This is a genomic window from Mycobacterium sp. ACS4331 (assembly GCF_001667265.1).
GTDB lineage: Bacteria > Actinomycetota > Actinomycetes > Mycobacteriales > Mycobacteriaceae > Mycobacterium.
The window spans coordinates 1-56,634 of record NZ_LZHW01000013.1 but is presented as its reverse complement, the minus strand read 5'-3'; the positions used below and the strand labels follow the sequence as shown (position 1 = coordinate 56,634).

At 68.9% G+C, this 56,634-nt stretch carries 54 protein-coding genes, 2 pseudogenes and 1 riboswitch; of the genes and pseudogenes, 33 read left to right on the top strand and 23 right to left on the bottom strand.

From position 1 onward, the window contains the following. Positions 1–207: 207 nt before the first annotated feature. Together A5727_RS03970 and A5727_RS03965 are read right to left on the bottom strand one after the other, a co-directional pair. The gene (locus tag A5727_RS03970) at positions 208–1,311 is read right to left on the bottom strand and encodes a fatty acid desaturase family protein (RefSeq protein WP_068244816.1); all 1,104 of its coding nucleotides are present in this window, start codon (positions 1,309–1,311) and stop codon (positions 208–210) included. Between the two features lie 19 nt (positions 1,312–1,330). Then, on the bottom strand, positions 1,331–2,419 hold the full coding sequence (locus A5727_RS03965) for a flavin reductase family protein (protein ID WP_068244813.1): 1,089 nt from the start codon (positions 2,417–2,419) through the stop codon (positions 1,331–1,333). Positions 2,420–2,491: 72 nt separating this feature from the next. On the opposite strand from A5727_RS03965, the gene A5727_RS03960 reads away from it, so the two are divergent. Continuing rightward, positions 2,492–3,184, top strand: coding sequence for a TetR family transcriptional regulator (locus A5727_RS03960; RefSeq protein WP_068244810.1), 693 nt, complete (start codon positions 2,492–2,494; stop codon positions 3,182–3,184). Here the strand turns inward: A5727_RS03960 and A5727_RS03955 are convergent. The 3 genes from A5727_RS03955 to A5727_RS03945 all read right to left on the bottom strand — a co-directional run bounded on the left by A5727_RS03955 (position 3,138) and on the right by A5727_RS03945 (position 7,251). Then, positions 3,138–3,998, bottom strand: a complete 861-nt coding sequence (locus A5727_RS03955; protein ID WP_068244807.1) for a pseudouridine synthase — start codon at positions 3,996–3,998, stop codon at positions 3,138–3,140. The genes A5727_RS03960 and A5727_RS03955 overlap by 47 nt on opposite strands. A gap of 31 nt (positions 3,999–4,029) precedes the next feature. Further along, complete coding sequence (locus tag A5727_RS03950) at positions 4,030–5,760, bottom strand: glycerol-3-phosphate dehydrogenase/oxidase (protein WP_231991948.1); 1,731 nt, start codon at positions 5,758–5,760, stop codon at positions 4,030–4,032. A gap of 75 nt (positions 5,761–5,835) precedes the next feature. Then, a complete protein-coding gene (locus A5727_RS03945) occupies positions 5,836–7,251 on the bottom strand; it encodes an NAD(P)H-quinone dehydrogenase (protein ID WP_068245324.1) in 1,416 nt (471 codons plus the stop codon). A gap of 75 nt (positions 7,252–7,326) precedes the next feature. Between A5727_RS03945 and A5727_RS03940 the strand changes: the two genes are divergently transcribed. The 5 genes from A5727_RS03940 (at position 7,327) to A5727_RS03920 (ending at position 11,700) form a co-directional block, all read left to right on the top strand. Continuing rightward, on the top strand, positions 7,327–7,800 hold the full coding sequence (locus A5727_RS03940; RefSeq protein WP_068244801.1) for a gamma-glutamylcyclotransferase family protein: 474 nt from the start codon (positions 7,327–7,329) through the stop codon (positions 7,798–7,800). Between the two features lie 167 nt (positions 7,801–7,967). Next, positions 7,968–9,212 carry a class I SAM-dependent methyltransferase gene (locus A5727_RS03935; RefSeq protein ID WP_068244794.1) on the top strand — a complete coding sequence of 415 codons (1,245 nt, stop codon included), beginning with the start codon at positions 7,968–7,970 and terminating at the stop codon, positions 9,210–9,212. Next, a complete protein-coding gene (locus A5727_RS03930) occupies positions 9,209–10,003 on the top strand; it encodes a glycosyltransferase family protein (RefSeq protein ID WP_068244792.1) in 795 nt (264 codons plus the stop codon). Before A5727_RS03935 ends, A5727_RS03930 begins: the two co-directional genes overlap by 4 nt. Continuing rightward, on the top strand, positions 10,004–10,657 hold the full coding sequence (locus A5727_RS03925) for a PIG-L deacetylase family protein (RefSeq protein WP_068244789.1): 654 nt from the start codon (positions 10,004–10,006) through the stop codon (positions 10,655–10,657). A gap of 14 nt (positions 10,658–10,671) precedes the next feature. Next, positions 10,672–11,700 carry an NAD-dependent epimerase/dehydratase family protein gene (locus A5727_RS03920; RefSeq protein ID WP_068244787.1) on the top strand — a complete coding sequence of 343 codons (1,029 nt, stop codon included), beginning with the start codon at positions 10,672–10,674 and terminating at the stop codon, positions 11,698–11,700. On the opposite strand, the gene rfbC is transcribed toward A5727_RS03920, so the two are convergent. After that, complete coding sequence (rfbC, locus tag A5727_RS03915) at positions 11,684–12,238, bottom strand: dTDP-4-dehydrorhamnose 3,5-epimerase (RefSeq protein WP_068244784.1); 555 nt, start codon at positions 12,236–12,238, stop codon at positions 11,684–11,686. The two genes, A5727_RS03920 and rfbC, sit on opposite strands and share 17 nt — an antisense overlap. Positions 12,239–12,252: 14 nt before the next feature. On the opposite strand from rfbC, the gene A5727_RS03910 reads away from it, so the two are divergent. Continuing rightward, positions 12,253–13,371 carry a transferase gene (locus A5727_RS03910; RefSeq protein ID WP_068244781.1) on the top strand — a complete coding sequence of 373 codons (1,119 nt, stop codon included), beginning with the start codon at positions 12,253–12,255 and terminating at the stop codon, positions 13,369–13,371. Then, on the top strand, positions 13,368–14,705 hold the full coding sequence (locus A5727_RS03905; protein WP_068244779.1) for a glutamate-1-semialdehyde 2,1-aminomutase: 1,338 nt from the start codon (positions 13,368–13,370) through the stop codon (positions 14,703–14,705). The genes A5727_RS03910 and A5727_RS03905 overlap by 4 nt, the downstream gene beginning before the upstream one ends. On the opposite strand, the gene A5727_RS03900 is transcribed toward A5727_RS03905, so the two are convergent. Together A5727_RS03900 and A5727_RS03895 are read right to left on the bottom strand one after the other, a co-directional pair. Beyond that, positions 14,702–15,871: an amidohydrolase gene (locus tag A5727_RS03900; protein ID WP_068244778.1), complete on the bottom strand. Its 1,170-nt coding sequence runs from the start codon at positions 15,869–15,871 to the stop codon at positions 14,702–14,704. The two genes, A5727_RS03905 and A5727_RS03900, sit on opposite strands and share 4 nt — an antisense overlap. Next, a complete protein-coding gene (locus A5727_RS03895; protein WP_157521200.1) occupies positions 15,868–17,055 on the bottom strand; it encodes an amidohydrolase in 1,188 nt (395 codons plus the stop codon). The genes A5727_RS03900 and A5727_RS03895 overlap by 4 nt, the downstream gene beginning before the upstream one ends. 62 nt (positions 17,056–17,117) lie before the next feature. On the opposite strand from A5727_RS03895, the gene A5727_RS03890 reads away from it, so the two are divergent. Continuing rightward, a complete protein-coding gene (locus A5727_RS03890; protein WP_068244776.1) occupies positions 17,118–17,912 on the top strand; it encodes a purine-nucleoside phosphorylase in 795 nt (264 codons plus the stop codon). Here A5727_RS03890 and A5727_RS03885 read toward each other — a convergent pair. Further along, positions 17,858–18,448 (bottom strand): annotated as a pseudogene (locus tag A5727_RS03885) (AbrB family transcriptional regulator); the annotation flags it as partial. The gene A5727_RS03890 and the pseudogene A5727_RS03885 overlap by 55 nt on opposite strands. 71 nt (positions 18,449–18,519) lie before the next feature. Here A5727_RS03885 and A5727_RS28510 point away from each other — a divergent pair. Together A5727_RS28510 and A5727_RS03880 are read left to right on the top strand one after the other, a co-directional pair. Further along, positions 18,520–18,864 (top strand): annotated as a pseudogene (locus A5727_RS28510) (phospho-sugar mutase); the annotation flags it as partial. A 135-nt stretch (positions 18,865–18,999) separates the two neighbouring features. Continuing rightward, on the top strand, positions 19,000–20,046 hold the full coding sequence (locus tag A5727_RS03880; protein ID WP_502687651.1) for a phosphohexomutase domain-containing protein: 1,047 nt from the start codon (positions 19,000–19,002) through the stop codon (positions 20,044–20,046). 3 nt (positions 20,047–20,049) lie between these two features. Here the strand turns inward: A5727_RS03880 and upp are convergent, their stop codons facing one another. Both upp and A5727_RS03870 read right to left on the bottom strand, forming a co-directional pair. After that, positions 20,050–20,673, bottom strand: coding sequence for a uracil phosphoribosyltransferase (upp, locus tag A5727_RS03875; protein WP_068244767.1), 624 nt, complete (start codon positions 20,671–20,673; stop codon positions 20,050–20,052). Positions 20,674–20,684: 11 nt separating this feature from the next. Next, positions 20,685–21,092: a hypothetical protein gene (locus tag A5727_RS03870; protein WP_068244764.1), complete on the bottom strand. Its 408-nt coding sequence runs from the start codon at positions 21,090–21,092 to the stop codon at positions 20,685–20,687. A gap of 105 nt (positions 21,093–21,197) precedes the next feature. Here A5727_RS03870 and satS point away from each other — a divergent pair, with 105 nt between their 5' ends. After that, positions 21,198–22,469 carry a protein export chaperone SatS gene (gene satS, locus A5727_RS03865; protein WP_068244762.1) on the top strand — a complete coding sequence of 424 codons (1,272 nt, stop codon included), beginning with the start codon at positions 21,198–21,200 and terminating at the stop codon, positions 22,467–22,469. A 45-nt stretch (positions 22,470–22,514) separates the two neighbouring features. Here the strand turns inward: satS and A5727_RS03860 are convergent, their stop codons facing one another. The 3 genes from A5727_RS03860 to A5727_RS03850 are packed head-to-tail and all read right to left on the bottom strand — an operon-like array spanning position 22,515 to position 25,332. Continuing rightward, positions 22,515–23,627 carry an adenosine deaminase gene (locus A5727_RS03860; protein ID WP_068244758.1) on the bottom strand — a complete coding sequence of 371 codons (1,113 nt, stop codon included), beginning with the start codon at positions 23,625–23,627 and terminating at the stop codon, positions 22,515–22,517. Beyond that, positions 23,627–24,928: a thymidine phosphorylase gene (locus A5727_RS03855; RefSeq protein WP_068244754.1), complete on the bottom strand. Its 1,302-nt coding sequence runs from the start codon at positions 24,926–24,928 to the stop codon at positions 23,627–23,629. Before A5727_RS03855 ends, A5727_RS03860 begins: the two co-directional genes overlap by 1 nt. Beyond that, positions 24,925–25,332, bottom strand: coding sequence for a cytidine deaminase (locus tag A5727_RS03850; protein WP_068244750.1), 408 nt, complete (start codon positions 25,330–25,332; stop codon positions 24,925–24,927). The genes A5727_RS03855 and A5727_RS03850 overlap by 4 nt, the downstream gene beginning before the upstream one ends. 303 nt (positions 25,333–25,635) lie before the next feature. Between A5727_RS03850 and sdhC the strand changes: the two genes are divergently transcribed. The 8 genes from sdhC to A5727_RS03810 all read left to right on the top strand — a co-directional run bounded on the left by sdhC (position 25,636) and on the right by A5727_RS03810 (position 32,526). Continuing rightward, positions 25,636–25,974, top strand: a complete 339-nt coding sequence (gene sdhC, locus A5727_RS03845) for a succinate dehydrogenase, cytochrome b556 subunit (RefSeq protein ID WP_068245318.1) — start codon at positions 25,636–25,638, stop codon at positions 25,972–25,974. A gap of 17 nt (positions 25,975–25,991) precedes the next feature. Further along, positions 25,992–26,423, top strand: a complete 432-nt coding sequence (locus A5727_RS03840) for a succinate dehydrogenase hydrophobic membrane anchor subunit (protein ID WP_197507589.1) — start codon at positions 25,992–25,994, stop codon at positions 26,421–26,423. 22 nt (positions 26,424–26,445) lie between these two features. After that, positions 26,446–28,200 carry a succinate dehydrogenase flavoprotein subunit gene (gene sdhA, locus A5727_RS03835; protein WP_068244745.1) on the top strand — a complete coding sequence of 585 codons (1,755 nt, stop codon included), beginning with the start codon at positions 26,446–26,448 and terminating at the stop codon, positions 28,198–28,200. Next, complete coding sequence (locus tag A5727_RS03830; RefSeq protein WP_068244743.1) at positions 28,200–28,982, top strand: succinate dehydrogenase iron-sulfur subunit; 783 nt, start codon at positions 28,200–28,202, stop codon at positions 28,980–28,982. The genes sdhA and A5727_RS03830 overlap by 1 nt, the downstream gene beginning before the upstream one ends. A 190-nt stretch (positions 28,983–29,172) precedes the next feature. Further along, positions 29,173–29,502 (top strand): type IV toxin-antitoxin system AbiEi family antitoxin domain-containing protein, encoded by a 330-nt coding sequence (locus A5727_RS03825; RefSeq protein WP_068244736.1) that lies wholly within the window; start codon positions 29,173–29,175, stop codon positions 29,500–29,502. A gap of 50 nt (positions 29,503–29,552) precedes the next feature. Next, positions 29,553–30,326 carry a PTS sugar transporter subunit IIAB gene (locus A5727_RS03820; protein ID WP_068244733.1) on the top strand — a complete coding sequence of 258 codons (774 nt, stop codon included), beginning with the start codon at positions 29,553–29,555 and terminating at the stop codon, positions 30,324–30,326. An 11-nt stretch (positions 30,327–30,337) separates the two neighbouring features. After that, positions 30,338–31,891 carry a PTS ascorbate transporter subunit IIC gene (gene ulaA, locus A5727_RS03815; protein WP_068244729.1) on the top strand — a complete coding sequence of 518 codons (1,554 nt, stop codon included), beginning with the start codon at positions 30,338–30,340 and terminating at the stop codon, positions 31,889–31,891. A gap of 38 nt (positions 31,892–31,929) precedes the next feature. Continuing rightward, a complete protein-coding gene (locus A5727_RS03810) occupies positions 31,930–32,526 on the top strand; it encodes a carboxymuconolactone decarboxylase family protein (protein ID WP_068245315.1) in 597 nt (198 codons plus the stop codon). Here A5727_RS03810 and A5727_RS03805 read toward each other — a convergent pair. Beyond that, entirely contained in the window at positions 32,465–33,412 is a 948-nt protein-coding gene (locus tag A5727_RS03805) for a sigma-70 family RNA polymerase sigma factor (protein WP_068244726.1), read from the bottom strand. The genes A5727_RS03810 and A5727_RS03805 overlap by 62 nt on opposite strands. Before the next feature lie 90 nt (positions 33,413–33,502). On the opposite strand from A5727_RS03805, the gene A5727_RS03800 reads away from it, so the two are divergent. Together A5727_RS03800 and A5727_RS03795 are read left to right on the top strand one after the other, a co-directional pair. After that, positions 33,503–35,011 carry an APC family permease gene (locus tag A5727_RS03800; RefSeq protein ID WP_068244723.1) on the top strand — a complete coding sequence of 503 codons (1,509 nt, stop codon included), beginning with the start codon at positions 33,503–33,505 and terminating at the stop codon, positions 35,009–35,011. Between the two features lie 21 nt (positions 35,012–35,032). After that, a complete protein-coding gene (locus tag A5727_RS03795; RefSeq protein ID WP_068244720.1) occupies positions 35,033–35,890 on the top strand; it encodes a universal stress protein in 858 nt (285 codons plus the stop codon). Positions 35,891–36,073: 183 nt separating this feature from the next. Here the strand turns inward: A5727_RS03795 and A5727_RS03790 are convergent, their stop codons facing one another. After that, entirely contained in the window at positions 36,074–37,570 is a 1,497-nt protein-coding gene (locus A5727_RS03790; protein ID WP_068244717.1) for a gamma-aminobutyraldehyde dehydrogenase, read from the bottom strand. Between the two features lie 207 nt (positions 37,571–37,777). Between A5727_RS03790 and A5727_RS03785 the strand changes: the two genes are divergently transcribed. The 4 genes from A5727_RS03785 to A5727_RS03770 all read left to right on the top strand — a co-directional run bounded on the left by A5727_RS03785 (position 37,778) and on the right by A5727_RS03770 (position 41,895). Continuing rightward, positions 37,778–38,224, top strand: a complete 447-nt coding sequence (locus tag A5727_RS03785; RefSeq protein ID WP_068245312.1) for an Lrp/AsnC family transcriptional regulator — start codon at positions 37,778–37,780, stop codon at positions 38,222–38,224. Next, the gene (locus A5727_RS03780) at positions 38,221–39,606 is read left to right on the top strand and encodes an aspartate aminotransferase family protein (RefSeq protein WP_068244714.1); all 1,386 of its coding nucleotides are present in this window, start codon (positions 38,221–38,223) and stop codon (positions 39,604–39,606) included. Before A5727_RS03785 ends, A5727_RS03780 begins: the two co-directional genes overlap by 4 nt. Further along, positions 39,560–40,597, top strand: a complete 1,038-nt coding sequence (locus A5727_RS03775) for an SMP-30/gluconolactonase/LRE family protein (RefSeq protein ID WP_068244710.1) — start codon at positions 39,560–39,562, stop codon at positions 40,595–40,597. The genes A5727_RS03780 and A5727_RS03775 overlap by 47 nt, the downstream gene beginning before the upstream one ends. Before the next feature lie 77 nt (positions 40,598–40,674). Further along, positions 40,675–41,895 (top strand): D-alanyl-D-alanine carboxypeptidase family protein, encoded by a 1,221-nt coding sequence (locus tag A5727_RS03770; protein WP_068244707.1) that lies wholly within the window; start codon positions 40,675–40,677, stop codon positions 41,893–41,895. On the opposite strand, the gene A5727_RS03765 is transcribed toward A5727_RS03770, so the two are convergent. The 3 genes from A5727_RS03765 to trpS are packed head-to-tail and all read right to left on the bottom strand — an operon-like array spanning position 41,892 to position 44,866. Further along, positions 41,892–42,761 carry a nitronate monooxygenase gene (locus A5727_RS03765; protein WP_068244704.1) on the bottom strand — a complete coding sequence of 290 codons (870 nt, stop codon included), beginning with the start codon at positions 42,759–42,761 and terminating at the stop codon, positions 41,892–41,894. The genes A5727_RS03770 and A5727_RS03765 overlap by 4 nt on opposite strands. After that, on the bottom strand, positions 42,758–43,819 hold the full coding sequence (yhjD, locus tag A5727_RS03760) for an inner membrane protein YhjD (protein ID WP_068244701.1): 1,062 nt from the start codon (positions 43,817–43,819) through the stop codon (positions 42,758–42,760). The genes A5727_RS03765 and yhjD overlap by 4 nt, the downstream gene beginning before the upstream one ends. Positions 43,820–43,837: 18 nt before the next feature. Then, positions 43,838–44,866: a tryptophan--tRNA ligase gene (gene trpS / locus A5727_RS03755; RefSeq protein WP_068244698.1), complete on the bottom strand. Its 1,029-nt coding sequence runs from the start codon at positions 44,864–44,866 to the stop codon at positions 43,838–43,840. A 119-nt stretch (positions 44,867–44,985) separates the two neighbouring features. Between trpS and A5727_RS03750 the strand changes: the two genes are divergently transcribed. Next, positions 44,986–45,945: an alpha/beta hydrolase gene (locus tag A5727_RS03750; RefSeq protein ID WP_157521215.1), complete on the top strand. Its 960-nt coding sequence runs from the start codon at positions 44,986–44,988 to the stop codon at positions 45,943–45,945. On the opposite strand, the gene A5727_RS03745 is transcribed toward A5727_RS03750, so the two are convergent. Further along, positions 45,938–46,738, bottom strand: a complete 801-nt coding sequence (locus A5727_RS03745) for an exodeoxyribonuclease III (protein ID WP_082949583.1) — start codon at positions 46,736–46,738, stop codon at positions 45,938–45,940. The genes A5727_RS03750 and A5727_RS03745 overlap by 8 nt on opposite strands. A 78-nt stretch (positions 46,739–46,816) precedes the next feature. Here A5727_RS03745 and ephH point away from each other — a divergent pair, with 78 nt between their 5' ends. The 4 genes from ephH to A5727_RS03725 all read left to right on the top strand — a co-directional run bounded on the left by ephH (position 46,817) and on the right by A5727_RS03725 (position 51,210). Next, a complete protein-coding gene (gene ephH / locus A5727_RS03740) occupies positions 46,817–47,665 on the top strand; it encodes an epoxide hydrolase EphH (protein WP_068244689.1) in 849 nt (282 codons plus the stop codon). A gap of 48 nt (positions 47,666–47,713) precedes the next feature. After that, positions 47,714–47,833: riboswitch (SAM riboswitch) on the top strand. A gap of 154 nt (positions 47,834–47,987) precedes the next feature. Next, positions 47,988–49,337, top strand: a complete 1,350-nt coding sequence (locus A5727_RS03735) for a bifunctional o-acetylhomoserine/o-acetylserine sulfhydrylase (RefSeq protein ID WP_068244685.1) — start codon at positions 47,988–47,990, stop codon at positions 49,335–49,337. 11 nt (positions 49,338–49,348) lie between these two features. Continuing rightward, a complete protein-coding gene (gene metX / locus A5727_RS03730) occupies positions 49,349–50,479 on the top strand; it encodes a homoserine O-acetyltransferase MetX (RefSeq protein ID WP_068244681.1) in 1,131 nt (376 codons plus the stop codon). Next, positions 50,476–51,210, top strand: a complete 735-nt coding sequence (locus tag A5727_RS03725) for a class I SAM-dependent methyltransferase (RefSeq protein WP_068244678.1) — start codon at positions 50,476–50,478, stop codon at positions 51,208–51,210. The genes metX and A5727_RS03725 overlap by 4 nt, the downstream gene beginning before the upstream one ends. On the opposite strand, the gene A5727_RS03720 is transcribed toward A5727_RS03725, so the two are convergent. From A5727_RS03720 to A5727_RS03710, 3 genes are read right to left on the bottom strand one after another with little or no spacing between them, the layout of a single operon-like run. Next, on the bottom strand, positions 51,207–51,410 hold the full coding sequence (locus A5727_RS03720; RefSeq protein ID WP_068244676.1) for a hypothetical protein: 204 nt from the start codon (positions 51,408–51,410) through the stop codon (positions 51,207–51,209). The genes A5727_RS03725 and A5727_RS03720 overlap by 4 nt on opposite strands. Before the next feature lie 47 nt (positions 51,411–51,457). After that, entirely contained in the window at positions 51,458–51,703 is a 246-nt protein-coding gene (locus tag A5727_RS03715) for a DUF3017 domain-containing protein (RefSeq protein ID WP_068245309.1), read from the bottom strand. 59 nt (positions 51,704–51,762) lie between these two features. After that, on the bottom strand, positions 51,763–52,611 hold the full coding sequence (locus A5727_RS03710) for a bifunctional methylenetetrahydrofolate dehydrogenase/methenyltetrahydrofolate cyclohydrolase (RefSeq protein WP_068245305.1): 849 nt from the start codon (positions 52,609–52,611) through the stop codon (positions 51,763–51,765). Between the two features lie 69 nt (positions 52,612–52,680). Here A5727_RS03710 and A5727_RS03705 point away from each other — a divergent pair, with 69 nt between their 5' ends. Both A5727_RS03705 and A5727_RS03700 read left to right on the top strand, forming a co-directional pair. Further along, a complete protein-coding gene (locus A5727_RS03705) occupies positions 52,681–53,862 on the top strand; it encodes an NADH:flavin oxidoreductase (protein ID WP_068244674.1) in 1,182 nt (393 codons plus the stop codon). Positions 53,863–53,881: 19 nt separating this feature from the next. Further along, positions 53,882–56,494: an ATP-binding cassette domain-containing protein gene (locus tag A5727_RS03700; protein WP_068244670.1), complete on the top strand. Its 2,613-nt coding sequence runs from the start codon at positions 53,882–53,884 to the stop codon at positions 56,492–56,494. Positions 56,495–56,634: the final 140 nt, after the last annotated feature.

Here is a 56,634-nt window from a genome sequence, read left to right as displayed (position 1 = left end):
GCCAAGCGTGAGCTGAGCCGCGCCCGGCTCTCCCCCGCACCCTGGTGCCGCACGCCACCCTCCCCGCGCCGAGCGCGCACTCAGGTACGCTCCCGGCGCCCCAATGTGTACGTCAGTGCGAGCTCGGCGCGTCGCGGGATCCCACGGACCACGAAATTCGCTCCGAGGCGGGCAATCCGAAGAGGGACCTGGGCGCTGAACACCGGCTCAACGCCCCGAAGGCAGCGCCAACCGGAAGATCTTGCGCACCACCGAGGCGAACTGCGTCGGCAACGGCCCAGCGTTGTACGGAATCCCATAGCGCTGGCAGATGTCTCGCACCGCGGGCGCCACCTCGGCGTACCGGTGGGCGGGAATGTCCGGGAACAGGTGATGCTCGATCTGGAACGACAGGTTGCCGCTGAGAATGTGGAACAGCCTGCCGCCGGTCAGGTTCGCCGACCCGAGGATCTGCCGGAAGTACCACTGCCCGCGGGTCTCGGCCTTGGTCTCCTCGATCGTGAATTCCTGTGTGCCCTCTGGAAAGTGGCCGCAGAAGATGATCATGAACGCCCACACGTTGCGCATCAGGTTGGCCGTCATGTTGCCGGCGAACACCAGCGGCGCAAACGGCCCGGCCAACAGCGGGAAGGCCACGTAGTCCTTGAGGGTCTGCCTGCGGGTCTTGGCCCAGATCTCGCGCAGCACGTCGCGCTTGTCCGCCACGGAGATCTCACCGGAGCGGATCCGCTCGGTCTCGAGCTCATGCAGGGCCACCCCGTACTGGAACAGCACCATGAGCAGGAATGCGTACACGGGGTTGCCCAGGAAGTACGGGCTCCACTTCTGGTCAGGGCTCATCCGCAGGATGCCGTAGCCGATGTCACGGTCCATGTCCACGATGTTGGTGTAGGTGTGGTGCATGTAGTTGTGCGAATGCCGCCACTGGTCGGCCGGGCAGGCGGTGTCCCACTCGAACTTCCGGCCCTGCAGCGCCGGATCACCCATCCAGTCGTACTGACCGTGCATCACGTTGTGCCCGATCTCCATGTTGTCGATGATCTTCGACAGCCCGAGCAGCACGGTGCCCAGGGGCCACAGCGGCGGCAGGAACAGCATCGCGCGGCCGCTGATCTCGAATCCGCGCTGGCACTTGACCATCCGGCGGATGTAGGCCGCGTCGCGATCGCCGAGATCGGCGATCACCTGCTCCTTGATCGCATCGAGTTCGCGGCCGAACGCCTCGACCTGCTCAGGCGTCAGCCGCACAGTGTGGCCGTTGACGGTCTTCTCCAGAACGCGGTCGGCGGTGGTGTCGATGACAGTGGTCATGGTGAGACTCCTTATCGCTCTAGAGCGCGATGTCGACGTCACCGACAGGGACCGTGACGCAGATCTGCACGTCCTCGTCGTCGGCGGTCGACACCGCGCCGGTGGTCAGGTTCTTCACGGCACCGCGGGTCTTTCGCCGGGTGCAGCTGTGGCAGATGCCCATGCGGCATCCGCTCTCGGGGTTCAGGCCCGCATCCTCGGCCTGCTGCAGCAGCGACCGTCCGTCGTCGTCGACGGCGATGCCACTCTGCGCGAACGTGATCCGGCCACCGGACGACTCTCCCGCGACCGCGGGCACCGGCGGGGTGAAGCTCTCGAACCGGGCGCTCGGGTGCTGCGCGCGCACGGCCTCGACGAGCGCCGACGGGCCACACACGTAGACCGCGTCCGGGTCCGGCATCGCGGCCTCGAGGTGCTCGGCGCGCAGGTGTCCGTCGAGGTCGCCTCCACCACTGCGGGTGTAGCCGCGCAACACCCGGATCCGGCCGGCGGCGTCGAGTTCACGGCGGTAACAGAGGTCCTCCGGTCCGCGCGCGTAGTGCACGAACGCGGCCTCTCCTGCGAAGCCGCGACGGCGCAGGGTGCGCAGCATCGACATCACGGGGGTGATGCCACTACCGCCGGAGACCAGCAGGATCCGGCGCGCGTCGTCGTCGAAGGTGTCGTCCTCGAGGGTGAAGTCGCCCGCCGGGGCGCCGAGTCCGACGACCATGCCGGGCCGAGCGCTGCCGAACAGGAACTCCGAGACTGTGCCGCCGTCGTGGCGGCCGACCGTCAGCTCGATGAGTCCGGCGCCCTCGGCGTTGGCCGGCGAGTAGCACCGGGTGCGACGGCGACCGTCGACCTCGACGGTGACGGGAACGTACTGCCCGGCGCGGAACGTGGCGAACAACTGTTCGCCCACAGCGTTGGGCTGCAGTGTCAGCGTCACGCTGCGCGGGGTCTGCCGGTGGACGGCGATCACCGTGGCACGGGCTTCTCGCTGTGTCCAGGCGGGGTCCAGAAGCTCGGTGTAGGCGTCGACGCCGTGCGGGCCGGTCAGCACGTTCAGCAGCGGTGACCGCAGAACGCGCCGGGCCAGGCGCGGCGCAAGCGTTTCAGTGAACATGTGTACACCGTGCGCCCCTCACCCCCACGGCGTCAATGGATCGCGGGCGCATTGTGGTATGTTTCACATTCAGTGAACAGTCGTACGCCCAGATCACATTCGTCCAGGTCGGGACGCTCGCGAGACTCCCGATCACAGGAATCGGTCAGCCGCCTCGAGCGCAAGGAGGCCACCCGGCGGGCCATCGTGGGCGCCGCCCTCAAACTGCTGGCCGAGGACAGTTTCAGCGCACTGAGCCTGCGGGAGGTCGCCCGCGAGGCTGGCATCGCCCCGACGGCGTTCTATCGCCACTTCGAGTCGATGGAGGCACTGGGCCTGGTGCTCATCGACGAGTCGTTCCGGTCGATGCGCGACATGCTCCGCGGCGCACGCGCGGGAAAGCTCGATCCGACCCGGGTGATCGACTCCTCGGTGGAGATTCTGATCGCGGGCGTCAACGAACGCCCTGAGCACTGGCGTTTCATCGCGCGCGAGCGCAACAGTGGCGTGACCGTACTGCGTTATGCGATCCGCACCGAGATCCGACTGCTGACCTCCGAGCTGGCCATCGACCTCGCCCGGTTTCCCGGTATGCGCGCGTGGAGCGCCGAGGACCTCAACGTGCTGGCCACCCTGATCGTCAACGCGATGATCTCGATCGCCGAGGCCATCGACGACGCCTCAGACGCCGCGGCGGTGGAGGAGATCCGCCGGACCGCGGTCAAGCAGTTGCGCATGATCATCGTGGGCGTGGTGGGCTGGCGCAGCCGGGAGTCCGAGCGCTGACGAACCGCCGCACGTCGCCGCTGCGCGGGTCGGTGAACTCCAGGATGTGCGACACCAGCTGCAGTGGTGTGGAGAAGTCCTCCGGTGAAACATCTTTCACCTCTGGATACAACGGGTCACCGTCGATGGGCACGCCGATCGAGGCCATGTGCACGCGAAGCTGGTGGGTGCGGCCGGTTCTCGGCGTCAGCCGGTACAGCCCCTCCCCCAGGTGCTCGATCATAGTCTCGGCGTTGGGTTCGCCCTCCTCCTCGTAAGCCTGTAATCGGCTGCGCTCCTTGATGATCCGGCTTCTCAGGGTCATCGGAAACGACAGTGCCGGGTCCACCGCCGCGCGGGCCAGATAGACCTTGCGCACCTCACCGCGCGCGAAGAGGGTCTGGTAGGCGCCCCGAATCTCCCGGCGCGCGGTGAACAGCAGCACCCCTGCCGTGAGGCGGTCCAGGCGATGCGCGGGGCTGAGTTCCGGCAGATCCAGTTCGCGGCGAAGACGCACCAACGCGGTCTGGGCGACATGGCCCCCGCGTGGCATGGTGGCCAGAAAGTGCGGTTTGTCCACGACCACGATGTCGTCGTCGCGGTGCAGGACCGGCATCGTGAACGGCACCTCCACCTCGTCGGGCAGATCCCGGTACAGGTAGACGAAAGCCCCGGGCGGCAGGACGGTGCCGGCGGTCACCACGGCGCCGTCCGCGTCGACGACCTCGCCCGCGAACACCTTGGCCGCAGCGTCCTGGCCGAACCGGTCGGCCAGCTCGACCAGCACAGCACCACCGCGCAGGCGGATCCGCGCGGGTCCGAGGCCGTCGCGCACCGGCAGCGGTGCGGGCCTGCGTCGGCGCCCGCTAGTTGAGCGGGACTGGTTCGAGGATTTCGGCACGGGCCTCGGGGGCGGCAGCGCGCAACGCGTCCGCGGATTCGTCGTCGGGCTGGGCCTGCGAGAGCACCTCGGCCTCGACCCGGGCAATGTATGTCGCCACCTCGCGGTCGATGTCCTCTGCACTCCAACCGAGCACCGGCGCAACGACTTCGGCCACCTCCGCGGCGCAGTCCACGCCGCGGTGCGGGTACTCGATCGAGATGCGCATGCGACGGGCCAGGATGTCCTCGAGGTGCAGCGCACCTTCTGTCGCCGCGGCATATGCCGCCTCAACCTTGAGGTACACCGGCGCCTCGGCAATGGGCTCCAGCAGCTCGGGATCGTCGGCGGCCAGCGCGAGCACCTCGTCGATCTGGGACCCGTACCGGTCCAGCAGATGCCGAATCCGATAGGGGTGCAGGCCATACCGCGCACCCACATGCTCGGTCTGATTCACCAGCGCGAAATACCCGTCCGCCCCGAGGAGCGGCACCTTCTCGGTGATGGACGGGGCGACCCGGGCCGGGATGTACTGCGCGGCCGCATCGATCGCGTCGGCGGCCATCACCCGGTAGGTGGTGTACTTGCCGCCCGCGATGGCCACCAGGCCCGGCGCAGGCGTGGCCACGGCGTGTTCACGCGACAGCTTGGATGTCTCCTCGCTCTCCCCCGCCAGCAGCGGACGCAGACCGGCGTACACGCCGTCGATGTCGGCGTGCGTCAGGGGTGTGGCCAGGACGTCGTTGACGTGGTCGAGGATGTAGTCGATGTCGGCCTTGGTGGCCGCGGGATGCGCGAGGTCGAGATTCCAGTCGGTGTCGGTGGTGCCGATGATCCAGTGCGTGCCCCACGGGATGACGAACAGCACCGACTTCTCGGTGCGCAGGATGATCGCGACCTCGCTGACGATGCGGTCCCGTGGCACCACCACGTGCACGCCTTTGGAGGCCCGCACCCGAAATCGTCCGCGCTGCCTGGACAATGCCTGGATCTCGTCGGTCCACACGCCGGTGGCGTTGACCGTCACATGGCCGCGCACCTCGGTGACCGCGCCGTCCTCGGAGTCCCGGATGCGGACCCCGATCACGCGATCCCCCTCGCGAAGCAGCGAGACCACCTGCGTCGAGGTCCGCACCACGGCACCGTAGTGGGCGGCCGTGCGGGCCACGGTCATGGTGTGCCGGGCGTCGTCGACGACGGTGTCGTAGTAGCGGATGCCGCCGATCAGTGAGCTGCGCTTGAGCCCCGGCGCGAGCCGCAGCGCGCCCGCCTTGGTCAGATGCTTCTGGGCGGGAACAGATTTCGCGCCGCCAAGCTGGTCATACAGGAAGATGCCTGCGGCCACATACGGGCGCTCCCACCATCTGTTGGTCAACGGGAACAGAAACGGCAGCGGTTTGACGAGGTGCGGCGCCAGCGTGGTCAGCGACAGTTCCCGCTCGTGCAGGGCCTCCCGGACCAGGCCGAACTCAAGCTGTTCGAGGTAGCGCAGCCCGCCGTGGAACATCTTCGAACTGCGGCTGGAGGTCCCCGAGGCGAAGTCTCGCGCCTCGACGAGGGCGACCCGCAGACCACGCGTCGCCGCGTCCAGTGCTGCACCCGCCCCGACGATGCCACCGCCGATGACGACGACATCGAACTGCTCGGATCCCAGGCGTTCCCACGCTCGGACCCGGTGGGCAGGGTTCAAGACGGCTTCCGAACCCCGGTCGCTCACGCGCACTCCTCGCTCGTTGGCAGTACCGGCCCCAGCGTACGTGGACAGCGCGGCCCACGCGGCCCGCTCGGGGGATCAGTCCAGGTCGTCGTGGGCCATCAGGCGGCGGGCCGCCTCGACGATGGACCCCGACAGCGACGGGTACACCGACAGCGTCTGGGCCAGGTCCGTGACCGAGATGCGGTTCTGCACCGCCAGCGCGATCGGCAGGATCAGCTCGGAGGCGATCGGGGCCACGACGACCCCACCGATGACCACGCCGGTGGCCGGCCGGCAGAAAATCTTGACGAAGCCGTGCCGCAGCAGCGACATCTTGGCCCGGGCGTTGGTGCTCAACGGCAGCATCAGGGTCCGGGCAGGAACACTGCCGTCGTCGATCGACTTCTGCGGGATGCCCACCGCCGCGATCTCGGGCCGGGTGAACGTCGCGGAGGCGACGGTCCGCAGCCGGATCGGTGAAACACCCTCACCGAGTGCGTGATACATCGCAATGCGGCCCTGCATGGCGGCCACGGAGGCCAACGGCAGCAGGCCCGTGCAGTCCCCGGCCGCGTAGATCCCGGACGCGGGGGTGCGCGACACCCGGTCGACGGGGATGTAGCCGCCCGGGTTGAGTTCCACGCCGACCCGCTCCAGCCCCAGGCCCGCGGTGTTGGGCACCGAACCCACCGTCATCAACGCATGGCTGCCGTCGACGACGCGACCGTCGGCCATCGCGACGCGGACCCCGGTCTCGGTGCGCGTGACGGAGTCCGCGCGCGCGTTCTTCACCAGGGTCACACCGCGTTCGGCGAACACCTGCTCGAGCGCCGCGGCCGCATCGCTGTCCTCATGCGGCAGGATCTGGTCCCGGCTGGCCACCACCGTCACGGTGACGCCGAGTTCGGTGTAGGCGTTGCAGAATTCCGCGCCGGTCACACCCGAGCCGACGATGATGAGGTGCTCCGGGAGCTCCTTGAGGTCGTACAGCTGACGCCAGGTGAGGATCCGTTCGCCGTCGGGGACGGCGTGCGGGAGTACGCGGGGGCTGGCACCGGTCGCGATGAGCACGACGTCGGCCTTCAGCACGGCGACCCGGCCGTCCGGGGTGGTGACCCGGACCCGGTGGTGGGCCATCCCCGGCAGGTCGTCGACGAGTTCGCCACGGCCGCCGAGGATCGTCACCCCCTGGGCCAGGAGCTGGCTGCCGATGTCGGCCGACTGAGACGCCGCCAGTGTCTTGGCCCGATTGTTGATCTGCGCGAGCGAGATCTTGGCGTCGTCGATTCCGATGTCGAATCCCATGCCCTCGGCGCGGCGCAGCTCGGTGCGCACACCGGTCGAGGCGATGAAGGTCTTGGACGGCACGCAGTCGTACAGCACGCAGGCGCCACCGAGACCCTCGGAGTCGACCACCGTCACGTGGGCGACGTCGCGCCCACGACTGGCGGCGACCAACGCCGCCTCGTAGCCGGCCGGTCCACCGCCGATGATCACGATGCGAGTCACCACGGTGAACAACCTAGTTCACCCCCTGCGGGGATGATGCGCAGCGCCGCAGAAGTTGGCTGCGTCTAAGCTTTCCCCGTGCCGCTCTACGCCGCCTATGGGTCCAACATGCATCCCGAACAGATGCTGCAGCGCGCGCCGCACTCGCCGATGGCGGGCACGGGTTGGCTGCACGGATGGCGACTCACCTTCGGCGGTGAGGACATCGGCTGGGAGGGCGCTCTGGCCACCGTCGTCGAGGATCCCGATTCCAAGGTCTTCGTCGTGCTCTACGACATGACCAAAGAGGACGAGGAGAACCTCGACCGCTGGGAGGGCGCCGAACTCGGCGTCCACAAGAAGATCAGGTGCCGCGTGCACCGCGAATCCTCGGACACCACAACCGACCCCGTGCTGGCATGGCTGTACGTGGTCGACGCGTGGGAGGGCGGGATTCCGTCGGCCCGCTACCTCGGCGTGATGTCGGAGGCCGCCGAGATCGCGGGTGCCCCCGCCGACTACGTCCACGACCTGCGCACCCGTCCGGCGCGCAACATCGGCCCCGGCACGTAGCCACCGATTCCCCACCCTCGGGTCGCGGTGTGGCCCGGTTCACCGTATACTCCCGCCAGGAAACTAAAGACGCTTTGCTGTCTATGCGCAATGGGTATTGCCATGCACGTTAAAGGTCCGCTTAGTTCCGCTGATGACATTGCTATATACGGGGTGGGGAACTCTCGATGAACTGTCGGCTCTGCGACTCGACCCGGATGGTCAGCGTGGTCGACCTGGGCGCGACGCCGCCGTGTGAGTCGTTCCTGTCCGCCGAGCAGCTCGATGCGGCCGAGCCGACATTCCCCCTGCACCTGCGGCTGTGCGAGGACTGCCTGCTGCTGCAGATCCCCGCGTTGATCACCCCCGCGGACACCTTCACCGAGTACGCCTACTTCTCGTCGTACTCCGACAGCTGGGTGGCACACGCGCAGCGGTTCGTGACCGAGACGATCCATCGCCTCGGGTTGAACCGGGAGTCGCTGGTCGTCGAAGTCGCCAGCAACGACGGTTATCTGCTGCAGCATGTCGTGGCCGCGGGGGTGCCCTGCGTGGGCATCGAACCGTCGGTCAACGTCGGGGCCGCCGCGCGCAACCGGGGCGTACCGACGATCACGTCGTTCCTCGACGAACCGACCGCCGCCTCGGTGCGCGCCGAACACGGCCCCGCGGACCTGGTCGTGGCCAACAACGTCTACGCCCACATCCCCGACCTGCTCGGATTCACCCGGTCACTGCGCGCACTGCTGGCCGAAGACGGGTGGCTGTCCATCGAGGTCCATCACGCACTCAATCTGGTGAACCTGGGCCAGTTCGACACGATCTATCACGAGCATTTCCAGTACTACACGGTGCTTTCGGCCATTCGGGCGCTGGCCACCGCGGGCCTGGCGGTCGTCGATGTGGAACTCATCGACACCCATGGCGGATCCATCCGGGTGTGGGCACGTCCCCAGGCCGCCGCGGGCCCACCCTCGGATCGGGTCGCCGAGGCCCTGGCGCTCGAAGAGGAGGCCGGCCTGCACGCGGTGGACGGCTACCTGGCACTGCGGACCCGCGCCGAAGCCGTCCGCCATGACCTGCTGCGCTTCCTGCTCGACTGCCGCGCCGCGGGCAGGCGGGTCGTCGGCTACGGCGCACCGGGCAAGGGCAACACGCTGCTGAACTGGTGCGGTATCCGGCCCGACCTGCTCGAGTACACCGTCGACCGCAACCCCTACAAGCACGGCCGCTACACACCGGGCACGCGGATACCGATCCACGACCCGGCACAGATCGAGAAGGACCGGCCCGACGTCGTCGTCGCACTGCCGTGGAATCTCGAGACCGAACTCACCGAGCAGCTCGCCTACATCGCGGAATGGGGCGCCGAACTGGTGTTCCCGCTGCCCACACTCCATCACGCTGATCTTCTGGGAGGGGACACACAGTGAAGGTCGTTCTGTTCTGCGGCGGTTACGGGATGCGCATGCGCAACAGCGCCGACGACGTCATACCCAAACCCATGCAGATGGTCGGTCCACGGCCGCTGATCTGGCACGTCATGCGCTACTACGCCCACTTCGGCCACAAGGACTTCATCCTGTGCCTCGGCTACGGCGCGGCCCACATCAAGAACTACTTCCTGACCTATCAGGAGGCCGCGTCCAACGACTTCGTCATGCGCGGCGGCCGCGTGGAACTGATGGGCTCCGACATCGACGACTGGTCGATCACCTTCGTCGACACCGGACTGGAGTCGGCGATCGGCGAGCGCCTGCGCCGGGTGCGCCACCACCTCGAGGGCGAGGACTTCTTTCTGGCCAACTACGCCGACGTCCTCACCGACGCGCCGTTGGACGACGTGGTCGCCAAGTTCCATGCCTCCGGTGCGGCCGCGTCGATGATGATCGTGCCGCCGCAGTCGTCGTTCCACTGCGTCGAGGTCAGTGAGGCCGGCGAGGTCAAGGAGATCACCCCGGTGTCGAGGCTGCCGATCTGGGAGAACGGCGGATTCTTCGTGCTGTCGCAGGAGATCTTCGATCTGCTGCCCGAGGGTGGCGACCTGGTCGAGGACGCCTGCGGAACGCTCGCGGGCCAGGGCCGACTCTTCGGCTACCGCCACGACGGGTTCTGGAAGCCCGCCGACACCTTCAAGGAGCGGGCCGAGCTCGATGCCGGGTACCACCGCGGCGACCGCCCGTGGATGGTGTGGGAGCACGAGTTGCCCCTCGCGGTGTCCTGAATGATCGGACTGTCCACCCCGGCCGTCGCAGAGATCGCCGTCGTCGGGGCGCACTGTGACGACATCGCGATCGGCATGGGCGGCACGCTGCTCACGCTCGCGGCGCAGCGCCCAGCCCTGCGGGTTCACGCGCTGGTGCTCACCGGCGGCGGCACCGCGCGTGAGACCGAGGAGCGCGACGCTCTGCGGGCCTTCTGCCCGGGCGCCGAGCTCACCCTCACCGTGCTCGACGTCCCGGACGGCCGCGCTCCCGCGCACTGGGACCGGATCAAGAACGCCCTCAACGACTTCCGCAGAACATGCGCACCCGAGGTGGTGTTCGGGCCACAGCGCGGCGACGCCCACCAGGATCACCGCCTGCTGGCCGAACTGCTGCCCACCGAGTTCCGCGATCAACTGATCCTCGGTTACGAGATCCTCAAGTGGGAAACCGACACCCCACGCCCGGTGTTCTTCCATCCCCTGCGCACAGACGTGGCCGAGGAGAAGGCCCGCCTGCTGCACAAGCACTACCCGTCGCAGGTGGGCCACGACTGGTTCGACGAGCAGGCCTTCCTGGGGCTGTCCCGACTGCGCGGGGTGCAGTGCCGCGCCCAGCACGCCGAGGCCTTCATCGCCGAGAAGGCCACCGTCGCCTTCGCCCCGACACACTAGAAGAGGCAGCACGCATGCGAGTACTGGTCACCGGCCATCAGGGATACCTGGGCACCGTCATGGTGCCCGTGCTCACCGCCGCGGGCCACGACGTGACCGGCCTGGACTCCGGCCTGTTCGCCGACTGCATCCTGGGCCCGGCACCCGCGGATCCCCCGACCATCCCGGTGGACCTTCGTGACGTCACCGTCGAGCACCTGGCCGGATTCGACGCCGTCGTCCACCTGGCCGCACTGTCCAACGATCCGCTCGGGGCGCTGGCGCCGCAGATCACCTACGACATCAACCATCACGCCTCGACCCGTCTCGGTCTGCTCGCCAAGGCGGCCGGGGTGCGGCGGTTCCTGTACGCCTCAACGTGTTCGGTGTACGGCGCCGCGGGTGCGGATCTGGTGACCGAGGCGGCGCCGCTGCGTCCGCTGACGCCGTACGCCGAGAGCAAGGTCCGCGTGGAGGACGACCTGATCGGCATGGCCGACAGCGGGTTCTCCCCGGTGCTGCTGCGCAACGCGACGGCGTTCGGCTTCTCCCCCCGCCTGCGCGCGGACATCGTGCTCAACAACCTCACCGCCTACGCGGTGCTGACCGGTGAGGTCCGCGTGCTCTCCGACGGCACCCCCTGGCGTCCCCTGGTGCACGCCCGCGACATCGCCGAGGCGTTCCTGACCGCACTTCAGGCACCCACGGAGTCGGTGCACTGCGCGGCGTTCAACGTGGGCACCGAGGCCAACAACGTCACCGTCGCCGAGATCGCGCAGGCCGTGGTCGACGTGGTGCCCGGCTCGCGGCTGGTGATCACCGGCGAGTCGGGTGCGGATCCCCGCTCGTACCGCGTGGACTTCTCCGCGATCCGGTCGACGCTCGGCTACCGCGCGCAATGGTCGGTCCCCGACGGCGCCGCCGAGCTCTACCGGAACTATCTCGACGCCGGCCTGACCGAAGACGGCTTCGCCAACACCTTCACCAGGCTGTCGCGCCTGTCGGCGTTGCGCGCCGACGGCTCCGTGGACGACTCCCTGCGGCGGGTCAGGACAGATGCGTGAGCAGTTCGGCCCAGCTGCCCCCGGCGGCATCACGGGCCGAGATCACCGACACCTCAAGGGGCCAGGCGATCGCGAGGTCAGGGTCGTCATAGCCGACGGCGATGTCCTCGGCCGGATCATGCGGGCGGTCGATGCGGTAACAGACGTCGGCGGTGGCGGTCAGCGACTGGAAGCCGTGCAGAAACCCCGGAGGAACGTACAGATGGCGAAAGTCGTTGTCGTCGAGCAGAAAAGCCTGACTGCGGCCGAAGGTGGGCGAATCCCGCCGCGCGTCGATGAGCACATCGTGCACCGCGCCGTGCGCGCACCGCACGAGTTTGGCCTCGCCGCGACCGCGTCGGCCGTGCAGTCCCCGCACCACACCGCGCACCGACCGCGACTGCGAATCCTGCACGAACGTCGCGGAGAATCCCGGGCGGCCCAGGTGTGCGTCGAAGATCTCGGCGTCGAACGTGCGCGTGAACAGGCCTCGGTCATCGCGAAAGGGCTGCGGCACCAGCAGAAGAACGTCGGCGAGTTCGGTGTTCTCGATGCGCACCAGGCCATGCTGTCATGAACTCCTGCCGTGCATGCCAGGACCCGCGATTGGCCCGGGTCCTCGACCTCGGCCGCGTTCCCGCAGCCGACCACTTCCCCTGCGCCGACGCGCCCGTCGGGGCCGACGAGGCGCGCCACGCCCTGGCGATGGACCTGTGCCTGCGGTGCGGGCTGGCTCAGCTGGCCGACGACGACACGGTCCCCGACGAACCACGCGGCGTGGAGCCGCAGGCGCTGCGCGATCAGGCCGAGGCGGCCGTCGGCCTCGCGCAGGAGTCGGGGTGGCTGCGCGGCCGCACCGTCATCGAGTTCGGCAGCCCGCACGGCGGCACGTGGCTGCCGCTGCTCGCGCAACGGGGTTTCACCGCCCTCAGCGGGCCTTCGCGCGGCGCGGCCGACGTGGTGCTCGACTCTTTCGGCATCATGCACGAACCCGATCAGCAGGCGGCATTCCTCGAGCGTGCCGCATCCATGGCAGCCGACGGCGTGCTGCTGCTGCAGTACCAGTCGATCACCGCGATCCTGGGCCAACGACAGTGGAATGCGCTGCGGCACGGGCACTTCGCCTACTACTCGCTGACCGCCCTGACCCCGCTGCTGGCGTCGGTGGGCCTGCATGTGCACACCGCATGGGATTTCGATCTCTACGGCGGGACGCAGCTGATCGCGGCGTCGCGCGGATCGCGCCGACCGGACGCCACGGTGCGGCGCACCCTGGCCGCCGAATCCGCGCTCGGCGTCACCGAACCCTCGGCGTTCAGTCCACTGCAGGCCAGCGCCGACGAGCAGGTCACCACCCTGCGCACCTGGCTTCAGGAGGAGTCACGCAGCGGGAGAACGGTACTGGCCTACGGCGCCGCCTCCCGTGCCGTATCACTGTTCAGCCGGGCCGGCCTCGACTCCACACTGCTGGCCGCGGTCGCCGACGCGGCACCGGCCAAACAGGGGCGTCGGATGCCGGGCACGGACATCCCGATCATCTCCCCCGCCGAACTGGTGGCCCGCGCCCCCGACCACGTCTACCTGACGGTGCCCGACATGCTGGCCGAGGTTGACGCGCAGCACCCGCAGCTGACCGGCCGCTGGCACAGCGACATCGGCGATCTGCGCATCACCGCGGGCGGTCAGCCATGAACACCGCCCGGTCGTTCGCGATCTCCAACAGACTGCAGGATCGCCTGCACCGCCTGGTGCCCGGCGGCGCGCACACCTATGCCCGCGGCTCCGACCAGTATCCCGAGGACATGGCACCGATCCTGGTCCGCGGTGCCGGGGCCCGCGTGTGGGACGTCGACGGCAACGAGTACATCGAGTACGGCGCGGGACTCCGCTCGGTGGTGCTCGGACACGGCTATGCGCCGGTGGTGGACGCGGCCGCCGCGGCGATGGCGGGGGGCATGAACTTCTCCCGGCCCACTGAGGTCGAAGTCCATGCCGCACAGGACTTCATCGATCTGGTGCCCGGCGCCGACATGGTCAAGTTCGCCAAGAACGGATCCGACGTCACCACCGCGGCCGTGCGGTTGGCACGGGCCGCGACGGGACGCGACAGGATCGCGATCTGCGCGCAACCGTTCTTCTCGGTCGACGACTGGTTCATCGGCACCACGGAGATGAACGCCGGGATCCCCGAATCCACCGGCACCGGCTCCCTGCGGTTCGAGTTCAACAACCTCAATTCACTGGCGGAACTGCTCTGCGCGCATCCCAACTCGGTGGCCGCGGTCATCATGGAGGCGGCCACCGCGCTGGCCGAGCCCGAGCCCGGCTTCCTCGAGGGGGTGCGGGAACTGTGCGGTCGCCATGGCGTGGTGCTGATCTTCGACGAGATGATCACGGGGTTCCGCTGGTCGCCGCACGGCGCGCAGGGCGTCTACGGCGTCACGCCGGACCTGTCGTGCTGGGGGAAGGCGATGGGCAACGGCTTCCCGATCTCCGCGCTGGCGGGGCGTCGGGACCTGATGGAACTCGGCGGTCTGGCCACCGATCGAGACCGGGTGTTCCTGCTGTCCACCACGCACGGCCCGGAGACCGCGTCACTGGCCGCGTTCCGCGCCGTCGTGCACGCCTACCGCACCGAGGACCCGGTGGCTCGAATGGAGTCCGCCGGAACGCGATTGGCGACCGGATTCAACGCCCTGGCCGCCGAGTTCGGAATCGCCGACCACGTCTGCGCGGTCGGCCGACCGTCCTGCCTGGTGTTCGTCACCCGCGACGCCGACGGCGCACCGTCGCAGGCCTACCGCACGCTGTTCCTGCAGGAGATGCTCGCCCACGGCGTCCTCGGCCAGTCGTTCGTGGTGTCCGCCGCGCACACCGAGACCGACATCGGCGTGACCATCGACGCTGCACGAGCGGCGTTCTCGGTCTACCGTCGCGCGGTGGACGCGGGCACCACTGACGGCCTGCTGCGCGGCCGGCCCGTCGCACCCGCGATCCGCCGGCGCGCCGCGCCCCGGCGGCTCTAGAACGCCGCGCACTGCTCCACGATGTTGGACATCACCCGCACACCCACAGCCAGCGCACGTTCATCGAGGTCGAAAGTCGGTTGATGCAGGTCCAATTGGGGACCACGTCCACCCCACACACCCAGGCGCGCCATCGCCCCCGGGATCTCCTCGAGGTACCAGGAGAAGTCCTCGCCACCGCCGGACTGCCGGGTGTCGGCCAGCACATCCGGTCCGACGGCCTCGATCGCGTGCGTCATGATCCGAGTCGAGATCTCCTCGTTGACCACAGGCGGGACACCGCGCCGGTACTGCAGAGAGTGCTCGATGCCCAGCGGCGCCAGCAGCCCCGCAATCGTCTCCGAGACCAGACTCTCCATCTCGACCCAGGTTTCGCGGCTCGCGGTGCGGACGGTTCCGGCCAGCGTGCCCGTCTGCGGGATCGCGTTGGCCGCGGCGCCGGCGTTGACGGCGCCCCAGACCATCACGGTGCTGTTACGAGGGTCGACACGGCGCGACAGCACGCCGGGCAGGCCGGTGATGAGCGTGCCCAGGCCATACACCAGATCCCCGGTCAGGTGCGGACGCGACGTGTGACCGCCCGCGGAGTGCAGCGTGATCTCGAGCCAGTCGGCGGCCGAGGTGATGGGACCCGGTTTGATCGCGACCCGGCCGACCGCGAGCCGGGGATCGCAGTGCAGCGCAAAGATTCTCGACACACCGGTGAGCGCACCGGCGGCGATCGCGTCGATCGCGCCGCCCGGCATCAGCTCCTCGGCGGGCTGGAACAGCAGTCGAACGCCCACCGGCAGTTCCGCGGCCGAGGCCAGCGCCAGCCCCGTGCCCATCAGGATGGCGGTGTGCGCATCGTGGCCGCACGCGTGCGCCACGTTGGGCACCGTCGAGGAGTACTCGGCTCCCGTGCGTTCGGCCATCGGCAGGGCATCCATGTCGGCACGCAGCGCGATGCGTGGCCGATGCTCGGGCCCGAGGTCACACGTCAGCCCAGTCCCGCCGGGCAACACCTTGGGGTTGAGGCCCGCGTCGGCCAGCCGCTCGGCGACGTACTGCGTGGTGGCGTACTCCTGCCGGCCCAGCTCGGGAAAACGATGAATGTGCCTGCGCCACTCCACGAGGTCATCGCAGTTGGCGGCCAACCAGGATTCGGCGACGTCGGCGACGCTCATGACGCCCGCCGTTCGGCCAGATCCGCAACCCGATCCCGCTCGGACGGTGTCTCGGCGAGTGCGACGACCGTGCGCGCCAACATGATCGCGCCATCGACGACCGCGGCGTCACCGGCCGGGCCCGCGGCCGCTTCAGCGAACCCGGGCTGATGGACCGAGGCACCGTTGGCCTCGACTCCCACCACCGGATGGATGCCGGGCAGCAGTTGCGTGACGTTGCCCATGTCCGTGCTGCCCAGGGGCAGCGCGGCCTCCAGTTCGACGGGCACCGGTGTCCGGCCCAGGCGCAGCATCTCGGCCCGGAACGTCTCGGACAGCCAGGGGTCCGGCGTCAACTCCTGATAGATCGGTGACACCGACTCCACGCTGTGCTGACACCCGGTCGCCACGGCGCCGGAGGCGAAACAACCCGCCATCTTCTCCTCCAGAGCACGCAGCGCCCCAGTGTCGTTGGCGCGCATGGTGTATCGCATCGACGCATGCCGGGGCACCACATTGGGCGCCTGTCCACCGTCGGTGACGATGCCGTGCATCATCTGGCCCGGAAGCAGATGCTGACGCAGCAGTCCGATCGCGACCTGCGCGACCGTCACGGCGTCGGCGGCGTTGACCCCGAGGAACGGGGCCACAGCGGCGTGCGCCTCCCGGCCGGTGTAGCTGACGTTGACCTCCGAGAGCGCCAGGGATCGCGCGGCGGCGATGTCGACGGGTCCAGGGTGGATCATGACGGCCGCCGCGAGGCCGTCGAACGCGCCCGCCTCCATCATCAGGACCTTGCCGCCCCCGGCCTCCTCGGCCGGGGTGCCGAGCAGCACCACCGTCAGATTCAGCGCGTCGGCCACCTCGGCCAGGGCCAGTGCGGCACCGACCGCCGAGGCCGCGATGACGTTGTGGCCGCACGCGTGCCCGAGCTCGGGCAGGGCGTCGTACTCGGCACACACCCCGACCACGAGGTCGCCGCTGCCGAACGACGCCCGGAAGGCGGTGTCCAGGCCCGGGACGGTCGCCACCTCGAAACCGCGCTCGGCGACCAGGGCCTGCGTCTTTGCGCAGCTGCGGTGCTCGTGGAACGCCAGTTCCGGCTCGGCGTGGATGGAGTGCGAGAGCTCGATGAGGTCACCGCGGACCCGCGTCACGGTGTGCTCGACGCCGTCCGCGTACGAGGAGTGCGACACACCGGCCATCCCTGCAGTATCTCACCGTCAGCTGCCGAGGTTCGCACCGCCAACCGGTAGCCTCACCGTCTGTGACAAGCCCGGCGGCGCTGGCCGCTCACGCCGCGTCCGCCATCGCCGATCGCACCGGGGTGGCGCGCCATGATGTCGCTGTCGTGCTGGGCTCGGGATGGGCTCCCGCCGCCGCGGCGCTGGGTCCGGCCGACGCCGAGGTGCCGATGGCCGATCTGCCCGGTTTCACCCCGCCCAGCGCCCAGGGACACCGCGGGACGGTGCTGTCGGTCCAGGTGGGCCCCAGGCGCGTGCTGGTGTTTCTCGGTCGCATCCACGCCTACGAGGGCCACGACCTGCGTCATGTCGTGCACCCGATCCGCACGGCCTGCGCGGCCGGGGTCGGCACCGTCGTGCTGACCAACGCCGCGGGCGGCCTGCGCAGCGAGTACACCGTGGGCCAACCCGTGCTGATCAGCGACCACCTGAACCTGACCGCGCGGTCGCCGCTGGTGGGCGCCGAGTTCGTCGACCTCGTCGACGCCTACTCGCCCAGGCTGCGGCAGGTGGCCCGTGACTTCGATCCCGCGCTCGCCGAGGGCGTCTACGCCGGGCTGCCGGGCCCGCACTACGAGACGCCCGCCGAGATCAGGATGCTGCGCACCCTCGGTGCCGATCTCGTCGGCATGTCGACGGTGCACGAGACGATCGCGGCGCGTGCCGCGGGAGCCGAGGTGCTGGCGTTCTCCCTGGTGACCAACCTCGCCGCGGGGATGACGGGCGAACCGCTGTCGCACGCCGAGGTGCTTGAGGCGGGCCGTCAGTCCGCGACCGCGATGGGATCCCTGCTGGCCGCGGTGATCTCCCGGCTCTGAGTCGTCAACCGCCGCTGCAGAGCGACGATGCCGCGCGCGAGGGCCGGGGCCGCGAACAGCATCACCAGGATCCGCAGCACCTGGGCCGCGACGATGAACGTCACGTTCGAACCGGTCTCGACCGCCGTGGCCAGCACCGCATACACGCCGCCCGGACTGGTCGCCAGATAGCCCTCCAGCGCCGACATGCCCGTGACGTGCGCCAACAGCACGCCCAGTCCCGCCGTCGCGACCGTCAGCGCCACGATCAAGCCCACCGCCAGCGGCAGCGCGCGGCCGATCGCCAGCAGGGACCGCCGCGTGAAGGCCAGACCCGCCTGCCATCCGATGACGGCGTAGGAGACCTGAACGAGGACGACCGGCACCGCCAGGCCCAGCGACCACCCCGCGAGTTCGAGCGTCACGGTGATGGCCATGGGCACCAGCAGACCCGAACCCGGTATCCGGGCCACCCGGCCCAGCGCGATGCCGACGGCGGCGATGACGACGACGAGCGCGACGCTGAGGTACCAGGCCGACGCCGTCAACTCCTCGAGACGGACCTGTTGATGCTGGTGGCGCCGATCCTGCGCAGACTCGCCGACGCCGAGAAGGCACAATCAGGCCCATGCTGACCTTCGGCACCGCGGGCCTGCGCGGGCCCATGCGGCCGGGCCCGGACGGGATGAATGTCGCGACCGTCACGACGGCGACCTGGGCCGTGGCGAAGGTGCTCGCGGACCGCTGCCTGGGCGGCTCGACGGTCGTGGTCGGCCGCGACGCGCGGCACCACTCCGCGGAGTTCGCCCTCGCCACCGCCGAAGTGTTCGCCGCGCAGGGGTTCTCGACCGTGCTGCTGCCCGACCCGCTGCCCACGCCGGTGCTGGCATTCGCGGTGCGCCGACTGGGCGCGGCCTGCGGCGTACAGATCACCGCGTCACACAATCCGGGCACCGACAACGGCTACAAGGTCTACTTCGACGGCGGCATTCAGATCGTGTCGCCCACCGACCGCGAGATCGAGGCCGCGATCGGCGTCGCACCGCCGGTCGCCGACATCCCCCGGGCCGAGGTCGGTCCCGCCGACACCGAACTCGTCGAGCACTACATCGCACGGGCCGCGTCCGTGGCCACGCACCATGGCGGCGTTCGCATCGCACTGACGGCCCTGCACGGCGTGGGCGGCGGCACCGCGCTCGCCGCACTGCACCGAGCGGGCTTCGACGACGTCCACCTCGTCAGCGAGCAGTTCAATCCGGACCCCGACTTCCCGACGGTGGCGTTTCCCAACCCCGAGGAACCCGGCGCCTGCGATGCGCTGCTGGCACTGGCCGAAGCCGTCGGCGCCGATCTGGCGATCGCGCTCGACCCCGACGCCGACCGCTGCGCACTCGGGGTGCCGACGGCCGACGGTTGGCGCATGCTCTCCGGCGACGAGACCGGTTGGCTGCTCGGCGATCACATCCTGTCCGCCCTCGGCGCCGAGGGGGCGAGGTCGGGCGTCGTCGCCTCCACCGTGGTGTCCTCCCGCCTGCTGGCGGCGATCGCGGCGGAGCACGGCGCCACCCACGTCGAGACCCTGACCGGCTTCAAGTGGCTGGCCCGCGCCGACAGCGGCCTGCCGGGCCGGCACCTGGTGTACGCCTACGAGGAGGCCATCGGGCACTGCGTCGACCCGGAGGCGGTGCGCGACAAGGACGGCATCAGCGCCGCGGTGCGGGCCTGTGCCATGGTCTCGGAGCTCAAGACCCAAAACCGTTCCCTACTCGACGAATTGGATCGTCTCGCACGTCGCCACGGCGTGCACGTCACCTCAGCGCTGTCGCTGCGGGTCGATGACGCCGCAGACGCGATGCGCAGGCTGCGTGGCACTGCGCCGGCCACCCTGACCGGAATCGCGGTCGACTGCACGGATCTGGCGCAGATTCGGGGCAGCGGGCGCACCGACGCCCTGGTGTTCTCCGGCGCCGCCGATGGCGCACGTGTGCGCATGGTGGTCCGCCCGTCCGGCACCGAGCCCAAACTCAAGTTCTACGTCGAGGTCGCGCTGCCGCCCGCAGAGGATGTCGCGGCGGCGCGTGCGGCGGCCGACTCGCGCTGCGACGCACTGCTGGCCCACGCCCGCGGCATCGGCGAGACACTGCTGGCGGACTGAGGCTCAGCGCGGGCCGAACTGCCGGTCACCCGCGTCGCCGAGTCCCGGGACGATGTAGGCGATCTCGTTGAGTCCCTCGTCGATCGTCGCGGTGATCAGCCGGGCATCCGGTGCGGCCGCACCGACGGCGGACACGCCCTGCGGCGCGGCGACCACGCACACCACCGTGATGTCGACGGCGCCGCGCGCCTGCAGCAGGGCCAGCGTGTGCACCATCGAACCGCCGGTCGCCAGCATCGGGTCGAGCACCATGACGGGCTGGGCGCTCAGGTCGTCGGGCAGCGACTCCAGATACGGCGTCGGCTGATGCGTCTCCTCGTCGCGCGCCACCCCGACGAAGCCCACGCGAGCCTCCGGGATCAGGGCATGGGCCTGATCGACCATTCCCAACCCGGCGCGCAGCACGGGCACCAGCAGGGGCGGCGCGGCCAGGCGGGAGCCCGCGGTCTCCGTGATCGGCGTGCGGACCGTGATCGCCTCGCGGCGGGCGTCCCGGGTGGCCTCGTAGACCAGCATCAGCGTGAGGTCACGAAGCGCAGAGCGGAATCCGGCGTTGTCGGTCCGCTCGTCGCGCAGAGTGGTCAACCGCGCGGCGGCCAGGGGGTGATCGATGACCCGCACATCCATAGCCGCACACCCTAATGTTCGGAGTCGGCGCGCGGGCGGATGAACCGCAACGCCGCCGCGCCGAGCACGAGCACGGTCAGCGGCGGGCAGACCCACACCAGGGTCATGAACACCGGACTGCGCGGCGATCCGCTCAACGACAGCCCGAGCGTCACGGCGAACAGCACCGCGACCGACACCGAGACCACCACGGTGATGGCCACCGCGACGACCGTCGACACCACCACGCCGTACCGCAGGATCCCGGTGACCAGCAGCACCACCAGCGGCACCGCGAGGTAGCCGGCCACCGCCGGCGTCAACTCGCCGTAGGTGAGTGCCTGCAGTGCCGGGCGCAGCACCAGCAGGCATGACAGCGCCGCGGCCACCACGCCGAGCGCGGCGAGGCGCCCCGCAGGCGCCTTCCCGAAAGCCTTCATCGGGCCATCGTGCCCCATCCTCGTGTCCGCCTCGTGTCCGCGTTCGGCGCGCCGTGGGGACACTGCCCGACCCGTGACGGGGGTGACCTCGTTATCCTGTGCCGCATGGCTGCTGAGCTTGTCCCGATCCGCCTTGGCATCACCGCGGGCGACCTGTACACCCTGTGGGCCCCACGCTGGCGGGATGCCGGCGACGAATGGGAGGCGTTCCTGGGCTCAGGTGACGACCTGTATGCCTTCGAAAGCGTCGAGGATCTGGTCGCCTTCGTGCGCAGCGGCGTGGAGAACGACCTGTCCGACCACCCGGCGTGGCAGAAGATCACCGAGGCCAACGCGCACAAGCTCAACCCGGCCGAGGACCGTCAGTTCGACCTGATCGCCGTGGCGGAACTGGTCGCGGAGAAGCCCACCGAGGACGGGGTGAACACGCTGGCGCGCACGCTGGCCGTGGTGTCCTCAATCGGATCGGTGTGTGAGCTGCCGTCGGTGACCAAGTTCTTCAACGGCAACCCGACGCTGTCGGGTGTCAACGGCGGCATCGACGAGTTCTCGGGCAAGTCCGGGCTCAAGCGGTGGAACAACATCGCCGCGATCGTCGGGCGCAACTGGGACAAGGTGATCGCCTCCATCGACGAGATCGTCACCACCCCCGAGGTGGACGAGAAGCTGGCCAAGGCCGCCGCGGCCGAACTGGCCGGTCCCGCCCCGGAGGACGACGAGGACGAAATCCTCGAGACCGACTCCGCCACGCTGGATTCCGACGCGGACTCCGACGCCGACTCCGAATCCGATGACGAGCGCGCCGCCGACGACGACTTCGTCCTCGCCCACGAGGAGGACTTCTGGCTCAAGGTCGGCATCGACCCGATCCGCGTCATGACCACCGGTGGCACGTTCTACACGCTGCGCTGCTACCTCGGCGAGCGCCCGGTGTTCCTCGGCCGCAACGGCCGCATCAGCGTGTTCAGTTCGGAGCGGGCCCTGGCGCGCTACCTGGCCGACGATCACGACCATGACCTGTCGGATCTGAGCACCTACGACGACATCAGGACCGCGGCCACCGACGGTTCGCTCGACGTCGACATCACCGAGGAGAACATCTACGTTCTGACCGGTCTCGCCGACGACATCGCCGACGGTCCCGACGCGGTCGACCGCGACCAGCTCGAACTGGCGGTGGAGTTCCTGCGCGACGTCGGCGACTACTCCGAGGAGGACACCGTCGACAAGGCGCTGGCCGCCGACAGTGCGCTCGGCAGGTTCGCGGCGTATGTGCTCGACGAGTCCTCGGACAAGCCCAAGGGCCCCTACACCGAGGCCGCCGCCCAGTTGGAGTCGCTGGAGCGCTTCGTCGAGACGCGGCTGCGCCGCGAGTGACTTCGGCGCGCAAACCAGCGTTCAGCGCCGGAAAGCGCGCCGAAATCACCCGATCAGGACCGCATAGCGCGGCTTGATCACCTCGTCGATGATCGCCAGGCGTTCGTCGAAGTGAATGAACGCCGACTTCATCGCGTTGATGGTGAACCGCTCGAGGTCGCTCCACCCGTACCCGAAGGCCTCGACCAGACGAAGCATCTCCTGGCTCATCGTGGTGTCGCTCATCAACCGGTTGTCGGTGTTGACCGTGACGCGGAACCGCAGTCGCGCCAGCATGTCGAACGGGTGCTCGGCGATCGAACGGGCGGCCCCGGTCTGCACATTCGACGACGGGCACATCTCCAGCGGGATGCGCTTGTCGCGGACGATGGCGGCGACTCGGCCCAGGTGGTACGTCCCGTCGGACTGCTCGTCGATGTCATCGACGAGTCGCACGCCGTGACCCAGTCGATCGGCGCCGCAGAACGCCAGCGCTTCATGGATGGACGGCAGCCCGAATGCCTCTCCGGCATGAATCGTGAAGCGCGCGTTGTTGTTCCGCATGTACTCGAACGCGTCCAGGTGCCGGGTCGGCGGGTAGCCGGCCTCGGCCCCGGCGATGTCGAAGCCCACGACGCCCTTGTCCCGGAACCGGATCGCGAGTTCGGCGATCTCCCGGGACCGGGCGGCGTGCCGCATGGCCGTCACCAGGCAGCGCACCACGATCGGGCGCCCCGCCGACGCGGCGGCCTTCTCGCCGTCGGCGAATCCGGCCAGGACGGCGTCCACGACGTCGTCGAGCGACAGGCCACCCTCGATGTGCAGCTCGGGGGCGAAGCGAACCTCGGCGTAGACCACCGAATCCTCGGCCAGGTCCTCGACACATTCGAAGGCCACCCGGTGCAGGGCCTCCGGCGTCTGCATGACGGCGACGGTGTGGGCGAACGGTTCCAGGTAGCGCTCGAGGGATCCGCTGTGCGCCGCGGTGCGGAACCAGTCCGCCAGGGCGTCGACGTCGGTGGCCGGCAGGTCGTCGTAGCCGATGGCGCCGGCGATGTCGAGCACCGTGGCGGGGCGCAGTCCCCCGTCGAGATGGTCGTGCAGAAGCGCCTTGGGGGCCTGCCGAATCACCTGCAGGTCGTGCGGTCCGGTCGCGGACGTCGGTGTCGGCGCTGTCATCAGGGGCCCATCCGTTCAATGATCAGGGGACGAGTCGGCGGTGCAGAATGGCCAATATTCCAGGCATCGGCGAGTTCGGCCATCGCTGGCGCGAATCGGTTCGGGGTGTCGGTGTAGAGCGTGAAGACGGCCTCGCCCGCGGCCACGGGTTCCCCAGGCCTGCGGTGGATCCTGATGCCGGCCCCGGCCTGCACGCGCTCACCCGGGCGCGATCGGCCCGCTCCGAGCCGCCACACCGCCATCCCCACCGCCAGCGCGTCGATGTCCCCCATTGTGCCGCTCACCGACGCGGTCACGGTCTCGGAATGGGCCGCAACCGGCAGGGGCTGACTCAGATCACCGCCCTGAGCCGCGACGATGGCCCGGAAGCTGTCCATCGCGGTGCCGTCACGCAGGGTGTCGGCGGGGTCGCGTGCGTCCAGGCCCGCCAGCGTGAGCATCTCGGCGGCCAGCTGCAGCGTCAGTTCGACGACGTCGGAGGGACCACCACCGGCGAGCACCTCCAGCGATTCGGCGACCTCGACGGCGTTGCCGACCGTGCGGCCCAGGGGCACCGCCATATCGGTCAGCAGCGCCCGGGTGGGGACGCCGTGGGCCCGGCCGAGATCGACCATGGTCTGCGCCAGATCGACCGATTCCGCGGGGTCCTTCAGGAACGCGCCGGACCCGACCTTGACGTCGAGCACGAGCGCGTCGGCGCCCTCCGCGAGCTTCTTGCTCATGATCGAACTCGCGATCAGCGGCAGCGACTCGGTGGTCGCGGTGACGTCGCGCAGTGCGTAGATCTTACGGTCGGCCGGCGCGAGGTCGCCCGCGGCGAAGATCGCCGCACCCACCTCGCGCAGCTGCGCGCGGACCCGGTCCTTACCGATCTCGGCGGAGAAGCCGGGGATGGACTCGAGCTTGTCTAGCGTGCCGCCGGTGTGGCCCAGGCCGCGCCCGGCGGCCTGCGGGACCGCCGCTCCGCACGCGGCGACCACGGGCACCAGCGGAATCGTGAGCTTGTCGCCGACCCCGCCGGTGGAGTGTTTGTCCACCAATCGCAGTGGCTGCCCGTCGCGGCGCAGATCGGCGAAGTCCAGTCGCTCGCCGGAGGCGATCATCGCCGCGGTCCACCGCGCGATCTCGTCGCGGTCCATCCCCCGCAGGAAGATCGCCATGAGCAGCGCGGCCATCTGCTCGTCGCCGACATCGCCGCGCGTGTAGGCGTCGATCACCCAGTCGATCGCCGCATCCGACAGTCGCCCGCCGTCGCGTTTGGTGCGGATGACGGTCGGTGCGTCGAAAGTCAGTTCCCTCATCCCCTCGGCCCCCGAACGAGGTCGTCGGGACCGAAGGCCTCCGGGAGGAGCTCCGACAGCGGTTTGGGCCCGGCCGGGTGGTCGATCAGCATCGTGGGTCCGCCGTGTTCGAGCAGCACCTGGCGGCACCGCCCACAGGGCATCAGCAGGTCTCCGTCACCGGCCACGCAGACCAGTGCGCGCAGCCGCCCGCCACCCGTCGCGAAGAGGGCGCAGACCACAGCGCACTCGGCACAGAGACCTAGGCCATATGAGACATTCTCCACATTGCAACCGGTCACAACTCGGTCATCATCGACCAGTGCGGCGGCGCCCACCGGAAACCCCGAGTAGGGGGCATAGGCCTGAGTTGATGCTCTTATCGCGTTGTCCCGCAACAGTTTCCAGTCAATATCACCGCTCATGCGACCGCCACCTCATCAAGTCTGAATCCATTCCGAAAAACCCGTCCACACGGCCCTCACCCACCAAGGTCACCCTAACTTTCCGAGAGATTTCGGCGCTCACCCCTTTTCCGGGATTCGGTCGTTGCTGAGAATGGGATTAGAGTCCACCCGACGGTTTCCAGACACCGCCACGCCTGGGGTAACGACTGGCCCCGGCGTCCACCGAAGGCGTTGGAGGCGCAGATGACGACAGCGGCCCCGGTCGAACCGGCGCACAAAGACAAGCCGCGCCGTCGCACCCTGTATCGCGGAGATCCCGGCATGTGGTCGTGGGTCCTTCACCGCATCACGGGCGCGACCATCTTCTTCTTCTTGTTCGTGCATGTTCTCGACACTGCACTGGTCCGCGTCAGCCCGCAGGCCTACAACGAAGTCATCGAGACCTACAAGACCCCGATCGTCGGGCTCATGGAGGTCGGCCTGGTGGCGGCGGTGCTGTTCCACGCGTTGAACGGCATTCGCGTCATCCTCGTCGACTTCTGGTCCGAAGGCCCCCGCCATCAGCGCAAGATGCTGGCCGGTGTGGGTGCGATCTGGTTGCTGGTGATGGTTCCCGCACTCGTGGTGCTCGGGATGCACATGGCGGAGAGGTTCCTGTGAGCAGCGCAGAGCGGCCGATTGCACCGGTCCTGGAGAAGAGCTACGACCGCCCCGCCGGTCTGGACAACCCGCGCGCCCCGCGTCGGCGCGCCGGAATGCCCAACTTCGAGAAGTACGCCTGGCTGTTCATGCGCTTCTCGGGTATCGCCCTGGTGTTCCTGGCGCTCGGCCACCTGTTCATCATGCTGATGTGGCAGAACGGCGTGTACCGGATCGACTTCAATTACGTCGCGGAGCGCTGGGCCTCGCCGTTCTGGCAGACCTGGGACCTGCTGCTGCTGTGGCTGGCCCAGCTGCACGGTGGCAACGGCATGCGCACGATCATCGCCGACTACACCCGCAAGGACTCCACCAAGTTCTGGCTTAACACGCTGTTGGCGCTGTCGATGATCTTCACGCTGGTGCTGGGCACCTACGTGCTGCTGACGTTCGACGCGAACATCGCCTGATTTTTCAAGGGAGCCCGCCAAAGTGATTCAAGAGCATCGCTACGACGTGGTCATCGTCGGCGCCGGCGGCGCCGGGATGCGTGCCGCGGTCGAGGCCGGTCCGCGAGCCCGGACCGCCGTGCTGACCAAGCTGTACCCCACTCGCAGCCACACCGGTGCGGCGCAGGGCGGCATGTGCGCCGCCCTGGCCAACGTCGAGGACGACAACTGGGAGTGGCACACCTTCGACACCGTCAAGGGTGGCGACTACCTGGCCGACCAGGACGCCGTCGAGATCATGGCCAAGGAGGCCATCGACGCGGTGCTCGACCTCGAGAAGATGGGGATGCCGTTCAACCGCACCCCTGAGGGACGCATCGACCAGCGTCGCTTCGGCGGCCACACCCGCGATCACGGCAAGGCCCCGGTTCGGCGCGCCTGCTACGCCGCCGACCGCACCGGTCACATGATCCTGCAGACGCTGTACCAGAACTGCGTCAAGCACGACGTGGAGTTCTTCAACGAGTTCTACGCCCTGGACCTGGTCCTGACCGAGACGCCGTCCGGCCCGGTTGCCACCGGGATCGTGGCCTACGAGCTGGCCACCGGCGACATCCACGTCTTCCACGCCAAGGCGATCGTGTTCGCCACGGGTGGCTCGGGCCGGATGTACAAGACCACCTCCAACGCCCACACCCTGACGGGCGACGGGCTGGGCATCGTGTTCCGTAAGGGACTTCCCCTGGAGGACATGGAGTTCCACCAGTTCCACCCGACAGGTCTGGCGGGTCTGGGCATCCTGATCTCGGAAGCCGTTCGCGGCGAGGGCGGCCGCCTGCTCAACGCCGACGGCGAACGCTTCATGGAGCGTTACGCGCCCACCATCGTCGACCTCGCACCGCGCGACATCGTCGCCCGGTCGATGGTGCTCGAGGTGCTCGAAGGCCGCGGCGCCGGACCGAACAAGGACTACGTCTACATCGACGTCCGCCACCTCGGTGAGGACGTGCTGGAGGCCAAGCTCCCCGACATCACCGAGTTCGCCCGCACCTACCTGGGTGTGGACCCCGTCAAGGAACTGGTGCCGGTCTACCCGACGTGCCACTACGTCATGGGCGGCATCCCGACGACGGTGACCGGACAGGTGTTGCGCGACAACCACAACACCGTGCCGGGCCTGTACGCCGCGGGCGAGTGCGCGTGCGTCTCGGTGCACGGCGCCAACCGCCTGGGCACCAACTCGCTGCTGGACATCAACGTCTTCGGACGCCGCGCCGGCATCGCCGCCGCGGAGTACGCCGCCAGCCACGACTTCGTCGACCTGCCCGCCGAGCCCGCGGGGATGGTGACCGAATGGGTCTCCGACATCCTCTCCGAGCACGGCAACGAGCGCGTCGCCGACATCCGCGGTGCGCTGCAGCAGTCGATGGACAACAACGCCGCGGTGTTCCGCACGGAGGAGACGCTCAAGCAGGCGCTCACCGACATCCACGCGCTCAAGGAGCGGTACTCGCGAATCACCGTGCACGACAAGGGCAAGCGCTTCAACAGCGACCTGCTCGAGGCCATCGAGCTGGGCTTCCTGCTGGAGTTGGCCGAGGTCACCGTGGTCGGTGCGCTCAACCGCAAGGAGTCGCGCGGCGGGCATGCCCGCGAGGACTACCCCGACCGTGACGACACCAACTACATGCGGCACACCATGGCGTACAAGGAGGGCAGCGAGCTGCTGTCCGACATCCGGCTGGACTACAAGCCCGTGGTCCAGACCCGTTATGAGCCGATGGAGCGGAAGTACTGATGACTGCTGTACTCGACAAGCCAGAAGCCGGCGATCCGCCACTGCCCCCCGTCCCCGACGAAGCGGTGATGGTCACGCTCAAGATCGCCCGGTTCAACCCGGAGAACCCCGACGCGGCCGGCTTCCAGAGCTTCCGGGTGCCGTGCCTTCCGTCCGACCGGCTGCTGAACCTGCTGATCTACGTGAAGAGCTACCTCGACGGCACGCTGACGTTCCGGCGTTCGTGTGCGCACGGCGTGTGCGGTTCGGACGCCATGCGGATCAACGGCGTCAACCGGCTGGCGTGCAAGGTGCTGATGCGCGACATGCTGCCGAAGAAGGCCGGCAAGCAGCTGACCATCACCATCGAGCCCATCCGCGGCCTGCCGGTCGAGAAGGATCTCGTGGTGAACATGGAGCCCTTCTTCGACGCCTATAAGGCGGTCAAGCCGTTCCTCATCACCAGCGGCAACCCTCCCACCCGGGAGCGGATCCAGAGCCAGACCGACCGGGCCCGCTACGACGACACCACCAAGTGCATCCTGTGCGCCTGCTGCACCACGAGCTGCCCGGTGTTCTGGAGCGAGGGTTCGTACTTCGGTCCGGCGGCGATCGTGAACGCGCACCGGTTCATCTTCGACTCCCGTGACGAGGCCGCCGCCGAGCGCCTCGACATCCTCAACGAGGTCGACGGCGTCTGGCGCTGCCGCACGACGTTCAACTGCACCGAGGCCTGCCCACGCGGCATCGAGGTCACCAAGGCGATCCAGGAGGTCAAGCGCGCGCTGATGTTCGCGCGCTAGTTCTTCGTCCCGCCGAGCGCGCACCCAGGTACGGGGGCGCGCTCGCGGCATTTGTGCGCTTTCACGTCCAGCTCGCAGCCACGTACACATTTCGGGCCGAAAACCGTACGCAGCTGCAAGCTCGCGGGTCATCCGGTGTCCCGAACACGGGTGAATACCGCAGAACCGACATGCACCCGAGTATTACGGCGTGTTCACCGACCTCCCATTTGAACTGCTGCAGATCTTCGCCCGTCAGGGCAGCGTCGCCACGTTCGCACAGATGGAACAGCACCTGGGCCGCCGAACTCTTCAGCGCCACATCAGAACCGGCGTGCTGGTGAAGATCTGGCCCAACATCTACTGCTGGGGACAGCCCACCCAGGACATCAGGCTCAACGGCCTCAACCTTCGATCGGTGATCGACCGCGACAAGCGTTGCTGGCGTTTGGACTTCGCGTGGCCTTCCCGCTTCACGTGGTGGCCAACGACGTCCGCGTCGAACACCGGGCAATGGTCCGCCCCATCGAAGCCCAGCTGAGAGCGCCCAACTCGGCCCGGGGAGCGTGACGACGGATTACTGTCGCATCTATGGCAGGCCTGTCCGAACTGCTCACCGAACAGCGCATCGAACTCGGCGTCGCCGCCACCACCTGGCAGGAGGCCATCCGGAAGGCCGGCGCCCTGCTGGAACGCGACGGCGTCGCTGATGCGCCGTACACGCAGTCGATGATCGACAACGTCGAATCCAACGGCCCCTACATCGTCGTGGCTCCGGGTTTCGCGTTCGCGCATGCGCGCCCCTCGGCGGCGGTTCACCGCACCGGCATGTCCTGGGTGCGGCTGGCCAGTCCAATCGCCTTCGGCCACAAGACCAACGATCCGGTGACGCTGGTGGTGGCGCTGGCGGCGACCGACTCCGGTGCGCACAACACCGCCATGGCGGACCTGGCGAAGGTGCTCGGCAACCCCGACAAGCGCGCGGCCCTGGACACCGCCGGCACCCCCGCCGAGCTGCTGGCGGTCCTCACCGGCGAGAGTCGCCCCACAGCGGAGCCGACCGCACCGGCACGCCAGGCCAAGAACCTCATCCTGACGGTGTGCGGGAACGGCCTCGGCACCAGCCTGTTCCTGAAGAACACCACCGAACAGGTGCTCGGCACCTGGGGGTGGGCGCCCTACATCAACGTCGAGGCCACCGACACCATCTCCGCCAAGGGACGGGCCAAGGAGGCGGATCTGATCCTGACCTCCGGCGAGATCGCGCGCACCCTCGGCGATGTCGGCATTCCGGTGCGGGTGATCGAGAACTTCACCTCGACCCGTGAGGTCGACACGGCCCTGCGCGACTCCTACGACGTCTGAGGGAGCAACGAGTGAACTGGCTGGTCAGCATCGCCGAATTCATCGTCAACGAGATCCTGGCCGTCCCGGCCTATCTCATCGGCATCATCACCGCAGTCGGGCTGATCGCGCTGCGGAAGTCGGTCGGCCAGGTGATCGGCGGCGCCCTCAAGGCCACCCTGGGCTTCCTGCTGATCAGCGCGGGCGCGGCGCTGGTGGTCGCGTCCCTGGAACCACTGGGTGTGATGATCCAGGGCGCTGCCGGAAGCCAGGGCGTCGTGCCGACCAATGAGGCGATCGTCGGCATCGCACAGAACGAGTTCGGCGCACAAGTCGCCTGGCTGATGATCCTCGGCTTCGCGATCAGCCTGCTGCTCGCGCGGTTCACTCCCCTGCACTACGTGTTCCTGACGGGCCATCACACACTGTTCATGGCCACCCTGCTCACCATCGTGCTGGCCACCGCGGGTCTGCCCGCGACGGTGGTGGTGACGGTGGGCGGTGTGCTGCTGGGCGTGGTGATGGTGGCGCTGCCCGCCATCTCGCAGCCCTGGACCAGACGCATCACCGGAGACGACAGCATCGCGATCGGGCACTTCGGCACGCTCGGCTACATCGCCTCCGGCATCACCGGACGCTTCGTCGGCGGGGCCAAGAGCCGTTCCACCGAAGACCTCAAACTCCCGGAATCCCTTCGCTTCCTTCGTGACTCGATGGTCGCCACCGCGCTGTCGATGGTGCTGATGTACGTCGTGGTGTCGCTGATCTATCTGGGCAGGGCGGGTGAGGAGACCGCGTTCGCCGCGTACGCCGACGACACCGGTGCCGGTGCGGCGAGCGGGGTCGGGAACTTCCTGATGATGGGTGTCACCCAGGGCCTGAGCTTCGGCGTCGCGGTTGCGGTCATCCTGTTCGGCGTCCGCACCATCCTCGGCGAACTGGTGCCGGCGTTCCAGGGCATCGCCGAGCGGATGGTCCCCGGCGCGGTGCCCGCGCTCGACGCACCCATCGTCTTCCCCTATGCCCAGAACGCGGTGCTGATCGGCTTCATCTCGAGCTTCGTCGCGGGGCTGGCCGGACTCGCCGTGCTGTCGCTGTGGCTCGGCCCGGCGTTCGGGTGGGTCCTGGTGCTGCCCGGCCTGGTGCCGCACTTCTTCACCGGCGGCGCCGCGGGCGTGTACGGCAACGCCACCGGCGGACGCCGCGGCGCGATCGCGGGCGGGTTCGTCAACGGGCTGCTGATCACGTTCCTTCCCGCGCTGCTGGTCCGCGTGCTCGGCTCGTTCGGCGAGGAGAACACCACCTTCGGCGACACCGACTTCGGCTGGTACGGAATCCTGCTGGGCAACGCCGCCCGGCTCGGCACGGTCTGGGGTGTCGTGGTGATGCTGCTGATCGGCGCCGTGCTGCTGGTGCTGGCGATCGCGGTGCAGCGCAGACTCGTCGACACCGGGTGGGATCCGTCCCCGGGGCGGGCCGCGCCGGCCCCGGCCGCCGACGGCGGGGCGGCGCCGACCACGGGGCGCACCTACCCGAAGATCCCGCCGCCGCCCGGGGCGCCGGCACCGCCGCCGCCTCCCGGCTGAGGCTGTCACACATCGGCGGGCTGTCTCGTCTCATGAGTATGACCACGTCACGCATCGCCCCCTTGGCGCCCGAGAACGCTCCGCTGTTGACCAGGCTGATGTACCGCTTCGCCCGACGGCGGTTCGGTGAGGTGCCCGAACCCTTCGCCGTCTACGCCCACCACCGGGGACTGCTGGTCGCCAGCGCAGTGCATGAAGGACTCCTGGACAGGGCCAGCACCCGGTTGCCCGCCGCCGTGCGCGAACTGGCGGTGTACTGGACCGCCCGCAGCATCGGCTGCTCGTGGTGTGTGGACTTCGGCACGATGCTGATGCGCCTGGACGGCCTGGACCTGGCCCGACTGCAGCACATCGACGACTGGCCGACCTCTCCGCTGTTCACCGAGGACGAGCGGGCCGCGATCGCCTACGCCGAGGCCATGACCACCGATCCGCACACCGTGACCGACGAGCAGGTCAACGACCTGCGACAGCGCTTCGGCGACGCCGGCGTCATCGAACTGACCGCGCAGATCGGCGTGGAGAACATGCGCGCCCGGATGAACGCCGCGCTCGACATCACCGAGCAGGGGTTCAGTTCCGGGGACGCGTGCCGGGTGCCCTGGGCGACCGACGGGCCAACGGCGACCCGCTGAACTTGTCCGGGTTGGCGACGTCCCAGATCGCCCAGACCGCTCCGTCGCGCACGGTCATGGCGATGACGTGCGGCGCCATGTCGGGATAGTCCGAGTCCGCGGGCAGTCCCTCGGTGTAGCTGCCGAGTTCGCCGTTGACCAGCGCCAACCGCGTGGCGGTCAAGAACCTCGGACCGTAGCGGCGGGCCAGGCCGAGCAGGAACCGGGCCACCTTCTCGGAGCCGACGATGGGTCGCGGCGCGGTCGGGGCGCGGCGGTTGGCGTCGCCGGTGAGCGTGACGTCGGGGTGCAGCAGCGCCACCGCCTCGTCGATGTTCCCGGCGGCGATCGCGGCCATCAGCCGCCCGACCACCTCGTCGTGCGCCGGATCTCGCGGCGGCGCCGACGCCCCGGCGACCGCCCGGCGCGCGCGGGATGCCGACTGGCGGGCCCCGGCGGCGCTGGTGCCCAGCACGTCGGCGATCTCGGCGAAGCCCACCCCGAAGCCGTCGTACAGGACGAAGGCCACCCGCTGATCGGGCGAAAGGCGTTCCAGCACAACCATTGCGGCGAACCTGGCGTCCTCGGAGGCGACGACGGCGGCAAGCGGATCGTCGGACCCGACGTCGACGACGACGGGTTCGGGCAGCCAGTCCCCGACATAGGTCTCCCGACGGTGGGCGGCCGAGCGCAGCCAGTCCAGGCTCAACCGGCTGACGACCGTGGTCAGCCACGCCCGCAGGTCCACGATCTCGCCGTGCTTGCCCGACGCCCACCGCAGCCAGGCGTCCTGCACCATGTCCTCGGCGTCGGAGAACGAACCGGTCAACCGGTAGGCCACGGCCAGCAGATGCGGCCGCAGCGACTCGAACTCGTCCTGCCGCTCCTGCTGACCGCCGGGAGTCATGTTTCGAGGCTACTTGTCTGCACGATTCGTCTGTCCGAGCAAATCCCGCAGTCCCCCACCAATACCCGCTCAGAGTCGTATATTCCACCCATGGCCATCGCGGAACATCCGGCGCCAGCAACCTCGGACAAGGGCCTGCAGGCTGGTGCGCTCGGCCTCGTCGGCAACGTCGTCATAGGCCTGTCGGCGGTGGCGCCGGCCTACAGCCTGGCCGCGACACTCGGTTACGTCGTGCTCGCGGTCGGCGAGAAGGCGCCGTCGATGTTCCTGCTGGCCTTCATCCCGATGCTGCTGGTGGCGTTCGCGTACAAGGAGCTGTCGCAGGACACCCCCGACTGTGGCACCACGTTCACCTGGGGCACCAAGGCATTCGGTCCGTGGATCGGCTGGATCGGCGGCTGGGGTCTGGCCGTCTCGGCGATCATCGTGCTGGCCAACGTCGCAGAGATCGCCGCGATCTATCTGTTCAAGTTCCTCGGCCAGGACGCACTGGCCGAGAACATCTGGGCCAAGGTGCTGTTGGGCTCCTTCTTCATCATCGCGATGACACTGGTGAGCGCGCGCGGAATCGTGGTGTCCGAACGGATGCAGAACGTGCTGATCGCGATTCAGTTCGGAGTGCTGATCGTCGTCAGCATCATCGCCCTGGTGCGGGTCTTCGCGGGAACCGCTGGCGCCCAGGCCATCTCGCCGTCGCTGTCCTGGCTGTGGCCCGGCGGCCTGGACTCACACTCAATCGCGGCCGCGGTGATCCTGTGCATCTTCATCTACTGGGGATGGGACGCCTGTCTCGCGGTCGGCGAGGAGACCAGGAATCCCGGTCGCACACCCGGAATCGCCGCACTCATCACCACCGTGATCCTGGTGTGCACCTACGTTCTGGTGGCGTATGCGATCCAGTCGTTCGCCGGGTTCGGCCACGTCGGCATCGGTTTGAACAACCCGATGAACACCGACGACGTGCTGACGGTGCTCGGCGCGCCGGTCGCCGGGTCGATCGCGGCGTCTCTGCTGCTGCTGACGGTCTCGATCTCGGCGCTGTCGTCGACCCAGACCACGATCCTGCCCACCGCGCGCGGCACGCTGTCGATGGCCGTCTATGAGGCCATCCCCAAACGCTTCTCGCACGTCCACCCGCGGTACATGACCCCGGCGTTCGGCACGATCGTGATGGGGCTGGCCGCGCTGTTCTTCTACCTGCTGTTGACCTTCCTGAGCGAGAACGCCCTGGCGGACTCGGTGGCCTCACTGGGTCTGGCGGTGGCGTTCTACTACGGGATCACGGCGTTCGCGTGCGTGTGGTACTTCCGCGCCACGCTGTTCACCTCGGCCCGCAACCTGTTCTTCCGCGGGGTCTTCCCACTGCTCGGCGGGCTCGCCATGACCTGGGCGTTCGGCATCAGCGCGCGGGACATGATCGATCCCGAGTACGGCTACACCGCGTTCGGCCCCGTCGGCGGCGTTTTCGTCCTCGGGGTCGGCATGCTGGTGCTGGGCATTCCGCTGATGTTGGCGTGCTTCGCATTCGGCACCAAACGATTCTTCCGCGGCGAGACCCTGACACCCGACACGGAGGTCAAGGTCCCGGATGTGTACTGATACGAAAGGGCAGGTACCGCAATGCATCTGACTGTCGGTTACCTCGCCACCCCCACCGGCGATGACGGGGCGGCACTGGCCGCCGCGTTCGCCCGCACCTTCGACGCCGATGTGGATGTCGTGCTCGTCGTGCGCCACGAACTGCCCGACGGCCACCCCGGCCGGGGCCAGTACCAGGAGCTGCTGATCGAACGCGGTCAGCAGTGGATCGCCAAGGCGGTGACGACGCTGACCGGAGCGGCCAAGTCGGTGACGCCCAATGTTCTGGTGGGGGAATCGTTCCCGGAGACTCTGATGACCTTCGCCGAGCAGAAGCGCTCCGATCTCATTGTGGTCGGCGGTGCACGCGACGGGTTCTTCGGCGGTCACATGATCGGACCCGTCGCGAGTGCGCTGCTGCACAGTTCCTCGATCCCGGTGGCATTGGCGCCCCGGGGGTACGCCGACGACCCACCCGAGACCATCACCGCCATCACGGCCGCGGTCCCCACCCGTCCCGGTGACGACAACCCGCTGCCATTCTCGATCGCACTCGCGCGGGCCGCAACGCTGCCGATCCGGATGCTGTCGCTGGTGTCGGCCGAGAACCTCGCCGAGGCCGAGAACCTGAAGGAGCTGCGGGCGGCTCAGGTGGCCGCGGCACGCAAGAACCTCAATGTCGCGGCCCACGCCCTGCCCGACGCCCCGGAGATCGAGTCGCTGGTCGCCGACGGCATGACCCTGGAATCGGCTCTGAAGAAGCTGAACTGGACCGACTCCGACCTGCTGGTCGTCGGCTCCAGCAGATTCGCGGCGCCCAAGCGGATCTTCCTGGGCTTCACCGCTTCCCGCATTCTGGCCGGAGTCGACGCCCCGGTCGTGGTGATCCCCCGGGATTGAGGGGCGGGGCGCCGGGCTTCCGGGGGCACCTGTTCGAATTGCCCGCCTCAGAGCGAATTTGAGGGGGCGGGCTGCTCCACCACCGCTGGGCGCAGCCGCGGACATGGCGAAATTCGCTCAGAGGCGGGCATTTCAGACACCCACCCCGGCTGGCCGCCACGGTGGACCAGTCACGCAGCGGGGCTAGCGCTTGGTGAAGATCGTCCGGTGCCATTCCTTGTCGGCGACGCCAGTGATGTCGCTCATCACATGCTTGATGGTCAGGTACTCCTCGAACGAGTAGTCGCTCATGTCCTTGCCGAAGCCGGATGCGCCCACGCCGCCGTGCGGCATCTCGCTGATGATCGGGATGTGGTCGTTGATCCACACGCAGCCCGCGTTGATCTCGCGCGAGGCGCGCTGCGCGCGGTAGAGGTCACGGGTCCACGCCGAGGCCGCGAGCCCGTACTCGGTGTCGTTGGCCTGCCGCAGGGCGTCGTCGTCGTCGGTGAACGACCGCACGGTCAGCACCGGTCCGAAGATCTCGTCGCGGTACACCTCGGAGTTCTCATCGACGTCGGCGATCAGCGTCGGCGCATAGAACGAGCCCGGTCGGTCGATCACATGGCCACCGGTGACGATGCGCCCGCCCTCATCCGGGGCCCGCGACACCATGGCCGCGACCTTGTCCCGATGCGCGGCGGAGATCAGCGGACCCAGGTCGGTGTCTGCGTCGAAGGGATCCCCCACGACGACCTTCGACATCACCTCCGCGACACCGGCGACGAAGTCGTCGTAGAGTTCGCGGGCCACGATCGCCCTGGTGGCGGCGGTGCAGTCCTGTCCGGTGTTGATCAGCGACCCGGCGACCGCACCCTGGATCGCGGCGTCGAGATCGGCGTCAGAGAACACCACAAACGGTGCCTTGCCGCCCAATTCGAGCTGGGTGCGATGCCCGTGCACGGCCGCGGCGGCCATCACCCTGCGGCCGACGGCGGTCGAACCGGTGAACGTCACGACGTCGACGCCGGGGTGCCCGGCCAGTGCGTTGCCGACGTCGGCGCCCGCGCCGGTCAGCACGTTGAGCACCCCGTCGGGCAGGCCGGCCTCCTTGGCGATGCGCGCCAGGGTCAGCGTGGTCAGCGGGGTGAGCTCGGCGGGTTTGATCACCACGGCGCAGCCGGCGGCCAGGGCCGGAATGACCTTCCAGATCGCCATCTGCAGCGGGTAGTTCCAGGGCGTGATGGTGGCGACCACGCCGACGGCCTCGCGCCGGATGCTTGAGGTGTGGTCGGCCGAGTACTCGGCGCTGGCCTTGCCCTCGAGGTGGCGCGCGGCCCCGGCGAAGAACGCGACGTTGTCGATGCTGCCCGGCACGTCGAACTCAGTGGCCAGCCGGACGGGCTTGCCGGTCTGGCTGACCTCTTCGGCGATGAACAGCTCGGCGTTGGCCTCCATCAGCTCGGCGAGCCTGGCCAGCACCGCGGAGCGGTCGGCGGGGGTGGCGGTGGCCCACCCGCGAAGGGCGGCGCGCGCGCTGGCCACCGCGGCCGCGACGTCGCCGACGGTCGCCAGCGCGAGTTCGGCGACGGGGGCGCCGGTGGCAGGGTTGATGACCCGGTGCGCGGGACCGGAGGTCTGAGTGGACGTACCGTTGAGCCAGCTGCTCGCCACGGTCTTCACGGACGCAGTCGCAGTCATGGCCGCAACGGTAACCCAGAACCGTGGCCTCGACCAGAGCGGCAGCTACGTATTCCCTCGACTGAGGGTCCCATGACTTCGGAAATTCTCCACGATCGTTGGCATGTACAACGGATTCCGTGCACAATCGGGGGCATGCCCGACTCGGCAGGACCGCAGACCCCGGCGCCGCTCCGCACGGCCGCCAACAACGGGTCGATCCCCGTCATGCAACTCGACGACCTGTCCAAGGCCATCATCGAGAAGCTTCAGCAGGATGGCCGGCGGTCGTATGCGGGCATCGGCAAGGCCGTCGGCCTGTCGGAAGCGGCAGTGCGCCAGCGCGTCCAGCGGATGGTCGACGCTGGGGTCATGCAGATCGTCGCGGTCACCGACCCGATGCAACTCGGCTTCGCCCGACAGGCGATGATCGGCATCAAGTGCACCGGTGACACGCTCAAGGTCGCCGAGAAGCTCTCGGCCATCGACGCCGTCGACTACGTCGTCCTCACCGCGGGCTCCTTCGACGCGATCGTCGAAGTCGTGTGCGAGAACGACGACGGTCTGCTTGAACTGCTCAACACCAGAATCCGCGCAGTCCCGGGAGTGATAGCCACCGAAACGCTCGTCTATTTGAAACTCGTTAAGCAGCAATACAACTGGGGCACAAGATGACATCAACTGATATTCAGCAGAGCACCACTTCAGACCTCTCAGCCAAGGCCGACCGGCACCTGTGGGGCCACTTCGCCCGCCACGGCGCCGGCATCACGCCGCCGATCATCACGCGCGGTGAGGGCGTGCACATCTGGGACGACAAGGGCAGGCAGTACATCGACGGCCTGTCCGGGCTGTTCGTGGTGCAGGTCGGCCACGGCCGCGCCGAACTCGCCGAGGCGGCCGCCAAGCAGGCCGAGACCCTCGCGTTCTTCCCGCTGTGGAGCTACGCCACCCCGCCGGCGATCGAACTCGCCGACCGGCTCGCCGGCTATGCGCCCGGTGACCTCAACCGGGTGTTCTTCACCACCGGTGGCGGCGAGGCCGTCGAGAGCGCCTGGAAGCTGGCCAAGCAGTACTTCAAGCTGACCGGCAAACCCGGTAAGCACAAGGTGATCTCGCGTGCGGTCGCCTACCACGGCACCCCGCAGGGCGCGCTGGCCATCACCGGCATCCCCGCGTTCAAGGCGCCTTTCGAGCCGTTGACGCCCGGTGGGCACCGGGTGCCCAACACCAACTTCTACCGGGCGCCCGCACCGTATGACACCGACATCAAGGCCTGGGGTGAGTACTGCGCCGACCGCATCGCCGAGGCCATCGAGTTCGAGGGCCCCGAGACCGTGGCCGCAGTCTTCCTCGAACCCGTGCAGAACGCCGGTGGCTGTTTCCCGCCGCCGCCGGGGTACTTCCAGCGGGTCCGGGAGATCTGCGACGAGTACGACGTGCTGCTGGTGTCCGACGAGGTGATCTGCGCCTACGGCCGGATCGGGTCCATGTTCGCGTGCGACGACTTCGACTACGTGCCGGACATCATCACCTGCGCCAAGGGCCTGACCTCGGGGTACTCGCCGATCGGCGCCATGATCGCCAGCGACCGACTGTTCGAGCCCTTCGACGACGGCCAGACCGTCTTCGGCCACGGCTACACCTTCGGCGGGCATCCGGTGTCGGCCGCGGTGGCGCTGGCCAACCTGGACATCTTCGAGCGCGAGGGCATCAACGCCCACGTCAAGGAGAACGCCCCGGCCTTCCGGCGCACGCTGGAGCAGCTGCTGGACCTGCCCATCGTCGGTGATGTGCGCGGCGAGGGCTTCTTCTACGGCATCGAGCTGGTCAAGGACAAGACCACCAAGGAGACCTTCAACGACGAGGAGAGCGAGCGCCTGCTGCGCGGGTTCCTCACCCCGGCGCTGTGGGATGCGGGCCTGTACTGCCGCGCCGATGACCGTGGCGACCCAGTGGTCCAGCTGGCTCCCCCGCTGATCTGCGGCCAGGCCGAGTTCGACGCGATCTATGACATCCTGCGGGGCGTCCTCGGCGAGGCCAGCCGGCGGATGTAACGTGCGCAGGCCGCGCGTGCGCCCGGTCCGGTGGTCACCGCCGCCGGTCCGGGCCCTGCCCGAGTTCGGTCCCGCCGACCTCACGGTCGTGGACATGCCCGGTGAGGCGCCCGAGGACGTCGTCGTCGACGCCGACGGCTTCGTGTGGACCGGACTGGCCGACGGCCGGGTGGTGCGCGTGGATCCGGACGGCGCGACGCGGGTGGTCGCCGACACCGGTGGCCGCCCGCTCGGCATGTCGGTGGCCCGCGACGGCAGGCTGTTGATCTGCGACAGTCCGCGGGGCCTCCTGGCGATGGATCCCGACACCGGCACGCTCGATGTGCTGGTGGACACCGTCGACGGACGTCGCCTTCAGTTCTGCTCCAACGTCACCGAAACCCCGGATGGGGCAATCTATTTCACCGAGTCGACGGCCGCGTTCAGTTATGCCCACTTCAAGGCCGCCATCCTCGAGGCCCGCGGCGACGGGGCCCTGCACCGCCGCGATCCCGATGGCTCGGTCACCACGGTCGCGCGCGGGCTGTACTTCGCCAACGGCGTGACGCCCACGGCCGACGGCGAAGCGCTGGTGTTCGCCGAGACGCAGGGGCGCCGGCTGTCGAAGTACTGGCTGACCGGCGCGCGGGCCGGAACCGTGACCGAGCTGGCCACCGCGCTTCCCGGCATGCCCGACAACCTCTCCACGGGCGCCGACGGCCGGATCTGGTGTGCGTTCGTCTCCCCGGTCAACGCGGCCGCCGACTGGCTGGCGCCCAGGTCTCCGCTGCTGCGGAAGGTGGTGTGGCGACTGCCCGAGCGGTGGCAACCGCAGATCGAACCCGTGGTGTGGGCCGTGGCGTTCGACGCCGACAGTGGCGAGGCGGTCTCGGGTCTGCGACTGACTCATCCGGAGTTCGGCCTGGTCACCGGCCTGGTGGAGCATGACGGGCGACTCTGGCTGGGCAGCATCGGCAGCGCGGCGCTCGCGCACTGCGCGCTACCGCAGTAACAGGCGCAACACAAACCACACCAGTCACAGCGCGCCTGCCGGATCGGGGACCCGCCGTCACCTAATCTGCACACACCATGGCCAGTTCACGCATCCTCGCCCAGCGCGCGGCGACGCTGGCGGCGGCCCTGTTCCTGGCCGCTGCCCCGGGTTTGGCGTACGCCGAACCGCCGGCACCCGAGCCGGACCCGTGCCCGTACCGGGTCACCACCCCGCCGGCCGTGGACGCCTCCGAGGTGCCCAAGCCCGGCGACGCCCCGCCCGCCCCGCTGCCCGTGCCGGCCAAACCCGTCGGCGGCGACGCCCTGGGCGACTGCGGTGTGGTCACCGCCGCGGGCACCCCACCCGTACCCGGTGATGTGTCGGCCGAAGCCTGGCTGGTCGCCGACCTCGACACCGGTGAGGTCATCGCCGCCAAGGACGCCCACGGTCGGCACCGCCCGGCTTCGATCGTCAAGGTGCTGACCGCGATGGCCGCCCTGGACGAACTGAACCTCAACAAGCGGGTGCCCGGCACCCAGGAGGACGCCAACTCCGAGGGCACCCGTGTGGGTGTCGCACCGGGCGGGGTCTACACCGTCAACGACCTGCTGCACGGACTGCTGATGCATTCAGGTAACGACGCGGCCCACGCGCTCGCCGTACAACTCGGCGGGATGGACACCGCCCTGGGCAAGATCAACACGCTGGCCAGCAGGCTCGGCGGCCGCGACACCCGAGCCGCCACGCCGTCCGGGCTGGACGGGCCCGGCATGAGCACCTCCGTCTACGACATGGCGTTGTTCTACCGATACGCCTGGGAGAACCCCACTTTCGCCCAGATCGTGGCAACGAGGGAATACGACTTCCCGGGCCGCGACGGCAACCCGCCCTACGAGATCTACAACGACAACAAGCTTCTGGAGAACTACCCCGGCGCGCTTGGCGGCAAGACCGGTTACACCGACGACGCGGGTCAGACCTTCGTGGGTGCCGCCGAACGCGACGGCCGGCGGCTGGTCGCCGTGCTGATGCGCGGCACCCGCGTGCCGATCGCGCCGTGGGAGCAGGCCGCGCGCCTGCTGGACTACGGGTTCGCCACCCCGCCGGGCGCGCAGGTCGGCACGCTGGTCGACCCGGATCCGTCGCTGAAGAAACCCGAGCCGGTCACCGACCCCGCGGTCGCCTCACGCGCGGCCAGTGTGCTGCCCGACGCCGACACCGCACCTGTGCGCGTCGGGGTGGCGGTCGTGGGCACCGTGATCGTGCTGGGCCTCATCATGGTCGCGAGGTCGATGAACCGCCGTCCGCAGCACTAGGCCCAGCGGCCCAGCAGATCGGCGGCCTGCGAACACCATTCGCCGATCAGGTCGGCCGCGGTGCGCTGGGTGCGCAGTGCGCCCACCCCCTGCCCGGCGTTGACCGGCGTGGGCTCTCCCGCCCGATCGAGCAGCACGCGCTCCGGAAGCGCTGCGGGCCAACGATAGTGCGCGGCGATGTCGAACCTGCGGGTGGTGGCGGTCTGATGGGACTCGGCGGCCAGCAGTTGATCACGCGCATCCGGCGGCGTGAGCGCCTCGGTGCAGGTCGCCAGGGCCGTGCCGACCCACGCGCCCGCGGCCCCGGCCGCGAGCACCGCGGCCAGCGCCCGAGGCGAGGCGATACCGCCGGCGGCCAGCACCGGGACGTCCACGCTGTCGAGCACCTCGGCCAGCAGCGGCAGCGTGCCGATGCTCGGCGCGCCGTGGCCGCCGCCCTCGGCGCCCCGGGCGACCAGCACGTCGACACCGGCGTCCACCGCGCGGCGCGCCGCGCCGACGCTGGCCACCTGCGTCGCGACGGTCAGTCCGGCCTCGTGTGCCCTTGTCACCCACGACCATTCATCACCGAAGCTGACGCTCAGCAGTGCAGGCGCGGCGGCCACCGCAACATCGAGGAGCGCGGGATCGTCCTCGGCGACCCACCCCACCAGTCCGATGCCGATGGGTGCCGCCCCAGCCGGAATCCCCGCCAACTCGCCACGCAGCGCCTCGGCCGAACCCGCGCTGCCCATGCCGATCATTCCCAGGCCCCCGGCGTTGGCGACCGCGGTGGCCAGTCGCGCTCCCGCGGCGCCGCCCATCGGTGCGTTGACGATCGGCACGGCCAGCCCCATCGCCTGTGACCACGGCGTGGACAGCGTCATCGGCGTCGCCTCCCGTCGCGCCGAAACAGGCGCGAAAGACTCAGCGCACCAACCGCTCCCACGGCGGCGGCGACCACCGCCTGCTCCGCGCCCAGGCCTGCACGGGTCACCACCCGATTGTTGATCAGCGCGGGCGGTGGCGGTGGGATGACTTCTTCGCGCAGGTTCTCCTTCGATGTCGCCGCCCATGCCGTGGCGAACAGCACCAGGCGCGCGGTGATGTAGGCGAACACCATCAGACCCAGCACGGGTCCGAACGTCGCGCCCGCGGGACCGGTGACCACCGACCGCAGATAGACCGCCGCCACCAGCTTGAAGACCTCGAAACCGACGGCGGCCAGCAGGCCGGCCCTCACGCTGCTGCGGAAGCTGATGGACTCGCGCGGAAGACGCGCGATCATCCAGGTGAACAGGAGCCAGGACACGAAGAGCGACACCAGCAGTGAGGCCGCGCGCAGCAGCGCCGACAGCATGGGCGAGTCCTGCAGGCCCAGCCAGTTCAGCACGTTCTCCATGACCGACGAGTTGCCCAGCACGGTGAGGCCGATCGTGACCGCGATCGCCACGAACGCCGACACCAACGCCAGCAGGTCCGACAGTTTGGTGCGGACGAATCCGTCGGGCTCAGCGCGGTACAGCCCCCACATCTGGGACAGGGCCTCGCGCAGATTCGCCATCCAGCCCAGGCCCGCCCATGCCGCGGTCGCCAGACCGATCAGTCCCACTGAGGTGCGGGAGTTGATCGCGGAGTCCATCAACTGCACCAACTGCGAACCGAGGTCGCCGCTGACGGCCTCGCGGACCTTCCCCTCGATCTCGTTGAGCAGATCGGGTTCGTTGGCGAGTACGAAGCCGCCGATCGCGAATCCGACCATGAGCAGCGGGAACAACGCAAAGATCGTGAAGTAGGTGATGCCGGCGGCGTAGAAGTCACCCTTGCTGGCGTTGTAACGCTCCTGGGCCCGCATGACATGGTCGAACCACGGCATCCTGGCCCGAAGCCGGTCCAGGATGCCGGGCTTGGCCGAATCCTGGTCCGGGTCGGCCGGTTCGGTCATGCCTGCCTCCCGTTGCGGTCACGACAGCTGCGCTAAGAACCCTAACCGGTCGTATACCCGCTGCAGGGTTGCCGCAGACGCCTCCCTCGCGCGGCGCGCGCCGGCGGCCAGCACCGACTCGAGTTCACCCGGGTCCGCCAGCAGTTCGTCGACCCGGGCCTTGATGGGCGTGACGAACTCGACCACCGCTTCGGCGGTGTCCTTCTTGAGGTCGCCGTAGCCGCGTCCCTCGTAGCCGGTCACCAGTGTGTCGATGTCCGTGCCGGTCACCGCCGACTGGATGGTCAGCAGGTTGGAGACGCCGGCCTTGTTCTCCGGGTCGAACCGGATCTCACGCTCACTGTCGGTGACCGCGGAACGGATCTTCTTGGCGGTCTTGGCCGGATCGTCGAGCAGGCTGATCAGACCGGCGTCCGTGGCAGCGGACTTGCTCATCTTCGACGTCGGGTCCTGCAGGTCGTAGATCTTGGCGGTGACCTTGGGGATCATCGCCTCGGGAACGACGAAGGTGCCGGGGAACCGGGAGTTGATCCGCTCGGCGAGGTCCCGGGCCAGCTCGAGGTGCTGGCGCTGGTCCTCACCGACGGGCACCAGATCGGTGTCGTAGAGCAGGACGTCGGCGGCCATCAGCACCGGGTAGGTGAACAGGCCCACCGTGGTGCCCTCGGTGCCCTGCTTCTGCGACTTGTCCTTGAACTGCGTCATCCGTGACGCCTGGCCAAAGCCGGTGAAACAGCCCAGCACCCATGCCAATTCAGCGTGCGCGGGAACGTGGCTCTGGACGAACACGGTCGCCCGCTGCGGGTCGATGCCCAGCGCCAGGTACTGCGCCGCGGTCACCAGGGTGCGGCGCCGCAGCACCGCCGGGTCCTGGGCGACCGTGATCGCGTGCAGGTCAACGACACAGAAGTACGCGTCGTAGTCGTCCTGCATCTGCACCCACTGCTTCACCGCGCCCAGCGCATTGCCGAGGTGCAGGGAGTCGGAGGTGGGCTGGGCGCCGGAGAAGACGACCTGGCGTCCGGCGGTGGTGCTCTCTGTGCTCATGATGTGTCGATCTTTTCATGCCCCAAAATGACGGGGGCGTTAGTATCCCCGGCGTGACCCGACGCCCCGTGATCGCCCTCACCGCAGTCCTCTCTATCCTCGTCGCGGTGATCAACCCGATGAGCGCCGCGAACGCCGGCCCCACCGGCCGAGCCGTCGTCGTCGTCTCGGGCGGAAATGCGGTCAGCCCCTTCACGACTCCCACCCAGGCCTGCGGGTCGGGCCTGGCCGCGGGCAACACCGACACCGCGCTGCGGGCACACCTGCTCAAGCGGGGGCACACGGTGTACACCTCGCCCGCGATGGCGGGCCGCGGACCCGTCGTCGACCAGGACGGCTTCGGGGCCTTCGGAGACTGCCCCATCACGCTGCCCGACCTCATGACCGTCGACTCGACCGGCAGCATCGATCTGGCGGGTGAGCGGCTGGCGCGGTTCTTGACCCACCTGCACGACGAGTACGGCGCACGCGAGATCGACGTGGTGGCGCACTCCATGGGCGGGCTGTACTCGCGCGCCGCGTTCCGAGTGCTTCAGCACAGCGGTTCACCCCTGCGGATCCGCAGTCTGACCACGCTGGGCACCCCGTGGGAGGGATCGTTCCTGTCCGACTACGCCAACGGCATCACCCCGATCTCGGACTGCGCCGGCGACGAGTTCTGCGCCGGCAACATGACCGCGATGAAAACCGAGGTGGAGCGACTGATGACGGGGTCGGGCCGCGAGGTCAACCAGCGCTACCTGATGGGCGCGGGCGGCTGGAACGAGTTCCAGGCCGGCGTGCTCGACGACATCCCGGTCACGCTCATCGCGGGTGACCGCTTCACCCGCCCCGACCCGGTCAATCCGATGGTCTGGCCCAACGACGGCCTGGTCACCCGGCACAGCGCGCTGGCCACCGATGTCAGCGACCGGGTGCTGCCACACAGGAGCACCCACGTCTTCAACGACACCCACAGCATCTTCATCTCGGATGCGGCGGGCCTGCCCTGGGAGACCGCGCTGACGTGGGATCCGCGAGTTCTCGACGTGGTGGCTTCGGTGATCGAACAGCCTGTGATCGCGGGGCCGGTCAGCTGAACTCGACGGTCACCGGCGCGTGGTCGGACCACCGCAGCGCGTAGGCGGCGGGCCGCTCGGTGCGCGCCGCCACCGCCCTGGCCGCCAGGTCCGGGGTGGCCAGGTGGTAGTCGATGCGCCATCCGGCGTCGTTGTCGAAGGCCTTCCCGCGCCATGACCACCACGCGTACGGACCGGCGACGTTCGGATGCAGCCTCCGCACCACGTCGACCCATCCGGTGGCCATCAGGTCGGTCAGCCACTGCCGTTCCTCGGGCAGGAAACCGGCCTTCTTGACGTTGCCCTTCCAGTTCTTGATGTCGTTCTCGGTGTGCGCGATGTTCCAGTCACCGCACACCACCGCGTCCCGGCCGGCGACCAGCAGGTCGGCCATTCGGGCGGCGACCGCGGCCATGAAGCGCTCCTTCTCCAGCTGGCGCTCGGTCTGCGCCTCACCGGTCGGGACGTACACGCTGGCCACCGTCAGGCCCGCCGTGTCCACCTCCAGATACCGGCCGTGGGCGGCGAACTCCTCGGCGCCACAACCGATCCGGATCTCATCGAATGGCGTTCGGGACAGCACAGCGACACCGTTGCGGCCCTTCTGATGCGGGCTGGCCGCAGCCAGATGCCAGCCGTCGGCGATCGCCGGGTCGAGCGCCGCGGCCAACTGATCGTCGTCGGCGCGGGTCTCCTGCAGGCAGATGACATCCGCCCGGGTCTCCTTGAGCCAGGCCAGCAGGCCCAGATTCTCCGTCGAGCGCTCCTTGACGGCGGCGCGCACACCGTTGACGTTGATGGTCGTGACGATCACGGGGGGAGACCATATCGGCCCGCGGGGACATCAAGACGGCGGTACCGCTGGTACCGCATAGTTGGTACAGTCGGCCCCATGGTCTTCCATCGCGACCCGATCCACGTGGGCTCCGGTGAGCCCGTCCTGATGCTGCACCCGTTCCTGTGTTCGCAACAGGTGTGGTCGACGGTGGCGCCCCAGGTCGCCGAGACCGGTCGCTACGAGGTCTTCGCCCCGACCATGGCCGGGCACCACGGCGGCCCCAAATCCCCCACCTGGCTGCTCAGCACCGAACTGCTGGCCGACCAGGTGGAACACCAGATGGACCAGCTCGGCTGGGGCACCGCCCACCTCGTCGGTGATTCGCTGGGCGGATGGGTGGCCTTCGAGCTCGAACGCCGTGGCCGGGCTCGCACCCTGACCGGCATCGCGCCCGCCGGCGGGTGGACCCGGTGGTCCCCGGTGAAGTTCGAGACCATCGCCAAGTTCGTGGTGGGCGGACCCGCGCTGCTGGCCGCACGCCTGCTGGGTCCGCGCATCCTGGACCTGCCGTATGCGCGCCGTCTGGCCACCCTTCCGGTCAGCGGGCCTGCCGACGGCCCGCGACAGGCCGACCTGGTGGAGTTGGTCGAGGACGCCACCCACTGCCACGCCTACCTGGCATTGCTGGTCAAGACCCTGCTGCTGCCGGGCCTGCTGGAACTCTCCGAGGTCGCCGTGCCCACTCAGCTGGTCGTGTGCGGCCGGGACCGCGTGTTCCCCTCCCCGCGTGGGCACCGGCACTTCATCGACAACCTGCCGGAGACGTCGCGGATCACCCGGCTCGAGGGTTTGGGTCACATCCCCATGCTCGAGGCCCCGGGACGGGTCACCGAACTGCTGGTCGACTTCCTCGATGAGCACACCGGGCCGCAGTCGGCGCGGCCGCACCACCGACTCGCCTGATCTCGGGTCGCTGGCAGACAGTCAGCACCTTGGGATAGTCTGCATATCGGTCATGAGCGCCAGCGACAAGCCCCGGCTTGCTGGCCGGCAACCCTCCAACCGCGGTGGGGTGCCCCGGGTGATGACCAGGTTGAGTAGCCCCTCCCGGCTACACGGCAAGCGCGGGTCCGGTATGCGGGCCCCAAGAGTAGACAGGGAAACCTGATGCGGCCCGATATGTGTCATCACTGTTAGAGCCATGTCTCCGTCGTGCCGACCGGCACGCCGGGCGCTGCCCAGTGTCCACACTTCTCCCCCAACCGTGATGAAGGAAAGCCACCACATGAGCACCGAAGCCCCCGCGGACCCCAGTGCCACCTGGTCGTTCGAGACCAAACAGATCCACGCCGGACAGACTCCGGATTCGGCGACGAACGCGCGTGCCCTGCCGATCTACGCCACCACGTCCTACACCTTCAACAGCACCGACCACGCCGCTGCGCTGTTCAGCCTGGCCGAGCCCGGCAACATCTACACGCGCATCATGAACCCGACGCAGGACACCGTCGAGCAGCGCATCGCCGCACTCGAGGGTGGCGTCGCGGCGCTGTTCCTGGCCTCCGGGCAGGCCGCCGAGACGCTCGCGATCCTCAACCTCGCGCAGGCGGGCGACCACATCGTGTCCAGCCCGCGGCTCTACGGCGGCACGTACAACCTCTTCCACTACACGCTGCCCAAGCTCGGCATCGAGGTCAGCTTCGTCGAGAACCCCGACGACCTGGACTCCTGGCGCGCGGCGATCGCACCGAACACCAGGGCGTTCTTCGGCGAGACCATCTCCAACCCGCAGATCGACATCCTCGACATCCCCGGCGTCGCCGCGGTGGCCCATGAGCACGGCATCCCGTTGATCGTCGACAACACCATCGCGACGCCGTATCTGATCCAGCCGCTCGCGCACGGCGCCGACATCGTCGTGCACTCCGCCACCAAGTACCTCGGCGGGCACGGCACCGCGATCGCCGGGGTCATCGTCGACGGCGGCACCTTCGACTGGACCCAGGGCCGCCACGCCGGCTTCACGACGCCGGACCCGAGCTACCACGGTGTGGTGTTCGCGGACCTGGGAGCGCCGGCCTACGCGCTCAAGGCCCGTGTCCAGCTGCTGCGCGACTTGGGTTCGGCCGCCTCGCCGTTCAACGCGTTCCTGGTGGCGCAGGGGCTGGAGACGCTGAGCCTGCGGATCGAACGCCATGTCGCCAACGCCCAGCGGGTCGCGGAGTTCCTGGCGGACCAGCCCGAGGTGACCAGTGTCAACTACGCCGGACTGCCCAGCTCGCCCTGGCATGAGCGCGCGAAGGTCTTGGCGCCCAAGGGGACTGGAGCCGTCCTGGCGTTCGAGCTGGCAGGCGGACTTCCCGCGGGCAAGGCGTTCGTCGACGCGCTGACCCTGCACAGCCACGTTGCCAACATCGGTGACGTGCGGTCTCTGGTGATCCACCCCGCGTCCACCACGCACCAGCAGTTGTCGGCCGAGGAGCAGTTGGCCACGGGCGTGACCCCCGGCCTGGTGCGTCTCGCGGTCGGCATCGAGGGCATCGACGACATCCTCGAGGACATTGAGCGCGGTCTCTCCGCGGCCCGCGCCGTGGGCAACGGGGCCTCGGATCCGCAGGCCGTGGCGGCGTTTTGAGTGAGGCTGACATGACCATCACCCCGGAGAGTCCCCCGGTGCGCACTCCGCTGCCCGCCGAGGGTGAGACCACCGTCGTCAACATCGGTTCACTGACGCTGGAGAGCGGCGTCGTCCTGGACGACGTCAGCATCGCCGTACAGCGCTGGGGCGAACTCAACGAGAACCGCGACAACGTCGTCATGGTGCTGCACGCGCTGACCGGCGACTCCCACATCACCGGCCCCGCCGGCCCCGGCCATCCCACGCCGGGTTGGTGGGACGGTGTCGCCGGACCCGGCGCGCCGATCGACACCACCACGTGGTGCGCGATCGCGACCAACGTCCTGGGCGGCTGTCGCGGCTCGACCGGACCGAGTTCGCTTGCGCGCGACGGCAAGCCATACGGCTCCCGCTTCCCGGTGATCTCGGTGCGCGATCAGGTGGCCGCCGACGTCGCGGCACTGGCCGCACTGGGCATCACCGAGGTGGCCGCCGTCGTCGGCGGATCGATGGGTGGAGCCCGGGCGCTGGAATGGCTGGTCTCGCACCCGGACCGGGTTCGCGCGGGCCTGGTGCTGGCGGTCGGCGCGCGCGCCACCGCCGATCAGATCGGCACGCAGAGCACCCAGATCGCGGCCATCAAGGCCGATCCGAACTGGCAGGGCGGGGACTACCACGAGTCCGGCCGGGTCCCCGAGGCCGGGCTGCAGATCGCCCGGCGCTTTGCGCACCTGACCTACCGTGGCGAAGTCGAGCTGGACGCCCGTTTCGCCAACGACGCGCAGGGCTCCGAGAATCCGCTCGAGGGTGGCCGCTACGCGGTGCAGAGCTACCTCGAACACCAGGGCTCCAAGCTGCTGGCCCGGTTCGACGCGGGCAGCTATGTCGCGTTGTCGGACGCGTTGTCGAGCCACGACGTCGGACGCGGACGGGGCGGCGTCGAGGCCGCACTGCAGTCCTGCCCGGTGCCGGTCGTCGTCGGCGGGATCACGTCTGATCGCCTGTATCCGCTGCGCCTGCAGCAGGAACTGGCCGATCTGCTGCCCGGCTGCGACGGCCTCGAGGTCGTCGACTCGATGTGCGGGCACGACGGTTTCCTCGTCGAGACCGAGGCCGTCGGTGTCCTCATCCGCAGGACGCTGGAGCTGGCCGCACGGTGACCGCCCCCGATCCTGCACGCTCACTGTCGTTCGGGTCGGAGGCTGCCGCCTACGAGCGCGGACGACCGTCGTATCCGCCGGAGGCGATCGACTGGCTGCTGCCGCCTGGAGCACGCGACGTGCTCGATCTGGGCGCCGGGACCGGCAAGCTGACCGCGCGCCTGGTCGAACGCGGTCTGAACGTGGTGGCCGTAGACCCGATCGCCGAGATGCTCGAGGTGCTCTCCACCTCCCTGCCCGACACCCCGGCGCTGCTCGGCACCGCCGAGGAGATCCCGCTGCCCGACAACAGCGTCGACGCGGTGCTGGTCGCCCAGGCGTGGCACTGGGTCGATCCGGCACGGGCGGTGCCCGAGGTGGTGCGGGTGCTGCGCCCGGGCGGGCGGCTGGGACTGGTGTGGAACGTGCGCGACGAGCGCCTGGGCTGGGTCAAGGATCTGGGCCGGATCATCGGTCACGAGGATGACCCGTTCAGCCGGACGGTGACGCTGCCCGAACCCTTCACCGACATCGACCGGCAGCAGGTGGAGTGGACCAACTACGTGACCCCGCAGGCCGTCATCGACCTGGTGGCCTCACGCAGTTACTGCATCACCTCACCGGAGGCGGTGCGCACCCGCACGCTGGATGAGGTGCGTGACCTCCTGGCCACCCACCCCGCGCTGGCCAACGCGACGGGCCTGTCGCTGCCGTATGTCACCGTGTGCATCCGGGCGACGCTGGCCGGCTAGTTGCGATGCGCCGCGTCGAACTCGTTGAGCAGCAGCCCGAAGCCGTTGGCGCGCAGGCTGATCCGCAGTGACTTGTTCGGATCGTGGCCGTCCAGCCACGCTCTGAGCACGTCCTGCTGACGCAGCACCGACTGACGTTCGGCATGCAGTGCCCGCAGCAGCATCGACAGTGTCGCGGGTCCCTCCAGTAATGCCCCCATGAAGGGATATTACTGACGCAGGTGTCGACTTCGCTGCGGAATCATCGTCAACTCGTGCCCAACGGATCGATGGTCCAGGCCGCATACATGACGATCGTCGCCGCCGAGGCGGTGGTCACGAAGTCGATGCCGCGACTGCGCACCGCGAGCAGGCCCACACGGTCTTCGGACAGCAGCAGTCGCAGCGCCGCCGCGACCCCCGCTCCGATGCCGATCAGGAGCGCTCCACGGCGCCAGAAACCGGCGGCGACCAGGATGAAGGCGGAGAGAAAGACGAGCCCCACCACCAGCATGGGCCACTGCGCACGGACCACGCGCACGGCCCACTGGGCACGCGGCGCGGCGAAGATGCTCACAACCGCGACTCAGCCCGCTCGACCACGTTGGTCAACAGAAACGCCCGGGTCAGCGGGCCGACGCCACCGGGGTTCGGCGACACGTGTCCGGCCACCTCCCACACCCCGGGGTGCACGTCGCCGGTCAGTTTGCCGTCGACCCGGCTGACGCCGACGTCGACCACGGCCGCGCCGGGCCGCACCATGTCGGCGGTCACCATGTGCGGCACCCCGACCGCGGCGATGATGATGTCGGCCTGGCGTGTCAGGGCCGGGAGATCACGGGTGCCGGTGTGGCACAACGTCACCGTGGCGTTCTCGGATCGGCGGGTCAGCAGCAGCCCCAGCGGCCGGCCGACCGTGACACCGCGGCCGATCACCACGACGTGCGCCCCAGCGATCTCCACGTCGAACCGGCGCAGCAGGTGCACAATGCCGCGCGGCGTGCACGGCAGCGGGGCGTCCTTGCCCAGCACGAGCCGGCCCAGGTTGGTCGGATGCAGGCCGTCGGCGTCCTTGTCGGGGTCGATGCGCTCGAGCGCGGCGTTCTCGTCGAGATGCTTGGGTAGTGGCAGCTGCACGATGTACCCCGTGCAGTCGGGGTTGGCGTTGAGCTCGTCGATGGTGGCGTCGAGCTGGGCCTGGGTGATGTCGGCTGGCAGGTCGCGACGGATCGAGGTTATGCCGACCTTCGCGCAGTCGGCGTGCTTGCCGCGCACGTAGGCCTGCGACCCCGGGTCGTCACCCACCAGGATGGTGCCCAGTCCGGGGGTGATCCCGGCTTGGGTCAGCTTCGTGACCCGCTCTTTGAGGTCGACGAAGATCTCGTCGCGCGTGGCCTTACCGTCCAGAACTGTCGCACCCACGGCTGCCATTCTTGCACCGGCGCGCGCCGCCTTTGACACAGCGGGACAAGGCGGTGTTGAGTGCGAGGTGTGAACACCAGCCCAGATGTGTTCAGTCCGGCCAAGCTCGGCCCACTGACCTTGCGCAATCGCATCATCAAGGCAGCCACCTTCGAGGCCGCCACCCCAGACGCGTTGGTCACCGACGACCTGATCAACTACCACCGGCGGCCAGCGGCGGGCGGGGTCGGTATGACCACGGTGGCCTACTGCGCGGTGGCCCCCGGCGGCCGCACCGACGGCTGGCAGATCTGGATGCGCCCCGAGGCGGTGCCGGGTCTGCGTCGGCTCACCGAGGCCGTGCACGCCGAGGGCGCGGCGATCAGCGCCCAGATCGGCCACGCCGGTCCGGTGGCGAACTCCCGAACCAACAAGGCCCGCGCACTCGCCCCGATCCGGTTCTTCAACCCGCTGTCGATGCGGTTCGCCAAGAAGGCGACCCGCGAGGACATCAAGGACGTGATGGAGGCGCACGCCAATGCCGCGCGCCTGGCCATCGATTCCGGATTCGACGCCGTCGAAATCCACCTCGGGCACAACTATCTGGCCAGCTCGTTCCTGTCACCGCTGATCAACCGGCGCACCGACGAGTTCGGTGGCTCGCTGGAGAACCGGGCCAAGGTCGCCCGTGGCGCCGTGCAGTCGGTGGTGCGTGCGGTCAACGGTCAGATCGCCGTCACCGCCAAGCTGAACATGTCCGACGGCGTGCGGGGCGGCATCTCGCACGAGGAGTCCCTGCAGACCGCGAAGTGGCTCGAGGAGGACGGCGGCCTGGACGCCCTGCAGCTGACCGCGGGCAGTTCTCTGGTCAACCCCATGTACCTGTTCCGCGGCGACGCCCCCGTCAAGGAGTTCGCCGGTGCCTTCAAGCCGCCGATCAGCTGGGGCATGCGGATGACGGGCAAGAAGTTCCTGCGCGAGTACCCGTACCACGACGCCTATCTGCTGCGTGACGCACGGCAGTTCCGCGCCGAGTTGAAGATGCCGCTGATCCTGTTGGGCGGCATCACCAACCGCGAGACCATGGACAAGGCCATGGCCGAAGGCTTCGACTTCGTGGCGATGGGCCGCGCGCTGCTGGCCGAGCCGGACCTGCTCAACCGGATCCAACAGGACCGCACGGTCAGATCGCTGTGCACCCACTGCAATCAGTGCATGCCGACGATCTACCGCCATACGCACTGCGTGGTGACCGGCGCGCCCGATCGCTAGCCCGTTAGAGTTGGACCCGATGAGTCGACCATCCGCCCCCGCCCTGACGGTTCGGTACGAGGGGTCAACACGCACCTTCGCTGCGGGCAACGATGTCGTGATCGGACGCGATCTGCGCGCCGATGTGCGAATCGCCCATCCGCTGATCTCCCGCGCACACCTGGTGCTGCGGTTCGACCACGGTCGCTGGCAGGCGATCGACAACGGCTCGCTCAACGGCATGTTCGTGCACGGCCGCCGAGTGCCCGCCGCCGACATCTCCGACGGCCTGTCGCTGAACATCGGCAATCCGGACGGCCCGGAGCTGTCGTTCGAGGTGGGTCGGCACACCGGCTCGGTGGGCATGCCGCCGTCGACGTCGTCGATTCCGGCGGCCCGCCCGAACACCGGCGGCTATCCCAGCGCGAACTATCCGACGGCACCGCCCTCGGCGGCCGGCTACCCGAGTGGGCCGGCGCGCCAGCCCTACCCGACGGCGTCGCGGCCGCAGCCCGCCTACCCGCAGCCGCCGTCGCAGCCGGTCTACCCGACCAGCGGCGGCTACCAGACCGGTTACCCGTCCAGCACGTCGCAGCCCGTGCCCCAGCAGACCCAACCGCACAACATGCCCACGCAGATGGGTCCGACGGCGGCACCCCCCAAGGCCGCCGAGGGCAACCTCGCGACCAGCATGCTCAAGATCCTGCGGCCCGGACGTGCCCCCGAGGTGCCGGCCAACGGCATCAAGATCGGTCGCGCCACCGACAACGACATCGTCATTCCCGATGTGCTCGCCTCCCGCCACCACGCGACGCTGGTCCCGGGGCCGGGCGGCACGCAGATCGTCGACAACCGCAGCATCAACGGCACATTCGTCAACGGTCAGCGCGTCGAGGCGGCGCTGCTGGCCGAGGGCGACGTCGTCACCATCGGCAACGTCGACCTCGTGTTCGCCCGGGGCACGCTGGCGCGTCGCTCCGAGACCGAGGCGGCCACCCGCACGGGTGGTCTCGAGGTCCGCGGCCTCACCTGGACCATCGAGGGCAACAAGACGCTGCTCGACAACATCTCGATCGCCGCTCGGCCCGGCACGCTCACCGCGGTCATCGGGCCGTCGGGTGCGGGCAAGTCGACGTTCGCCAAGCAGGTCGCGGGTCTGACCCATCCGACCAGCGGCACGGTGACGTTCGAGGGTCACGACATCCACGCCGAGTACGCCTCGCTGCGCTCCCGAATCGGGATGGTGCCGCAGGACGACGTGGTGCACGGCCAGCTGACGGTGAACCAGGCGCTGATGTATGCCGCCGAGCTGCGGCTGCCTCCGGACACCACCAAGGAGGACCGGGCGCAGGTCGTCGCGCAGGTGCTCGAAGAACTGGAGATGACCAAGCACGCCGAGACCCGCGTCGACAAGCTCTCGGGCGGTCAGCGCAAGCGCGCGTCGGTCGCCATGGAACTCCTGACCGGTCCGTCGCTGCTGATCCTCGACGAGCCGACCTCGGGCCTCGACCCCGCGCTGGACCGTCAGGTCATGACGATGCTTCGCCAGCTCGCCGATGCCGGCCGTGTGGTCCTGGTCGTGACGCACTCACTGACCTATCTCGACGTCTGCGACCAGGTGCTGCTGCTGGCGCCGGGTGGCAAGACCGCGTTCTACGGGCCGCCCAGTCAGATCGGCCCGTCGATGGGCACCACCAACTGGGCCGACATCTTCAGTTCGGTGGCCTCCGACCCCGACGAGGCCAACCGCCGGTACAAGGAGCGCACCGGGGCGACTCCACAGCAGCCCCCCTCGGAGGCGCCCGCAGATCTCGGCGCGCCCGCGAAAACCAGTCTGCTGCGGCAGTTCTCCACCATCGCCCGGCGCCAGATCAGGCTGATCATCTCCGACCGCGGGTACTTCATCTTCCTGGCGCTGTTGCCGTTCATCATGGGTGTGCTGTCGTTGTCGGTGCCCGGCACCGTCGGCTTCGGGATGCCCGACCCGATGGGTGACGCCCCCAACGAACCGGGCCAGATCCTGGTGCTGCTCAACGTCGGTGCGATCTTCATGGGCACCGCGCTGACCATCCGCGACCTGATCGGCGAACGCCCGATCTTCCGGCGCGAGCAGGCGGTGGGCCTGTCCACGACCGCCTACCTGCTGGCCAAGGTGTGCGTCTATGCGACGTTCGCCGTCGTGCAGTCAACGATCGCGACCGCGATCACCGTGTGGGGCAAGGGTGCTCCCACGCAGGGGTCCGTCGGCCTGGGCAACCCCACGGTGGACCTGTTCGTCGTGATGGCACTGACCACCGTGACCTCGGCGATGGTGGGTCTGGCCCTGTCGGCGCTGGCCCGCACCAGCGAGCAGATCATGCCGCTGCTGGTGGTCGCCGTGATGAGCCAGCTGGTGTTCTCCGGCGGCATGATCCCGGTGACCGACCGCCTGGTGCTCGACCAGTTGTCCTGGTTCACACCGGCGCGGTGGGGCTTCGCGGCCTCGGCCTCCACGATCGACCTGATCAAACTGGTGCCCGGCCCGCTGACGCCCAAGGACGCGCATTGGGAGCACACCGGCGGCGCCTGGTGGTTCGACATGGGCATGCTCGCACTGCTGTCCATCGGGTATCTGACGTTCGTGCGCTGGAAGATCCGGCTCCCCCGCGCCTGAGCCCGGCTGCCTGGTCACCTCTTCTTCTGTCGCCGAAAGTTGACTTGTTCACCGGTTTTCCCTGGGCGGATTCAAGCGGTGGCTGCAGCGAATGTGGACGGGTCTGACAGTAGTCGGTGGAGTTCTTCGGCGGGGGTGCG

Bases quoted from the DNA above. Each gene is read 5' to 3' on its own strand.
- A5727_RS03970 (WP_068244816.1), bottom strand. From the start codon at position 1,311: ATGACCACTGTCATCGACACCACCGCCGACCGCGTTCTGGAGAAGACC.
- A5727_RS03965 (WP_068244813.1), bottom strand. From the start codon at position 2,419: ATGTTCACTGAAACGCTTGCGCCGCGCCTGGCCCGGCGCGTTCTGCGG.
- A5727_RS03935 (WP_068244794.1), top strand. From the start codon at position 7,968: ATGAACTGTCGGCTCTGCGACTCGACCCGGATGGTCAGCGTGGTCGAC.
- A5727_RS03925 (WP_068244789.1), top strand. From the start codon at position 10,004: ATGATCGGACTGTCCACCCCGGCCGTCGCAGAGATCGCCGTCGTCGGG.
- A5727_RS03920 (WP_068244787.1), top strand. From the start codon at position 10,672: ATGCGAGTACTGGTCACCGGCCATCAGGGATACCTGGGCACCGTCATG.
- A5727_RS03910 (WP_068244781.1), top strand. From the start codon at position 12,253: ATGAACTCCTGCCGTGCATGCCAGGACCCGCGATTGGCCCGGGTCCTC.
- A5727_RS03905 (WP_068244779.1), top strand. From the start codon at position 13,368: ATGAACACCGCCCGGTCGTTCGCGATCTCCAACAGACTGCAGGATCGC.
- A5727_RS03900 (WP_068244778.1), bottom strand. From the start codon at position 15,871: ATGAGCGTCGCCGACGTCGCCGAATCCTGGTTGGCCGCCAACTGCGAT.
- A5727_RS03895 (WP_157521200.1), bottom strand. From the start codon at position 17,055: ATGGCCGGTGTGTCGCACTCCTCGTACGCGGACGGCGTCGAGCACACC.
- upp (WP_068244767.1), bottom strand. From the start codon at position 20,673: ATGGATGTGCGGGTCATCGATCACCCCCTGGCCGCCGCGCGGTTGACC.
- A5727_RS03870 (WP_068244764.1), bottom strand. From the start codon at position 21,092: ATGAAGGCTTTCGGGAAGGCGCCTGCGGGGCGCCTCGCCGCGCTCGGC.
- satS (WP_068244762.1), top strand. From the start codon at position 21,198: ATGGCTGCTGAGCTTGTCCCGATCCGCCTTGGCATCACCGCGGGCGAC.
- A5727_RS03860 (WP_068244758.1), bottom strand. From the start codon at position 23,627: ATGACAGCGCCGACACCGACGTCCGCGACCGGACCGCACGACCTGCAG.
- A5727_RS03855 (WP_068244754.1), bottom strand. From the start codon at position 24,928: ATGAGGGAACTGACTTTCGACGCACCGACCGTCATCCGCACCAAACGC.
- A5727_RS03850 (WP_068244750.1), bottom strand. From the start codon at position 25,332: ATGAGCGGTGATATTGACTGGAAACTGTTGCGGGACAACGCGATAAGA.
- sdhC (WP_068245318.1), top strand. From the start codon at position 25,636: ATGTGGTCGTGGGTCCTTCACCGCATCACGGGCGCGACCATCTTCTTC.
- A5727_RS03830 (WP_068244743.1), top strand. From the start codon at position 28,200: ATGACTGCTGTACTCGACAAGCCAGAAGCCGGCGATCCGCCACTGCCC.
- A5727_RS03820 (WP_068244733.1), top strand. From the start codon at position 29,553: ATGGCAGGCCTGTCCGAACTGCTCACCGAACAGCGCATCGAACTCGGC.
- A5727_RS03810 (WP_068245315.1), top strand. From the start codon at position 31,930: ATGACCACGTCACGCATCGCCCCCTTGGCGCCCGAGAACGCTCCGCTG.
- A5727_RS03805 (WP_068244726.1), bottom strand. From the start codon at position 33,412: ATGACTCCCGGCGGTCAGCAGGAGCGGCAGGACGAGTTCGAGTCGCTG.
- A5727_RS03800 (WP_068244723.1), top strand. From the start codon at position 33,503: ATGGCCATCGCGGAACATCCGGCGCCAGCAACCTCGGACAAGGGCCTG.
- A5727_RS03795 (WP_068244720.1), top strand. From the start codon at position 35,033: ATGCATCTGACTGTCGGTTACCTCGCCACCCCCACCGGCGATGACGGG.
- A5727_RS03790 (WP_068244717.1), bottom strand. From the start codon at position 37,570: ATGACTGCGACTGCGTCCGTGAAGACCGTGGCGAGCAGCTGGCTCAAC.
- A5727_RS03785 (WP_068245312.1), top strand. From the start codon at position 37,778: ATGCAACTCGACGACCTGTCCAAGGCCATCATCGAGAAGCTTCAGCAG.
- A5727_RS03780 (WP_068244714.1), top strand. From the start codon at position 38,221: ATGACATCAACTGATATTCAGCAGAGCACCACTTCAGACCTCTCAGCC.
- A5727_RS03775 (WP_068244710.1), top strand. From the start codon at position 39,560: ATGACATCCTGCGGGGCGTCCTCGGCGAGGCCAGCCGGCGGATGTAAC.
- A5727_RS03770 (WP_068244707.1), top strand. From the start codon at position 40,675: ATGGCCAGTTCACGCATCCTCGCCCAGCGCGCGGCGACGCTGGCGGCG.
- A5727_RS03765 (WP_068244704.1), bottom strand. From the start codon at position 42,761: ATGACGCTGTCCACGCCGTGGTCACAGGCGATGGGGCTGGCCGTGCCG.
- yhjD (WP_068244701.1), bottom strand. From the start codon at position 43,819: ATGACCGAACCGGCCGACCCGGACCAGGATTCGGCCAAGCCCGGCATC.
- trpS (WP_068244698.1), bottom strand. From the start codon at position 44,866: ATGAGCACAGAGAGCACCACCGCCGGACGCCAGGTCGTCTTCTCCGGC.
- A5727_RS03750 (WP_157521215.1), top strand. From the start codon at position 44,986: ATGAGCGCCGCGAACGCCGGCCCCACCGGCCGAGCCGTCGTCGTCGTC.
- ephH (WP_068244689.1), top strand. From the start codon at position 46,817: ATGGTCTTCCATCGCGACCCGATCCACGTGGGCTCCGGTGAGCCCGTC.
- A5727_RS03735 (WP_068244685.1), top strand. From the start codon at position 47,988: ATGAGCACCGAAGCCCCCGCGGACCCCAGTGCCACCTGGTCGTTCGAG.
- metX (WP_068244681.1), top strand. From the start codon at position 49,349: ATGACCATCACCCCGGAGAGTCCCCCGGTGCGCACTCCGCTGCCCGCC.
- A5727_RS03720 (WP_068244676.1), bottom strand. From the start codon at position 51,410: ATGGGGGCATTACTGGAGGGACCCGCGACACTGTCGATGCTGCTGCGG.
- A5727_RS03715 (WP_068245309.1), bottom strand. From the start codon at position 51,703: ATGCTGGTGGTGGGGCTCGTCTTTCTCTCCGCCTTCATCCTGGTCGCC.
- A5727_RS03700 (WP_068244670.1), top strand. From the start codon at position 53,882: ATGAGTCGACCATCCGCCCCCGCCCTGACGGTTCGGTACGAGGGGTCA.